The sequence below is a fragment of the Micromonospora sp. NPDC050200 genome (genome assembly GCF_040656135.1).
Classification (GTDB): Bacteria; Actinomycetota; Actinomycetes; order Mycobacteriales; family Micromonosporaceae; genus Micromonospora.
Window position 1 is genome coordinate 158,265 of record NZ_JBFALG010000001.1, and the last position, 56,315, is coordinate 214,579.

Consider the following 56,315-nt stretch of genomic DNA (forward strand, 5'->3'; position numbering starts at 1 on the left):
GGTGCACGCCGTCGGCCCACACGTACACGTAGTCCGCGCCGGACAGGTCCCGGTTGCCGAACGCGCGGGCCTCGTCCTGCCACTGGGTGGTCAGCCTCGTGATCGTCGCAGCGGACAGACCCGAGCTGGTACCGAGGAACTGCTCCAAGGCGGGCACGAAGTCCTGCGAGGACAGGCCGTGCAGGTACAGCAGCGGCAGCACCTCGTTGATCTGCGGCGACTTGCGGCACCACGCGGGCAGGATCGCCGAGGCAAACCGCCGCCGCTCACCGGTGGTCTCGTCGACGCGCTTGTCGTTGACCCGCGGCGCGGCCACCTCGACCGCACCAGCCGAGGTGAGCACCTGCCGCGGCCGGGCGTGACCGTTGCGCACCACCAGCCTGCGACCCTGCTCATCCACCTGGCCGGCGTGCGCAGCGATGTACGCGGCGACCTCGGCCTCCAACGCCGCGGCCAGCATCCGACGTGCACCGTCGCGCACGATCTCGTCGATCAACGACCCGCCGGACGCGGCCGGCTGCGGCACCGCCGATGGCGTGGGCCCTTCCGGGTTGACTACTGTGAGCACGGGCGTACCTTCCCGACCCGCGTTGGCGCGCGGGCTCTACTCGATTCCTTGGATTCGGACGCGCCGGGAGGGTACGCCCCCACGGCGCTCATCCACAGGTTTCGAGCATTGCTCCCTGAATCATCACGAATCTCAGCCAGACTCTGCTGTGTACGTACCTGTCCGCGATCGTGCTCATCGGCCTGGCATTGAACACGTGGCTCGGCTTGGTCCTGGGCAGACCCCGTCGCCGCACGGGCCGTCGCAGCCGTCGCGGTCCGCGAAGGTGCCGAGGCGTGGCGCGGCGAGCAGTGCGTTGACTGCGCCCACCCGCCGGCCAGCCCCATACCGGTAGTAGCTGCGGTTGCGAGCCGGGCTGCGCGTGCTGCTCACCCAAGGCAGCGCGGTGAACCGGCGTCTCCAACCTTACGGCGGGTTACCACAAGGCAGGCGTCAGCCTGTGTTGACGGCGTGGACCACCAGCATCGGCGCGGGGTCCTTTGTGGCCGGTGTGGTCGCTCGGCGCATGATGGGTGTGTCATAGGCTGCCGTCCGGTTGAGGGCCGGCCGAGGAGATCCATGACGAACGCTGTCCGTAGTCCGTTGCATCGGCTGTCTGAGGCGTGTTCGGCGCGGGTTGCCGCGTCCTGGTTCAGTCTTGCCAGCTTCGTCGTGGTCGTCGTCAACGCGGTGGCGCTGGGCTTGGAGACGTACGACCCAGTGGTCGCCGTGGCCGGCAGCGTACTGCGGGGGATCGAGTACCTGTGCCTGGCCTGTTTCGTGCTGGAGTTGCTGCTCCGGTTCGGGGCACACCTGCGGGCGCCGGTCGGGTTCTTCCTGGATCGGTGGAACGTGTTCGATCTGCTGATCGTCACCGCGCCGCTGTTGCCCGGGGTGCGGGAGAACGTGACGATCCTGCGGCTGCTGCGCCTGGCCCGCATCGTGCGCGCATTCCGGCTCTTTCCCAGCTTGCGGGTGATCCTCGTGGGGATCCGGCGCAGCCTTCCCGGCTTGGGCAGCTTTCTACTGGTCACCGTGCTGTTGTTGTACGGGTACGCGATGCTCGGCTGGATGCTGTTCGGCGCTGCCTACCCCGACAGATACGGCACCGTCGGGCAGGCGATGCTCACCCTGTTCTTGCTGCTGTCGCTGGACGGCATCACCGACACGTTGCAGGCCGGCCGCACAGTCACCGACTGGGCGGTGCTGTACTACGTGTCGTACATGGTCGCCGCGTGTTACCTACTGACCAACCTCCTGATCGGCGTGGTCCTCAACGCACTGCAGGAGGCTCATCAGGACGAACGCGCCGCGGCGGAGCGGACCGGCCGGCCGGGGGTGCTCGACGAGCTTGACGAACCGTCGGTGCGCGAGCAACTGGCACGAGTGCAGGCGATCATCACGGACCTGGAGCGGCGGCTGCCGGAGATCGATCAGGGTGCGGCAGAGAGGACTGCCATGGCTCGGGGTCCCGTCGGGAGCGGCTCGGGGTCCCGCCGCTGACCTGCTCGGACCGGCGTCCGCGGCCGGCCTTCGTCGAGCGGTGCCTGCGGCCTCGTATGCGAGGAGTCAGATGTCGACCTTGAGGGTTGTTGACGGCGTGGCGGCTTGAGATGAGATCGCGGGCGACGCGGGACGGGGGGCTGGGCGCCCTGCTGCTGCGGATCCACCGTCAGCTTGTCGGGGGAACGTAGCCGAGGGCGGCGTGGTGTCAGCCAAGGACCTGGCCGCATCGGCCGCCGGCGGTCGGACGGTGATCTCGGTGGTCAGCAGTCTCCGTTCGGCGCTGGTGAGCGTGGCGTCAGTTGCGGGGCAAGGTGCACCTCGGCGGGCACATCCGGCCTGACCTTCATCCCTCCGACAGGGTGACCACGTCCCGACGCGGCACCAGGATCTCCCGCAGAATCCGCTCCGCCACCTCGAACGCCCCCGAAATGATCATCCGGTGCTCCGGCGTCAGGTTCCGCTGCGCGGCGACCATGTCCCGGATCTCCTCGGTGGTGATCTCCTCCCGTCGGGCGCGGGGGTCGCTGCCAGAAAGTTGGACGACCATGTCGGTGGCCGTGCCCACCGGCCATCCATCCATCTCAGCAGACCGCGAGCCGGACGTCGGGAATGCGCTGCCCTATCCCTCGCCGACCTGAGGCTCCCGCCGGACACAGTCACCGCCTGGGTCCACGCCGCCTACCGTCGCCACCTCGGTCTCGACCCCTTCCCGGCCCGGCCGAGGCCCGAATGGACCTGGCCCACCAACTGACGGCGCCTCACGGTCGGCGGGCGTAGGCGGCCAGCCGCTCGCCGACCGGGCTGGCCCGGCGCGATCCGTTTGCTCTGAGCTCGCGCAGGCCGCAGCCGTAGGCGACGTCGAAAAGAGGCTCCGAAGGCCGCCGGATAACCACCCATTAAGGGAATATCCGATATGCTGGGGCAAGGGGAATGGTGACGGGATCGTGGGAAACAGGATCGACGCCGGTTTGGACATGCAAGGGCGGCCGTGGCAGCCCGGGCCAGCGCGATCACGCAGAGGCCGGCGGGCATCGTCGTGAAGGGTGAGCGACATGACAAGCCTTCCCGCGCGTACACATTGCGCCGGAGACAGACGGCCGTGATGACCGGAGGCCGTTCGCGGCGCGGCCGTCCCCATCAGATCCCCGCAGGGCGCCGACCCCTGACGCGGCTGACCGTGGCCAGCCTGGCGGGACACGTGGTATTCGAGCTGGGGGCTGGCGTTGGTCTGCCGCTCGCCTCGGTGCTCGGGCCGTACGCCGCCGCGGGTTTCTGGACACTTGCTACGGGCGGCGTCTGGGTTGCGAGCGGCCGCGACGCGTCAGCTGACACATTGTTGGCCGCCGTGAACGGCTTCGGGCTCGCTGCGATATCGGCTCATCTGCTCGGCTGGCCAACTCGTCGCACAAGAACAGGTCTGCCCTGGTTGGAGGATTGCGAGGGGCTGGGGTCCGAGTTGATGCCCTTCTACAACCCCATCCTCTACTTCTCGGGCGCGACGGGCCTGCTCGCCATCTTCCGGGAGAACCGCCCCGCCCGCGTGCCCCTGTCGATGGCCATGCTCGGGCTGGTGCCGGCGCTCATCGCGTTCCAGCACTGGGAGCACCGGCGATTGCTGAGGCAGGCCCACACCCACCCCCGGTGGTGGAACCGCCGGCTGCGGCGCCTCGCCTACACACCATGACGCGGTGAACCGCCCGTTAGTTGTCGGCGTAGACGAGGTCCATCGTGTCGGTGCGCCCGGACCAGCGGAGTTCGAGGTGCCAGCAGCCCGCCCGCGGCATGTCGATGATCGATGGGCCCGGACCGCCGGTGACCTCCCGGGTCACCTGCGTGTCGGTGCCGTCCAGCGTCGCGGTGATCGCCAGGGTGGCCGGCGACGCCGTGGCGGACGACGTCGTGGCGGGACGGGAGACCCACAGGATCTTGTTGTTGGACCCGCCGTCTCTGGCCCGCGCCAGCGGGTGACCGAACAGCACCGCGACGATATCGCCCTTCGCGCCGAAGACGTGCGGGATCCGGGAGTCCCCGCTGAACCCGGCGTCCGCCCAGTCGGGCAGGGACCCCGTCTCGATCCGCGAACCGCAGCCTGTCGCGGCGCTCGCCAAGGCCGTGGTGGCCGGAGCGCCGACCGGCGTAGCTGACCGGCTCGTGGTCGTGCACCCCGCCAACAGGACCACCGACCCCAGCAACAACCTGCTCCAGGTACCCATCTCGCGCCTTCCCGATGAACGTCGTGCCTGCCGATGATTCGACTCGGGCCTCCCACTTTCAGGACACCGGCCGGGCTCTTCGGGTTCCTGGCCGAGCTTCCGGGTCGCCGCACGGCTGGCGGCGGGTATCCCTGCAGCTTGTCGGCGAGGCTGAAACAGTTGCTTGCCGTGCATGGCGCGACCCTCGACGTGTTGCACCCGAAGAAGCTCGGCGGACGCGAGGAGTTGCTAGAGGACTTCGTTTCGTTGGTCACCATGTTCGCGAGACGCCTGTACGGGATGCGGTCGGTCGAGAATCGGCGTCGTCTGCTGGCCGAGTCCGGGCAGTCCCCGGATTGTGGTGGCTGGTGAGCCGGAAGCTGCCGCTCGCCGAAGACGAGACCTGCCGCACCGCGTGTGCCCGCATCCCGGTGCGTGTGGGTGTGGACGAGAAGACCGGCGAGCACCCGGCCCCACAGCCGAGCGGGCAAGCGTCCGGAGGGACACGCACCAACGGACCGGACCCGGCTGCCCCGCGCAGCCCACCGACACCAGAGCGTGAACACGATCAGCACACCCACCACCGGCCACCGGCCACCGGCCACGAGGAGCAACACCGGGCGCGGGATTCCACTGTGAGCTCTCACCCAATCTGATCCGTGCTGGGTGGCGCGGAGCTGCGGTGGATCAGATTCGATGACAAGGAGCACGTCCTTATATGTCTCAGTGAATGTGATCCAGTGCCGGGATCGGCGCTCTCATCGAGGATCGTGGGCGCTCAGCGCTCGCCGGAGCCCTGGTCGAGACCTGGACAGCACGACCGGCTACCGACGCTGGCATGGCCATTTTCCGCCATACCAGCGGGCGGTGGATGTCCGACGAGAACGCCGACCACTCCCAGCTCCTGGCCGACAGTGCCGCAGATTCGCTCGCTATCTCGCCACGTATATGCGGGATGACCACACGAACCAGTCCCTGTCATGGTCTCGACCCGAGACAGGCGTGTTCGCATTCATTTTCGGTTGCTCAGGCGAAATTAGTTGGCGGGCTTGCCGAACCAGCGGGAGAGGTGGTCGTCCAGGTCCTGCTGATCGTCGCCGATCCAGGCGACGTGGCCGTCGGGGCGTAGCAGGACGCACGGAACATCCAGTACCGCAGTGGGATCCCCGAGGTAATCGACCCGGTCCGACCAGCCGCCGACGGTCAGGCGTTCGGTGCGGTCCAGCAGCAGGCCGCGGCCGCGATGCAGCAGACCGTAGAGGTGGCCCTGTTTCACGTCGATGTCGCGCAGGCGGCGGCCGAGCAGGTCGGGGCCTTCGCCGAAGTCGTAGCGGATGCCGATCGCGGTGATCTTCTCGATCAGATGGCGGTTCACCTCGTCGAAGTCCATCAGTTCGGTGAGCAGCCTGCGCACGGCCTGCGGGCCCGGTTCGGTGGACAGCAGTTCCATCTGGGCGCGGGTGTTGTCCAGCACGTCCTCGGCGACCGGATGACGTTCGGCCTGGTAGGTGTCCAGCAGTGTTTCCGGCGCCCAGCCGCGGATCTGTGCGGCCAGTTTCCAGCCGAGGTTGAATGCGTCCTGAACGCCCAGGTTGAGGCCCTGTCCGCCGATGGGGGGATGGATGTGGGCCGCATCGCCGGCCAGCAGCACCCGTCCGACCCGATAACGTTCGGCTAGCCGTGTGGCATCCCCGAAGCGGGACAACCAGCGCGGGGAGTGCACGCCGAAATCGGTTCCGGCGATGGTGCGCAGCTGTTGTTTGAAATCCTCGAGGGTGGGCGGTTCCGCGCGGTCGCTGACTCCCGCGGCGGGGACTACGACGCTGTAGACCTCTTCGCCGAAGGGCCGGAGCCAGAATGGCTGATGGGTCTCGCGGATTTCGGTCACCTTGGCGGTGATCTCCTCCTGTGGCACGCCCACTTCCATCTCGCCCATCAGCGTCTCGGTCCGCGAGGGCTCGCCGGGGAAGCCGACGCCGAGCAGTTTGCGCACCGTACTGCGCCCGCCGTCACAGCCGATGAGATAGCGCGAACGCAGCTGTTCCCCGTCGGCCAGCTCGACGGTCACACCGTCGTCGTCCTGCTCGAAATCGGCCACCGCACAACCACGCCGGACCTGCGCGCCCAGTTCGATCGCATGTTCTTCGAGCAGGTGAACGATGACCGGCTGCGGGATGCCCAGCAGATAGGCGTGCGCGGAATCCAGGCCCTCGGGCGCGGGTTTGTTGATGGCGGCGAAGAAGCCGCCGGCCGGACGCTGTCTTCCGTGTTCGAGAATGCGCTCCAGCAGCCCGCGCATTGCCATCAGCTCGATACTGCGAATATGCAGACCGACTATGCGGACGAACGACACGGGCTCGGTTTCCTTCTCCAGGACGAGTACCCGCACATCGTGCAGCCGCAGTTCGGCGGCCAGCATCGCACCAGTCGGCCCGCACCCGGCAATGATCACGTCGAACATGAGGGGCGCGCGATCGGTGCCGGAGGCCGGCGATGGGAGTCCGGGGACGTCGCCCACGGTGGAGTCGCGCTCGACCGTATCGGTCGACGACGGCTCGGCGGTGAACTGCAGAGAGTGCATAGTGTTGCCTTTCGGGAGTGCCTTGTTGGCGAGGCGCTCCCGGCGACACCTACGTCAATCGCCCGACCGTGACGGGAAGGGGGAGCACCCACATCGATACAACGTTCATGGGTCTCACCTCCTCGGGCGGTGTCACGGTCAGCTGCAAGCTACAAGCCCGAGCATCATCCCGTCCAATCCTTTCCCAGCCACGTGATCATGACTCCAAACGGGCCCGTGCGGCGGCGATGCTGATCAGGGGTGGTCGAGGTAGCGGGCGGCGTGGATGAGGAACACCGTCGGCGTCGGGTCGCCGGTGCTGCCGTGCGGTGTGAGCAGCAGCTGCGGCATGCGGGCGAACAGAACGGCGAGCGCGATGGTCTCCGGGTAACGGACGACCTGGTCATCGACTCGGGGCAGCAGCTCGCTGCGCTCGCGCCATCGAAGGACGATGTGGTCGGACTCGCCTCGGCGCCGTGGCCAGCTCCGCCACCCGCTGATGATCTGGCTGGCGACGCCGAGCCCGGCGTCGAGCGTGGCGCGCCGTCGCCGCCGCAGAGCGCGGTAACGGCGCACGGCCGCGAGGATCTCCGGTGTCGAGTCGAGCGGCTGCTCGGACGGCGGCCCCAGGCGCCCGAGCGGACGGCCGCGGCGTGGCTGCTCGTCGCGGAAGCTCACCAACGTCCGGCGGTGCCGGACGCAGATGGGCAACTCGTCGCGGTCGAGCCGGACGAGGGCCGGTATCCGGGCGTCGCGGCGGGCCGCGCAAAGGGTGCAGGGCCGCAGGACGCCCGAGAGCCGGGGGCCGAGGGCAGCCCAATGTCGTGCCGGCTGCGGGTCGTCGTCGCGGTAGAGGTGCTGGCGGGTGGAGAGTACCGCGCGTAGCAGCGTCTCGGGGTAGCCGCTGAGGATCGCCAGTCGCTGCCGTGCGGCGCGGTTGAGGACCAGGTCGTGGGTGCGCAGCTGCTGCATGCCGGGATTCCACTTCCACGCCCACGCAACCCCACCACGATGGGAAACGATCCCGGAAACTCAATTCGACTCAGGATCGATAAGCTGATCAGAGACGCTGAACACTCGGGGCTCCACACAGCGTCGGGGAAGGCAAGCCACCGACTTGCACGCGACGGGGCTGCAGTCGTACGGTTCGGGTCCCCAAGAACCTCAACCGCCACTCTTTTGCTGCGGGTCGCGCGATTTGCCGACGCAAGGATGCCCGGCAAGAGGAAGTTGGCTACCGCTGCCCTAATTCAGGGAGTTGGCGATCTCGATCGCCTCGAGCTTGGTGAGGTTGCCTTCGAGCCGGTAGCTCACGCCAGCCTCCTCCCAGATCAGGGTCGAGGCGGCGAGCCTGGCGGTCTCCACGCGGAGTGTGCCCGCGCGATCGACATAGGCCAGTGCGTGTGGGCCGCCGATCCAGACGGCGAAGCCACCATTGACCTGGACCCAGTCCGTCCCTGGTCCGCTGGCCTGCTTGTGGAAGACCGGGTCGAGAGCGCCGTCGAATGCATCGATGCGCAGCGTGCCTCCGCGATAGAGCAGCGTCGCCACTCGACAGGCGCCCGTGCCATCGGGGTCAGCGACCAGCATCTGCTCGGGCGGGCCCAGCTTCGCCGGTAGGCGGATCGGGAAGCGCACCTTCCGCTGTGCCTCGTCCAGGGTGGCGGGTCGCTGCGACGGCAAGGGCGACGGAGTGCCGGTGGGCGGTGCCGGTGCGGGCGACGTGGTGATGGTGATCCCGGCGAAGCGCAGCAGCCCTGTGACGGCGTCGGCGAGGGCCGCCCGCCCCGGCGGTAGCACAGCGACGAGCAGGGCGACGAGCGCCGTGGCAACGTAGTAGCGCCACGGGCGTCGCTTGGGCCGGGTTGCGGCGAGCTGTGCGCGTACGCGGGCGGTCACGTCGGGCGGGTCGGGTGTCTCCAGCCAGGCGGAGAGGTCGCGCAGTTCCCGCTCGAGGTCATCCATCGTGGACCTCCTCGCGGTCGAGCAGGCCGCGGAGCTTCGCCAGTGCCCGGGACGTCCGCGACTTCACCGTGCCTCGCGGCCATCCCAGCATCGCCACGGTCTCGTCCTCGCTGAAATCGAGGAGGTATCGGCAGACGATCACCTCACGGTCCTTCACCGGCAGCAGGCGCAGGGCCTGTATGAGCGTGGCGCGGCGTTCCCCGGCGAGGACAGTGCCGACCGCGACGTCCTCGGCGATGTCCGACTCCAGGTTTGCCGCCGCAGCCCGCAGGACGAGTCCGTCCCGCCGATTGCGCGACCGGTGCAGGTTGCGGGTCTCGTTGGCGACGATCGCCAGGAGCCACGAGCGGAAGGACGACTCTCCCCGATAGCGGGAGAGCTTGCGGTATCCCTTCACGAACGCCTCCTGGATGACGTCCTCCGCATCCGAGCCCGCGCCGAGCAGCACCGCCGTCCGGTACGCGGACGCGGTGTGGCGGGCGACCAGGAGTTCATACGCCTCCAGGTCACCTGCCTGAGCGCGGGTGACGAACACTTCGTCGTCCAGGGAAACCTCCGGTGGGGACGAACTCATGACACCGCCCGCGCCGTGCGGGTTCCACGCGCCGGGTGGAACCCCGGCGGGTCTGGGAGTGTCATCCGAACATGATGGCGAAGACAACGATCTCGCGTCGCACCGTTCTGACCCTGCTCGCCGGCACCGGCACCGCCGCACTGATCGGCTGCGATCCGGTCCGGAGCCGGAACTCGGCACCGGCCGTCACGCTCCCCGACGCACTGCTCGTCGGGATTGACGACGGGCTCGGCGTACTGCGTGGCACCGACCGATTGACGATCCCGCACTCGATCGCCACCGCCGACGGGCTGGCGATCTACGCCACCGCACCCGACGGCGCCGACACCGCCTTCTGGCGGATCGACAGCACCACGGGCCACACCTCCACTCGGGTCACGCTGCCCGGACGCTGGGCGCCGCAGGCCGTTTCGGCCAACGGTACGAAAGTGGCGCTCACGTCGAACGAGGTGAATGCCACAAAGGGACGCCCGGACGGGCGGGACGTGACCCCGGTCCTGATCGCCGACGTCACCGGGGTCCAGCACCGCCTCGATCTGCGGGGCAACTTCGTACCGGAAACGTTCACCGAGGATCTCGCCGGACTGTTCGTCCTCGAGTGGCTCCCGGCGAAGGCGCCGGACCGCTACCGGGTCCGCGTCGTCGATCTCGCCACCAAGGTGCCCGGCCCGCTCTACACCCGCACCAAGGCTCCGATCCCGCCCGGCGCCGAGGAGGAGATGCGCGGGGACGGACGCCAGGCCGTGCTCGCGCCCGATCGCACGATCCTCTACACGCTCTACACCCACCAGCCCGACCACCGGCACACCCGCAGCCTGATCAGCGGACGACCGGGCAGCACGGTGCACGCGTTCGTGCACACGCTGAACCTCACGGCGCGATGGGCGTACTGCATCGACCTGCCGCACCCGTTCGGGGAGGCGTCCGCGAACGGTCACGCCATGACGATCAGCCCCGACGGAGGCCGGCTCTACGTCGCAGACGTCACGTCGGGGAACGTCGCGGAGATCTCCACGGAGGAGCTGACGGTACGCCGGACGGCCACGCTGCCCAAGGGCATCGGCACCGGACACGCCGTCGCCGACCGCGACCGCCTTTTCGTCGGCGCCGGTACGGTGGTGCGGAGGATGGATCTCACGCGCCTCGGCCTCGCCGCCGAGTGGCCGGTCCGCGAGCCCGTCACCGGCCTCGTGCTGAGCCCCGACGGTAATCGCCTCTACGTGGGCCAGACCGATGCCGTGAGCTGGCACGATTCCGCAACCGGCACCGAACTCGGCCGCGCCGCCGTGCCCGGTCTGGCTGTCGTACGTGGCCTGGCCGGGTAGGCGACCCTCCGCCGTGACAACTGAGCCAAGCCCACGACCCGGACTCCCCCGAGGCGGCCGAGGGTTGCGCCTTCACCGCTTCCGGGCCCGCGCGGTGGCCCGCGCGTTCGCCTTTTCGATGGCTCGGACGAGTTCGCCCTTCTCCAGGTCCTCCGGGTTGACGATGCCGACCTTCCGCGCCACCTCGTCCAGATGGTCCTTGCCGGCTTCGGCGTCCACGCCTTGGGCAGTGGGCCGGCGCCGCTCCCGGGACGCCGGCGTGCCCAGCTCAGCCTGCGGGTCGGACGGTCCTTTGTGCTGCTTGGGTTCCCAATGGTCGCCGACCTTCTCGTGGGTGTGCTTCAACGACGCGTACGCCGTGCGGTGCGACCGCTCGCCGCTGCCGTAGGTCTCCTCGGCGGACTGCAGGGTCTTCTTGTACGTGCGCACGGCCTTGTCGTCGGAGCGGGCGATCGTCGACGGCACCTCGTCACGCATCTCCTCGGCCTGTTCGTGCTTGTCCGGCATCGGTGCACCTCCGAATCGCGCGTCCTGTCATGCTCCGGCCTCTCGTGGCGTGTCCACCGGCGGTGGCCGAGACGGCGTGACTTTTCTCGGCCCCCTGCGTACCCGGGAACGGTGACAGAATGCGAAATCCACAGGTCGGGTCGGCCGGCTACGTCGGCGAGGCGGCATCGCGGCGGCAACTCAACGATCCGGCAACAACACTTGACTACGGTATCCGTTGCGGTTCTATCCTTCGGCCCAGGAATTCGTAGCCGCCACCTGCTCACCTCCCTGCGATTCGTTGAAGAGTTGGAGCTCGTCGCCGTGTCGGAACCCGCGATCCGCCTGACCGGTCTGCGCAAGTCGTTCGATGCCGTGGAGGCGGTCGCCGGGATCGACCTGGACATCGCCGACGGCGAGTTCTTCTCCATGCTCGGGCCGTCCGGGTCGGGCAAGACGACCGTGCTGCGGATGATCGCCGGATTCGAGGTACCGACCGCCGGCACCGTCACGCTCGCCGGGCGCGACGTCACCCGGCTGGCCCCGTTCGACCGGGACGTCAACACCGTCTTCCAGGACTACGCCCTCTTCCCGCACCTGACCGTCCAGCAGAACGTGGAGTACGGCCTGCGGGTGCGCAGGGTGGCGCGCGCCGAGCGCCGTGAGCGCGCGGCGGCGGCGCTGCGGACGGTCCGCCTCGAGGGGTACGGCGAGCGCCGGCCCAGCGCGCTGTCCGGCGGGCAGCGCCAGCGGGTCGCGCTGGCCCGCGCCCTGGTCAACCGCCCGGCCGTGTTGCTGCTCGACGAGCCGTTCGGCGCGCTGGACCTGAGGCTGCGCGAGGAGATGCAGGTCGAGTTGAAGGCGATCCAGCGCGAGGTCGGCATCACCTTCGTCTTCGTCACGCACGACCAGCAGGAGGCGCTGACGATGAGCGACCGGGTGGCGGTGTTCAACCAGGGCCGGATCGAGCAGGTCGATACACCGGCCGAGGTGTACGAACGTCCGGGCAGCCCGTTCGTGGCCGGCTTCGTGGGCACCTCCAACCTGTTCGAGGGCGAGACCGCCCGCGCGGTGCTCGGCCGCGACGGCGTGTTCTCCGTACGTCCGGAGAAGATCCGACTCGGCGGCGCGCCCGCGTCCACGGAGGAGATCAGCGCGGCGGGCCAGGTCGTCGAGGTGATCTACGCGGGAGCGGCGTCCCGCGTCGTGGTCGATCTCGACGCCGGGGGGCGCGTCGTCGCGTTGCAGCAGAACCATCGGTCCTCCCCCGCCGACGTGGCGGCTCTGCGCGGCAAGCCGATCCGGCTGACCTGGCGGGCCGAGCACGTCGTCCCGGTTCCGGTCAGCCCCCGTTGAACCACCCCGATCCCGAGTCGACAACCAGAAGGAGAGCGCCGATGCGCACGACCCGAGTCTTCACCGCGCTCGCCGCGGCCGGCCTGCTCGCGCTGGCCGGATGCGGCGACGGCGGCGGCACCACCGGCGGTTCCGGCCCGGGCGGCATCAAGCCGCCGAAAATCGACAAGCTGGCGTCGCTCGGCGCCGGCGAGGGCCAGGTCAACGTCGTCGCCTGGGCGGGGTACGTCGAGAACGGTTCCACGGACCCGAAGGTCGACTGGGTCAGCGGCTTCGAGAAGGAGACCGGCTGCAAGGTCAACGTGAAGGTGGCCGGCACCTCGGACGAGATGGTGACGCTGATGAAGACCGGCGACTACGACGTGGTCTCGGCCTCCGGCGACGCCTCGCTGCGGCTGATCTACGGCGGTGAGGTCGCCCCGGTCAACACCGACCTGGTCTCCAACTACAAGGACGTCTTCGACGGCCTGAAGCTGAAGCAGTGGAACTCGGTCGACCAGGTGGCGTACGGCATCCCGCACGGCCGCGGCGCGAACGTGCTCATGTACCGCACCGACAAGGTCACCCCGGCGCCGACGTCCTGGAGCGCGGTGTTCGACGCGAACTCGCCGTACAAGGGCAAGGTGACGGCGTACGACTCGCCGATCTACATCGCCGACGCGGCGCTCTACCTGATGAAGCACCAGCCGGACCTGGGTATCAAGAACCCGTACGCGCTGGACGACAAGCAGTTCGCCGCGGCCGTGGACCTGCTCAAGAAGCAGAACGAGCTGATCGGTGAGTACTGGTCGGACTACACCAAGGAAGTGCAGGCCTTCAAGTCCGGTAACTCGGTCGTCGGCACCGCCTGGCAGGTCATCGTCAACCTGGCCAAGGCCGATGGCGCCGCCGTCGAGGCGGTCCTGCCCTCCGAGGGTGCGACCGGCTGGTCCGACACCTGGATGATCTCCGCCAAGGCCAGGCATCCGAACTGCGGCTACCTCTGGATGAACCACATCATCGCCCCGGAGGCGAACGCCGCGGTGGCGGAGTGGTTCGGCGAGGCCCCGGCGAACAAGCTCTCCTGCGACAAGACGGCCGACAAGAACCACTGCACCACGTTCCACGCCGCCGACGAGGCGTACTTCGACAAGGTCTGGTTCTGGAGCACCCCGGTGGAGCAGTGCCTCGACGGCCGCACCGAGGTCAAGTGCAAGGACTATGCGGCCTGGACCCAGGCCTGGACCACGATCAAGGGCTGAGAGACGTGACGGCTCTCTCCACGGTGGACCGGCCGGCGGGCGATGACAGCATCCGCCGCGGGCCGGTCCGCCGGCTTTCCTCCTGGCTGCACCGCCACAGCGGCGCACGGCTCGCCGGGCTGCTCTCGGCGCCGCTGCTCTGGCTGCTCGTGGCGTACCTCGGCTCGCTGGCCGTGCTCTTCGTCTCCGCGCTGTGGACGGTCAACAGCTTCACCGGCGACCTAGTCCGCGAGCTGACGTTCGCGAACTTCCGCACCATCCTGGCCGAAGAGGTCTACCGCGCCGTCACCCTGCGCAGCCTCGGCGTCGCCGCCGCGGTCACCGTCATCGACGTGCTCATCGCGCTGCCGATGGCGTTCTTCATGGCGAAGGTCGCCTCCCCGCGCAGCCGCCAGTTGCTGGTCATCGCGATCCTCACCCCGTTGTGGGCGAGCTACCTGGTCAAGGCGTACGCCTGGCGGGTGATGCTGGCCAACGGCGGCCCGGTGGACTGGCTCTTCGGGGGTGCCGGCAACGGCCCCGGGTACGGGCTGGTCGCGACCGTACTCGTGCTGAGCTATCTGTGGCTGCCGTACATGATCCTGCCCATCTACGCCGGGCTGGAGCGGCTGCCGGACTCACTGCTGGAGGCGTCGGCGGACCTCGGTGGCCGGGGCGGGCGCACCTTCCGCTCGGTGGTGCTGCCGATGATCGTGCCGTCGGTGATCGCCGGCTCGATCTTCACGTTCTCCCTGTCCCTCGGCGACTACATCACGGTGCAGATCGTGGGCGGCAAGACGCAACTCATCGGCAACCTGGTGTACGCCAACATCGGCGCGGCGAACAACCTGCCATTCTCGGCGGCGCTCGCCACGATCCCCGTACTCATCATGGTCATCTATCTGGTCGCGGTGCGCCGGTCCGGCGCGTTGGAGGAGCTGTGACGTTGTCGCGCGGAGCGCGCTGGCTGCTGCGCGGGGCGATGGCGGTGGGCTTGGCCTTCATCTACGTGCCGCTGGCCATCGTGCTGGTCAACTCGTTCAACGCCGACCGCACCTTCGCCTGGCCGCCGCCGCGCTGGACCACCGACTGGTGGGTGCGGGCGTGGGACAACGCGGGCGCCCGCGAGGCGGTGTGGACCTCGGTGAAGGCCGGCCTGGGCGCGACGGCCATCGCGCTACTGCTCGGCACGCTGGTCGCGTTCGCGGTACAGCGCTACCGGTTCTTCGGCCGCGACGCGGTGTCACTGCTCGTGGTGCTGCCGATCGCGCTGCCCGGCATCGTCACGGGGATCGCGCTGGACACCGCCTTCCGCTCGGTGATCGAGCCGCTCGGGGTGGGCAAGGGGCTGTTCTCGGTGGTCGTCGGGCACTCGACGTTCTGTGTCGTGGTGGTCTACAACAATGTGCTGGCCCGACTGCGCCGGCTGGGCGGGAACCTGGAGGAGGCGAGCGCAGACCTCGGCGCGGACACCTTCCAGACGTTCCGCTATGTGACGTTCCCGCTACTGCGCTCGGCGCTGTTCGCCGGCGGGCTGCTGGCCTTCGCGCTCTCCTTCGACGAGATCATCGTGACGACCTTCACGGCCGGGCCGGGCGTCCAGACCCTGCCCATCTGGATCTTCAACAACCTCTTCCGGCCCAACCAGGCGCCGGTCATCAACGTCGTCGCGGCGGTGCTGATCGTGCTCTCGATCGTGCCGATCTACCTCGCCCAACGCATGTCCAACACCGCTGCCGGTGGTCGCCTCTGACCCGCAAACACCGTGGCGGGGCGTGCCGAATCTCTGATCCCCGGCACGCCTCGCTCACCATTCGGTGACGTGGCCGAACCCGCGCCGGGTCGGCCCACCTGTCCTCCGCCTTTGGGCTCCACCGAGCTGACGCTCCGTTATCGTCTTATACGACCGTTCTCGCAGCAGCCGATCCCGCCGGAAGCTGCCGCCGAGTCCCTCACGATCCCGGAATCAGCAGACGGGCGACCGATGACGACCGACCAAGCGGTGGGGCTGACACGCGAGGGTGAGGGACCGCAGCGAGCGACCCTGCTGGAGCTGTTTCTCGATCTGGTGTTCGTCGCCGCGCTCTCCCTGACGTCACGAACCTTGGCGCGGAGTCTCGACTGGGCCGGAACGCTCCAGACCGCGGTGCTGCTGATGGCGATCTGGTGGGTCTGGTCCGTCACCGCACTGGTAACCGACCTCTACCACGCGCAGCGGCCTCCCATCTTCGTCATGACGCTCTGGGTCATGCTCGGGACCATCCTGATGGCCGGCTCGCTGCCCGGAGCCTTCTCCGACCACGCCCTGGTCTTCGCGGTCGCATACGTGGCGATCCACGTGGGACGTGGCATCTTCCTCGCCTCCGCGCTGCACGGCCGCACGGCGCAACTACACGCCAGCCGGTTCATCTTCTGGTTCGTCGTGTCCGCCGTACCGTGGCTCACCGGCGGCCTCCTGGCGGGAACGGCGCGCGGCCTGCTGTGGGCGGCTGCGCTGGCCGTCGACTACGGGTCGGCCTGGCTCCGTTACCCCACGCCCCGGCTCGGTCGGGTACCCACCTCGCAGTACAGGGTGGCAGCCGACCACCTGGCGGAGCGTTACCAGCAGTTTTTCACTCTCGCCCTCGGCGACCTCATCCTCATCACCACCCTGGCGTACGCCGATACCAACGTGACGGCCGAGCGGACAGCGGCGCTCCTGGTCGCGTTCGCCGCCACCGTGCTGCTGTGGCAGATCTACGTCCACCGCGCCGGGGCCCTGCTGCAAGCCGCCATCGAGTCCTCCCGGGACCCGGGCGGATTCGTCAGGTCCGCGCCCTACACCCACCTGCTCATGGTGGCCGGCGTGGTCGCCGCCGCCGCCGGTTTCGAAATCGTCATCGCCCATCCCACCGACCACACCACACCATGGCTGGCCGGCATCATTCTCGGTGGTCCCGCGCTGTTCCTGGCCGGACGAGCCCGATTCGAGTACGAGGTGTTCAGCCGGGTGTCGCCGTCCCGGCTGGTCGCGCTGCTCGTGCTAGCTGTCGCGGCACCGGCCCTGGTGCTCGCGCCCGCACTGGTGGCCGGCCTCACCGCCACCCTCGTGCTGGCCGGGGTCGCCGTCTCGGACGCCATCCGTGCCCACGGAAAACCACCCGAGCCACCAGCACCCGCCCTGTAGCCGCCGGCGGCCCGTCCTGTACCTGACGGCAGCCTTCGTCACCATCCGTCAACTCATCCGCCGCCCCGTACGCTCTACCGCTGGGACACCCAACCCACCACCCGCAGGCTCAAGTAACACCTATTGCCGGTCGCTCTTAGTTAGGAGTTCTATGATGCAAGGATTGGATGGAACCGCGGAACGATCGATCACATCGGCTCCGTCGCCCTTCATCGACGTCGCGGCCACCTGGACGATTCGCGGAAGGCAGGCAGCTCGAAGCTACCGTCATTCGTCACGCGAACCAGGCCGTCGCCTGCCCGTGCACCCGGGTCCAGGCCAGCGGTGTACCGTCCAGCGCGGAAGGGTACCGGGTACGGGTGCCTCCTACCGTTAACAACGACAGCGCTACCGGCGTACCCGGTCCAACCGTCGCCCGGGCAGGGCGGAAGCCTCGGCGCCAGCGCCTCCTGATCGTCCTGGCCGTGCTCGCGCTGCTCGCCGGCGCCGGGCTCACGGCCGTGACCTACTACATCGACAGCGTGCCCACGCCCACCGACCTGAAGCTGCCGGAGTCGACCACGGTCTACTTCGCCGACGGCCGCACGCCCATGGCCAAGCTGGGCGCGGAGAATCGCACGGTCGTGCCCTTCGACCAGATGAACGACTCCGCCAAGCAGGCGATCGTGGCGGCCGAGGACCGAACGTTCTGGACCAACGAGGGCATCGACTTCAGCGGGGTGCTGCGCGCCGCCTGGTCCAACGTCACCGGCGGCCAGCGCCAGGGTGCGTCGACGATCACCCAGCAGTACGCCCGGGTGGCAGCCGACCTCAAGGGCGTCTCGTACTCGCGCAAGCTCCGCGAGGCGGTCATCGCGTGGAAGCTCGACGACAAGTACAGCAAGGAGGAGATCCTTGGCTTCTACCTGAACACGGTGCCGTTCGGGCGGGGGTCGTACGGTATCGAGGCGGCCGCGCAGGCGTACTTCGGCAAGACGGTGCGCCGGGACGCGCCGGCGGCGAAGCAGCTGACCACGGCGGAGGCGATGGTGCTCTGCGCCATGGTGAAGCAGCCGGAGGCCAACCCGGACGACCCGGCGGGCCAGCCCGGCTACGATCCGCAGCGCAGCCCGAAGGCCCGGCAGAACTCGATCGACCGCTGGAACTACATCCGCGACGGCATGGTGAAGCTGGGCTACCTGTCGGCAGACGAGGCGGCCAACCTGGCGTATCCGGACACGGTGCAGCCGATCGACCCCACCGCCCGCCAGTCCGGCCTGGATCGGCCGACCGGCCTGGTGGTCAACCACGTACTCAGCGAGCTGCGGCAGACCGAGCCATTCAAGGACAAACCCGCCGACTACGTGCACAACGGCGGCTTCAAGATCGTCACGACCATCGACAAGCAGGTCCAGGACGCCGCCGAGGCAGCCGCCGACCTCCGGCGTGACACCGCCCCCGAGGCGGTACGCGGGCAGCCGACGAACTGGCAGGCCGCGCTCGTGGCGGTGGAACCCGGCACCGGCCGGGTGCTCGGCTACCACGGCGGCAACGACGGCTCCGGCGCCGACTACGCCGGTTGGTACCACGACGAGAACGGCGAGGCCCGCGGCTTCGGCCAGCACCCGCCCGGGTCATCGTTCAAGGTGTACGACCTGGCCACGGCGGTACAGGAGAAGATTTCGGTGAAGCAGCACTTCGACTCCCCGGAGACCAAGGAGTTCCCCGCTTCCGGCCGGACGAAGGACAGCCCCGCCGGTCCGATCCGAAACGCCGAGCACGCACCGTGCCAGCCGGACTGCGCACTGTGGGAGGCCACCGTCGCCTCGCTCAACGTCACCTACTTCGCGCTCACCGAGCAGCTCGGCACGGCCAAGGTGATCGACATGGCCACCCGCGCCGGGATCGACTCGATGTGGGCCAACCAGAAGGGCAACCCGCAGCCGAAGCGGGTCGAGCTGCGCGGCCACCCCGGCCAGGAGGTGGCGCGGCACTTCTCCACCGAGGTCGGCATCGGCCAGTACGGCATCACCGTGCAGGACCACGCCAACGGGATGGCAACGTTCGCGGCCGGCGGGAAACGGGCCGAGGCGCACTTCGTCCGCTCGGTGACCAAGGGCGACGAGCACGTCCTCGATGAGCAGTTGGTGCAGACCGACGTCGGGCTCGACCAGGACGCGATCGATCAGCTCAACTGGACGCTGCGCCGGGTGAAGGCGGCCAAGCTGGACAACGGCTGGGATTCCGCCGGCAAGACCGGCACCTGGCAGGCCGGCAAGAGCACCACCCAGAACGTTCACACCTGGATGGTCGGCTACACGGGAGCGCTCGCCGCCGCGGTCTGGCTCGGCACCGTCGACGGCAAGCCGCTGAAGACCAAGGACGGCAGCTACGAGGTCTACGGCGCCACCGGCCCCGGGCCGATCTGGCGGCAGTTCATGGAACAGGCAACGGCCGCGCGCGAACTCGACCCGGACAAGTACCGGTTCCGGGAGCCGACGTTCCGGGAGGAGACAGCGTCCACCGCTGGGGCGACGCCGAAGCCGACCGCCGCGCAGCCGACGCCGACCGTGATCCGGCCGACCTGTGAGCCGGCGCCGTGCGTCACCGCGAGCCCGACCGGGAGGCCGACGCCGACCCGGACGCCCAAGCCGAGCCCGTCGTGGAGCCTGGAGCCGTCCCGGAGCATCGAGCCGTCGCTCACCCCGCCACCGAGGTGACGGCCGGTCTCAGCCGCCGCCTTGCCTGCCGAGGCTGTGTCGGGTGGCGGCTGCGACTGCAGATCATTCAGTTAGGAGCTCTCACTCGTCGCCGCGTCTGAAACGGCGGGTTCACCCGCCGGACCCTTGTCCACGCCTGGTGGCCGTTGAACACTGCCCGCCCCGAAGCTTGCGGTGAACAGCAGACCGACCGCGACCACGCCCAGGGTGACGGACAACGAACGCAGGATGCCGATGTGGTTCGCGAGGAAGCCGAGAAGCGGAGGCCCGGCCAGGAAGGCGGTGTAGCCGATGGCGGACACGACGCTGACGCGGGCGGCCGCGCGGGCCGGGTCGTCGGCCGCCGCGCTGATGCCGAGCGGAAAACCCAACGCGGTGCCCAGCCCCCAGGCGAGGACACCGGCCAGGGCCAGCAGTGGGTGCGGGCCGAAGATCGTGACCGTGAGACCAGCCATGGCGAGGACCGCGCTGGCGCGGGTGACACGTCGGGGGCCGTGACGGTCGACGAGCGGCGGCCCGAACCACCGACCGAGGGTCATCGCGGCGACGAAGACCGCGAAGCTCAGCGAGCCGGCGGCCACCGAGGTGTGGTGCCCCTCGACCATGCCGGACGCGAGCCAGTCGTTGCCGGTGCCCTCAGAGAAGGCCATGCTCAGCACGAAGATGCCGAGAACGACAGTGCGGGGCTCGGTCCACACCCGCAAGGCGTCGCGTGCTGGAACGCGGGCGGACGGCTGCGCGTCCGTGGCCAGGTACCGGCGAGTGGACAGCGGCACTGTTGCGGCAACGAGGACCGCGATGGCGGCCAGATGGGCGACGACGGGGATGTGGAGGGCTGCGCAGGCTGCGGCGAAGCCTGCGCCGAGGACGGTTCCCGCGCTCAGGGAAGCGTGGAACCGGGACATCATCGACGCGCCAGCCCGTTGCTCGACGGTGGCGGCCTCGACGTTCATCGCCACATCCCAGATGCCGGTACCCAGGCCGAGGAGTCCGAGCCCCGCGGCCGTGACGGCGACAGCGCCCTGGGCGCCGGCACCGGCGAGGCAGAGCCCGGCCGCGCTGGCCAGGCTGGCCGCGGCCACGGCACGGCGTGGGCCGGTACGCGCCACGAACGCTCCGGCCAGCAGCAGCGACACGATCGACCCGACGGGAAGGGCGAGCAACAGCAGTCCCAGTTGTCGCGGGTCCAACTGAAGCTGCGATTTGACGCTCGGGATACGGGCCGCCCAGGTCGCGAAGGTGAATCCGCTGGCAACGAACGCGACGTACACCGCCGCCGTGGCCGCTCGCATCGGGGAACGCGCGGCGGCCACTGGTGCGGTCGACGGCAGCGACCTTTCCCGCGCGTCGACGCGGTTACCAGTCATCCCGTCACGTCCCAGGGCACGAAGCGGCGGATCGCGTCCCGGATCTTCCCCGCATCGACCGGCCGGGTGGACAGCGTCGCGTGCAGAATCAGTCCTTCCATCAGCGCGTCGAGCGCCTCCGCGGTGTCGGGATCGAAATGCCGCTGCAACGAGCGGCGGGTGCTGTCCATCCACACCTGCGTGACCACGCGGAGCTGGGGATCACGTGCCGCCGCGGCGTAGAGCTCGTAGGCGAGGACAGCGCTGCGATGGTTGTCGGCCAGGTCCGCCAGCATCGCCTCGACGACCTTCGCGCGGGCGTCGGTTCCCGGTTCGATCGCCGCCATCTGCGTGTCGAACGCAGCAGCCGCCGTCTCCGCCAAGTGTGTGAAGGCCGAGGTCAGCAGATCCTGGAGGCTGGCGAAGTGGTAGGAGACCGATCCCAGCGGCACGTCGGCGGCGGCGGCCACCCGCCGGTGGGTCGTCCCGGCCACACCATGCTCGGCGATGACGTCCAGTGTGACCTCCACCAGCCGCTGGCGCCGGTCCGGTTCGTACCGCCGGCGGAGTCGGCGGGAGGCCGGCTGCCTGGCGGTCATCTGTCGTGGACCGACCGGAGGATGCGAGCGGGGTTGCCCACGGCGACGACATCAGCGGGAACGTCCTTCGTGACGACCGCGCCGGCGCCGATCACCGAGTTGTCGCCGATGGTGACACCTGGGCAGATCACCGCCATGCCGCCGATCCACACGTTGTTGCCGATCGTGATCGGCAGGGCCGCCTCCCACTTGGCGCGGCGTGGCTCCGGGTCGATCGGATGGGTCGGTGTCAGCAACTGCACGTTCGGACCCATCAGCACGTCCTCACCGATGAGAATCTGCGCGACATCCAGGGCCGTCAAGCCGTAGTTGATGAACGTCCGGGCGCCGACGTGGATGTGACTGCCGTAGTCGACATGCAGGGGAGGGCGGATGTCCACCTCGGCGCCCACCGAGCCCAGCAGCTGCTCAAGCAGCGCCCGACGCCCCTCGGAGTCCCGCGGGTCGCTGTCATTGAACGCCTTCGCCAGCACCATCGCCTGGCGCATCTCCGCTTCCAACTCCGGGTCGGCGCCCCGGTAGAGATCGCCGGCGAGCATGCGCTCCCGCATGGACCGCAGGTCACCTTCAACAAGATCAGGAGCAGTCATGCGTACGATCGTACGTTGTTTGTGCGATCGTACGCAAAGGCGGGTGAGGATATCGGAATCACGCAGGAGACACTCGACCGATGCCGACCGGCGCGGTCAACGACAACACCATGTGGTCGACGCCGGTGATCAGGCGGGGCGCTGGAACTGCGCCCTCCAGCGGCTGCCGTTCGCTCGATGTGGGCCGACGACTTCCTCGATACGAACGACTCAGCCCATCGATCGCGAAGGCGTCGATTTCTTCCCGGGTGGCCGGCCAAGGCGGCCCCTGGACCTCAACACCGGTCGGGTCCTGCCGGGCCGCGATGACGACAGCTCATTGCAGGTTGCGGCGGTTCCCCTCGCCGCGGGACACCGCACTGGCGGCACTGGCCAGCAGGTTGATCTCCCGCTCGCACGGTCCCGGTCGATGGCAGGTCAGCCGCCGTCGGAGCCGCCGGCGGCTCTGAGGAGTTCGGCGCGTGCCGCCTGCAGGGCGACGAACAGTGCTCCCGTGAGGGAGGCCGCCTCGCCCAGGGCGCTGGTCTCGATCCGCGGCGGAAACGGCGCGTACGCGTTGACGGTCTCCCGGACTGTCGGCAACAGCAGCGGGTTGCGGCCGACACCGCCGCCGAGGACAACGAGCTCGGGGTCGAAGACGGCGCACGCGCTGGCGATCGTGAGGCCGAGTTGCCGCGCCTCCGCCTCCACCAGGTCACGTGCGGCAGGCACGCCTGTGGCGGCCTGGGCGAACAACTCCTCGACCGAAGATGGCCGCGTGCCCGGCCAGGACCGGCGGGCGTTCATTGCCGCGAGTACTCCGTATGCGCCGGCCTCGTCGGCCAGCTGTTCCTTGCCGCGTCCGGCCCGCTGCTCGGGCGGCACCGTGCCCGGCAGCGGCAGGTAGGCCACTTCACCAGCGGCACCGTGCGCCCCGCGTACGAGTTCGCCGTTGTGGACCAGACCCATGCCGATGCCCGCGCCGACGGCCAGGAACGCGAACGTCGCGACGTCTCGGGCGTGTCCCCGCCACCGCTCGCCGAGCGCCGCGAGGTTGACGTTGTTCTCCAGCACGATGGGCGCGTCGACACGCGCCTCGAGGGGCGTGACCAGGTCGAACGAGCCCTCCTCACCGAAGTTGCGGGCGACCGACATGGTGCGGCCGTCGGCGTGTACGGCGCCAGGCGCCGAGACTCCGACCCGACGAAGTGGCCCGAGCTGGTCGCCCACCGCCTTCGTCGCGGAGGTGATCATCCGGGCAACCTGCGCGGCGACCCGGCTCGCGCCGGTGGCTCTGGTTGCCTGTCGCTGCTCGAAACAGAGAGCGCCGCTCAGGTCCGCCGCCGCGACTCGGAGGTTGTCGCCGCCGACGTCGACCGCCACCACGTATCCGGCCGTCGGGGCCAGCCGGTAGTAGGTCGGCACCCGACCCGGTCGACCGCGTCGTACGCCGGCGTCGACGATCAGACCGCTGTCGACGAGCCGGCGTACCACCTCCGAGATGGTGGGCCGCGACAGACGCGTCCGGCTGGCAAGCTCCGGCCGGGTCATGGGCACACTGTCGAGCAGGACGGCCAGCACCGCCCTACCGGACGGATCGACGGAGACCAAGGCTTGTCCACTCCTTCGCCGGTTGGATCGGGAAGCTGCGACGACGGTCTTGACCGGTGATCGCGAACCGAGTACAAGTTTTTGTTAAGCAGCCTACCTAATGCCCAGGAGGGCGATCATGTCGGAGAACATGAGCGAGCTGTCCAGGCGAAGACTCCTTCAATTGTCGGCTGTCACCGGCGCCGGCCTTCTTCTCGCGGCCTGCGACGTCGGCGGAGGCAGCGACACCGGCGCGGGCGGTGACAGCGGTGCGGCCGGCACCGGCGAAGGCCAGATCAAGGCCCTGTTCATGAAACAGGCCGGCTACTCCGAGGACGACATCCGCGCGATGACCGACGAGTTCCAGACGAAGTACCCGAAGATCAAAGTCGAGCCGTCCTTCGTCGCCTATGAGGCGCTGCACGACAAGATCGTGGCGGCGGCCCCGGCCAACACGTTCGACGTGGTGCTGATCGACGTGATCTGGCCGGCCGAGTTCGGCAGCAAGCGCATCGTCACCGATGTGACCGACCAGTTCCCCGCGGCATGGCGGAGCGACATGCTCGGTGGGGCGCTGGCGACCGCCGCCTACCGCGACCGCTACTTCGGCGTCCCGTGGATCCTCGACACCAAGTACTTCTTCTACAACACCGACATGCTGAGCAGGGCCGGCGTCGACCCGGCGAGCCTGTCCACCTGGGACGGCGTGCTCACCGCCGCCCGGGCCCTCAGGGCCACGAAGGTGGTCGAATATCCGCTGATCTGGAGCTGGAAGCAGGCTGAGGCGCTCATCTGCGACTACACCCAGCTCGTGGGCGCCTTCGGCGGCAAGTTCCTGTCCGACGACGGCGGATCCGTCGCCTTCAACGCCGGCGGGGGCCTGCAAGCACTGGAGTTCATGAAGCAGACCCTCGACGCCGAGCTCACCAACCCCAACTCGGTGGAGTCGCTGGAGGAGGACGTACGCAAGATCTTCTCCGACGGCCAGGCGGCGATGGCGCTCAACTGGACCTACATGTTCAACGCGGCCAACGACCCGCAGCAGTCGAAGATCGCCGGCAGGGTCGGCGTGGCGGCGACACCGTCGGGACCGGCCAGCGCCCCGGGGGTCAACGGCTCGATGGCCCTGTCGGTCAGCTCCGGCAGTAAGAACCAGAAGGCGGCCTGGACGTACATCAGCTACATCACCAGCGCCGAGGTGCAGAACAAGTACGCCAAGAGTTCGCTGCCGTGCTGGACGAAGTCGTACGACGACACTGCCGTCGTGTCCGCCCTGCCGCAGGTGGTGCCGGTGGCCAGGAAACAGCTCGCCAACCTCATCGCCCGACCGCAGGTGCCCCGCTACAACGAGATCAGCCAGATTCTGCAGGCCGAGGTGCAGAACGCGTTGCTCGGCAGAAAACCCGCGAAGAAGGCCCTGGACGACGCCGCCGAACAAGCTCGTACCCTGCTGTCATGACGGCGGCGCCACCGGCGCGCCCGGCACCCGCGTCACCGGCACGCCGGCGATCCCCGCCGGCGCGCCGGCGGCCGTTCGCGCGGCGCGCCGGCGGCGGTCAACTCCGGCTGGCGTTGCTGCTGCTCCTACCGGCGGCGCTCGTCGTCTTCGGCGTGGTGCTGTACCCGGCCGGACGCGCTCTCGTCATCTCGTTCTACGACGTCGACAGCCCGTTCCCGGGTCGCTACCCGTTCGTCGGCCTCCGCAACTACACCGAGATCCTCGCAGATCAGCGCCTGTGGACGGCCGCCGGGCACACCGCCTACTTCACCGCCGTCTCCACCGCGCTCGAGCTTGTCCTCGGCCTCGGGCTGGCTCAACTGCTCGCCGCGCCGTTGCGGCTGCGGTGGCTGTTCCGCGCGATCGTGATCCTGCCCTGGGCACTGCCCACGATCGTCAACGGAGCGATGTGGCGCTGGATCCTCAACGCCCAGTACGGCGTGGCCAACGCGCTGCTCACCGAACTGCACCTGCAGGACGGCTACCGGTCGTGGCTGGGCAGCGACCCCTTCCTCGCTCTGAACATGGTGATCGTGGCCGACGTCTGGAAGAACACGTCACTGGTCGCGTTCTTCCTGCTGGCCGGGCTGCAGACGATCCCGCAAGGGCTCTACGAGGCGGCGCGGGTGGACGGGGCAGGGCCGATCCGCTCGTTCTTCCGCATCACGCTGCCACTGCTGGTGCCCAACATCGCGCTGGTGCTGGTGCTGCGTACCATCGAAGCGTTCAAGGTCTTCGACATCGTCTACGTCATGACCAGCGGCGGTCCCGCGAGCGGCACCCAGACGATCACCTTCTTCACCTACCTCCAGGCATTTTCCGCCCAGCGGTTCAGCTCGGGGGCGTCGTTGGCCTATCTGACGGTCATCGCCATCCTCCTGCTGGCCCTGATCTACCTTCGGCTGCTGCGGCAGAGCGAGCTGAGGTCGCCATGAGAGCAAGCCTGCGCTACCGCCTCTTCATCCATGTGGCCGCCCTCGCCACGTCCGTGGTGATCCTCGCCCCGTTCGCCTGGCTGCTCTACTCGTCGTTCGTGGGCCAGACCGACCTCGTCTCCCGGCCGATGCGCTGGCTGCCCGAGCACGTCACGCTCGACCGGTATCGCGAGATCTTCGCGGGCGGCGGCACCAGTGCTGGCGCCGCGTTCCGCAGCGCGATGGTCAACAGCTTCCTGGTGGCGGGCGGCACGGTGATCATTTCGCTCACCGTCGGGGTGCTGGGCGGCTACGCGCTGGCTCGGCTGCGGTTTCCCTTCAGGCGCGTGACGCTGCTGTCGTTCCTGGTCACCTACATGCTGCCGCCGATCACCCTGATCATCCCGCTCTACCTGCTCATGTCGCGCTTCGGGCTGCTCGACACCAGGACAGGTCTGATCGTCGTCTACTGCTCGCTGGCCACACCGTTCGCCCTGTGGAACATGAGTACCTTCTTTGGGTCCCTACCGGTGGAGCTTGAGGAGGCCGCCCGCGTGGACGGCTGTTCCCGACTCGGGGCCCTCGTACGCGTGATGCTGCCGCTGTCCAAGCCCGGCATCCTGGCCACCGCCCTGTACGCGTTCCTGCTGTGCTGGGACGAGTTCCTCTACTCGCTGATCTTCACGTCCACCGCACAGGCGAAGACGCTGCCGGTGGCGATCGCTGAGTTCACCGGGCGCAACGCCGTCGACTTCGGCCTGATCGCCGCCGGCGGTCTTCTCGCCGCGCTGCCGCCCGTGGCGCTGGCGGTGGTGTTCCAGCGCTACCTCATCAGTGGTCTCGCGTCCGGAGCGGTGAAGGGATGACCGTCGCTCGCCGCGGCCCTGCTCCCGCGTGCGGCCGCTCACCTGCCCACCGCCGGCTTCGCCACCCGCGAATACCTGCCCGGGCCGGTGGGGACGACAGGGCCGGGCCAGGGCAGTCGTCACGATGAGCGGGGGCGGCGTCGCCGCCGCCCCCGCCACTGGCCCGTCGGTCCGCTCAGGGGACCGGGACCGACGCCGTCGGAATGTTGTAGCCCCGCATGCGCAGGTACGGAGCCTGACCGCCCAGATCGCTGGTCTGATAGGTCGCGGTGATGGTGGTCGACTCCCCCGGCCACAGGGAGACGTAGTTGTCGGTGTAGGTGACCGGCAGCACCTCGTTGCCCCCGTTGCCGGCCGTGACCTCGGGCCGCAGGAAGAACGCCACGTTTGTCGTGCTGTTGTTGGTCATCGTGATGGTGGCGGTCTCCTGCCCACCGGAGACCGTCCGGGTCACGCCGGTCGCCAGGTTGGGGTTCGACGGCAGGCTGTTGAGGCCCGTGAGGTTGGCGTAGGTCTTGACCGCCGTCATGTACCAGTTCTTCTTGCTCGCCAGCACGTCCGGTTGAGTGGAGTACCAGTACAGGTTGTTGCTCACCACCGCGCCGGCGGCGTCCTTGAGCTGCAGTCGGATGAAGTAGGTCGTGGACAGGCCGGTGAGCGCGGGCAGCGTGAGCACCTGGGTGGAGGCGTTGCCCGCCGCGTTGACCGGAACCGTGGTCGTGTAGGCCTGGGTCAGGTTCGGGATGTTGTACACGGTCGCCGTGGCGGTCAGGCCACTTCGCCCGCTCAGGGTCGAGTTGACGGCATACACGTTCCTGGTCTTGTAGTCGTAGGCGATGTGGACCGGCTCGTTCGCCTTCTTGCTGCCGAAGTAACCGCCGCCGGGCTTGAAGTAGTAGTCGTACAGGTTCCAGTGCACCGAGGGCCACGCGTTGTTGAGCATCCAGAAGATGACCCCGAACGACTGGGTGTACTCGTGCGAGTTCCAGGCCTCGAAAAAGGACCTGGTGTTCTCGTAGTTCTGCAGTTCCGACTTGCGGGAGTAGTCCTCGGCGCTGGTGGTGCTGCCGTAGCGCTTGTTCACACCGTCGGTGTACACCGTGATGTTGTCGAACACGCTGCGCGGCTTGCCGGCGTGGTAGTTCCAGGTGGCGCCGATCGGCCAGAGGTTCGCTGCGGGGATGAACTTCTGCAGGCTCTCCAGTGGCGGCGGCGCCTCGGTGCCCTCCTCGGCGTTGGTGCCGAACGCGCTGCCGGACTGGGTGGTGTCCCACCACAGCGTCGGCGGCTCCCACTTGTACGGGCCGTCCATCTTCATGCCCGCGTTGGCGTTCGACCAGGTCGCCACGTTGTCGACCGTCGGGTTCTGCCAGTGCAGCTTGGCGGCCGTGTTCTTGTACGTGGTCAGGTGGGCAGCGGTCGGCGGCTGGTCGCTGCCGTAGTTCCACATGAACGGGCTGGCGTGGGCGCGCAGGGCCCGTAGCTGACTGTCGAGCGAGGCGTTGGCCACCTGCTCCTGCTCGGCGGTCCAGGTGCTGTCGTTCTCCCAGGCGCTGCAGCAGACGAAACCGGGCATGATCATGATGCCGGCCCTGTCGGCCAGGTCGTAGAGCTCCTCGTTGCCCAGGGTTCCTTCCAGCCGGATGGTGTTGAGCCCCATGTCCTTGACGTACTGGATGTGGGTGGCGTTGGTCTTCGTGTCCCAGCGCTGCAGCATGTCCCACATGTAGCCGCCGCCGCGGAAGAAGATGTTCTGCCCGTTGACCTTGTAGCCGACGAACGAGGTGCCGTTGACGGTGCTCCGGTAGTCGGTGAACTGGCGGACGCCGAAGTTGATCGACTTGGTGTCCGAGGTGGCGCCGGCCACCGTTGCCGAGGCCGAGAGCTGATAGAGCTCCGGGCTGCCAAACTGGTAGGGCCACCACAGAGCTGGAGTGGTGACGTGCAGCTGCGGATAGCTGGCCGGGTCGAAGGTGACTTCGCGGCGCTCATTGGCGGCAAGGGTGACATTCTGGCTGACCGAGATGGTCGGATAGCCGGCCTTGGTGATCGTGCCGTTGACCGTCGTGGTGACCGGGGCGTTGGTCGCGTTGACGGCATCGACATAGACGGTCAGATCCGCCGCGTTGGTCGCCGGCAGCGGCAGGACCGTCTTGACGTACGGATCCCGCAAGGCCACCGACCCCGTCGTATCCAGCAGCGTCCTGCCCCAGAGGCCGGCGTTCATGTCGGGAGCCTCGGGGTTCCAGTCCACGGTGCAGAAGGAGAGGTCCTTGCAGTCGTGGGCGGGCGGGGTGACCAGGATGGCCAGCGCGTTGAGGGCACCGGGCTTGATCAGGCTGGTCACGTTGTACTCGTGCGCCACCATGGTGCCGACCGCGTTGGCGTCGAGCTGGCTGCCGTTCAGCCAGATCTGGGCCCGGTAACTGATCCCCTTGAATCGCAGCCAGTACGCCTGGTCGGCGGTCGCGGCCGAGGCGGTGAACTGCCCCCGGAACCACCAGTTCTGCCCGGTCAGGTCGGGCACCGACTGCAGATTCGTACCGACGTAGATGTTCTGGTAGACGTTGTTCGCGACCAGCCCGGCCAGGACGGTGGACGGGAGCGAGACGGGATTCCAGCCGGCGGTGCTGTAGCCGACCTGGGAGATGGTCGTGCCCGGGTCCGTGACGGTGTTGGCTGATCTCAGCGCCCAGCCCGTCGACAGTTCGGTCGAGGCGACGGTGGCGGCGCTCGCGGTCGGCACGTGAACCGCGCCGACGCTGGCCACGAGGATCAGGGCCACGAACAACATCGGGAACAGTCGCCGTCTGCGTCGGGCAGGGTGGATGGCAGGGGACGGTGGCATGGTTGGCCTCCTCGATCCAGTCGGAGGAAAGCGGTGCGCCGCTCGACGCGACGCCTAGGAGCCGGTGGGCCAGGACACCTGCGTGGATTGGTAGTAGTTGATCCCCATGGCACGCCAGCGCGGGCCCTGCGCGCCGAGCCGCTGGTTGAACGAGGCCCAGTCATGGGTGCTCATCGGCGACCAGCCCAGCTCGGCGATCGCCGGGAGACGCGGGAAGGCCATGTATTCGACGTCAGCCAGTGTCTCGATCGTCTCGGTCCACAGCGGCGCCTCGACCCCGAGCACCGACATTTCGCCGACACCCGCCAGATGGGCCCCCGGGTCCCAGCCGTAGGCGTCCTGAACGTCGATGTAGCCGGCCCAGCGCAGGCCGAGTCGGGTGCGGGAGTTGTACTTCATGTCCAGGTAGACGTGGTTGGCCGGCGACATGATGACCTTGGTGCCGTGCTGGGCGGCCGTCGCCACCGCGGTGTTGGATGTGGTGGTCCCCCAGAACTGGGCGACGGTCGACGGCAGCACCGGGGCGTTGACGATGTCGTGCCAGCCGACGACGGTCTTGCCGTGCGCCGCGACGATCTGCTGTGCGCGGTTCATGAAGGTGGTGTAGTCGGCGGCGGTGGTGGAGCTGGCCTCGTCGCCGCCGATGTGCAGGTAGGGCCCGGGCGTGAGCGCGGCGATCTCGCCCAGGACCTGGTCGAGGAACGTATAGGTGATCTCTTTGCTCACACAGAGCGAGCTGAACCCGACCTTGGTGCCGGTGTAGAGCTTCGGTGCCACGCCGTCGCAGTTGAGCTCGGCGTACGAGGCGAGAGCCGCGTTGGTGTGACCGGGCATGTCGATCTCGGGAATGATCATGACGTACCGGGAGGCGGCGTACGCGACGATCTGCCGGTATTCGTCCTGGGTGTAGTACCCGCTGGTGCCACCGCCGACCTCGGTGCTCCCACCGTAGATCGCAAGATTGGGCCAGCTGTTGACGGCGATGCGCCACCCCTGGTCGTCGGACAGGTGCAGGTGCAGCCGATTGACTTTGTAGAGCGCGATCTCGTCGATGTACCGCTTGACGACCGACATCGGGAGGAAGTGCCGTGCGACGTCGAGCATGGCCCCCCGGTGAGCGAACCGGGGATGGTCGACGATGCGCCCGCCGGCCACGTCCCACGGCCCGGGCTGCACGGTCTGGCTCTCCACGGCCGGGGGTAGCAGTTGGCGCAGGGTCTGAACGCCGGCGAACAGGCCGGCCGGCTGGTTGGCGCGCAGGGCGATCGACGCGCCGGTGACGTCCAGTTGGTAACCCTCGCTACCGACGTTCGTTGGCGCTCCTGACAGCAGCAGCGCGATGCCGTCGGCCGGGGTGGCGCTCGGTGCGTCGACGATCGGCATCGGATAGCCGGTCGAGCGGCGCACGATGGCGGCGAGCTGGCCAGCGATGTCCGCCACCGCTGTCGAACCGGGCTCGGTGTAGATGATCGTCGTCGCGGTGATCTGGTAGGTGACACCGCTGGCCGGCGACGCGATGACCGGTGCCGGAACGAGGGATGCCAGCGGGACGGCCATCGTCCCGGTGGCGAGGGGCGCAGCGGCGGGACTGCCCCAGCCGCCGGCAAGGGCGAGTGTCACGGTGGCGAGCAGACAACGTACGCGGCCGATGACCATGGCTGCCTCCGGAGCCTAACGATGCCACGGGAAGCGGACTGCGCTGCTCACCGCGCATCGAGCTTCATCGTTAGCAGCAACCTAGCTGCCATTTTTTCGTAAGGCAAGCTTCCTAACAAATCTCTGCGCGCCCACCGGTCCACTGACGGACCGGGGGTGGCACGGAGCACTGGAATGGGACTCGTACGGCTACGACGAGGTCCCGCCGGCCCGGCGGCCGCCCCAGCCAGCAGCACTCCACGATCAGCAGCCGACCGGCATCCGCCGGTGTCGTGGCCACCGCCTACGCTTCGGGCACATGGGAGATCCCTTCAAGGTGCGCATCACCGTTCGGGGCTACGAGCTCGACACTCAGGGCCACCTGAACCAGGCCGTCTACCTGCAATACGCTGAGCACGCCCGGTGGGAGTGCCTGCGCGCCGCCGGCATCTCGCAGGACCGGCTCATCGCCTCCGGGGTGGGACCTGTCGCCCTCGAGGTCACCCTGAAATACCTGAGAGAGCTACGCGGCGGGGACGAGGTGGACGTGTCCTGCGAGTTCCGCTGGGGCGAGGGCAGGACCTTCCGGATCGAGCAGGACTACACCCGCCTGGACGGCACCCAGGTCGCGACGCTGACCGGAGTGGGCGGACTGCTCGACCTGTCGGCCCGGCGGCTGGTCCCCGACCCGCGGGAGCGGTTCCGCGAGCTGGCCACGGACGCGAGACCGCTCAACGTCACCGACAGCTGAGCGCACGGGCAGATACTCGTCCATCAATCGCACATCGGTGAATGTGTCGATCAATAAAGTGACAGCGGCGAGACCACCGTCTCGTCGCCACGTGCCAGGGCGAGCAGACCTGGCGTGGCCGGGCCTGGCTGACGCCTGGCGCCGCTGCCGGGTAACCGACGCCAGCGGGAAGGGCCGGGCATCGCGGACGATGTCACCGGCCCCCGAAGGAACTGATCCACGGGTACGATCGCGCAGAACAGCCACATTGGACGAGGAGGTCGCGTTGGCGGACAGGACGTCGGGCGTACGCCCCGTGCCGGAGCAGCCATCGTCACGGATCGACCCGTCCGTGCCGCATCCCGCCCGCCGCTACGACTACTGGCTCGGCGGCAAGGACAACTTCGCGGCAGACCGACAGTCGGGCGACGCCGTCGCCGCCGCGTATCCGGCGATCCGGACCACCGTGATCGAGAACCGGCGGTTCATGCACCGGGCGACCCGGTACCTGGCCGAGACAGCCGGCGTCCGGCAGTTCCTCGACATCGGGACGGGCATCCCGACCAGCCCGAACATGCACGAGATCGCGCAGGGCGTCACCTCGGAGTCGCGGGTCGTGTACGTCGACAACGACCCGATCGTGCTCTCGCACGCGCGTGCCCTGCTGATCAGTGCACCGCAGGGTGCCACCGCGTACGTCGACGCTGACCTGCGTGACCCGGAGCGGATCCTCGCCCATTCCGACGTACGGGCCACGATCGACTTCGACCGGCCGGTCGGGCTGATGCTCGTGGCGATCCTGCACTTCCTCACCGACGCCGACGACCCGTACGGGATCACCCGTCGGCTGGTCGAGGCCCTCCCGTCGAACAGCTACGTGGTGATCTCCCACGCGACCACCGACCTGGTTCCCAGGAACATCGCGGCGACCGCGGCGCCGGTCACGACGACCAGCATGATCGACATGGCTTTCCGGAGCAGGGACCAGTTCGCGGGGTTCTTCGACGGTCTGGAACTCGTCGAGCCCGGCATCAGCCCGGTCACCGAGTGGCGGCCGGACGATCCGCCGGAGCAACGGAGGCCGGCGGCGCAGGCGTCCATGTACGCGGCGGTGGCGCGTAAGCCCTGATCCGGAGTGTCCGGAGGCCGGCATCCCCGGATGCTGATGCCGGCCAACTCGGGCATCGACGAGTACGCCTCCGCCGACCAGCACCACGAGGTCGAGTCCGGAATGGCAGGGTGGTCGTCGATGGCGGCTGACGGATCATGGAAGCGGATCTCGCCATATCGGCTCAACCTGGCCTGAGGTTGACCCCGCACGACATCCGCTCGACGCATCCGGAGCGCGTGATGCGGTACGTGCCGTCGCCGGGGCGACGGTCGAGGACGGCCCGCTCACCTTCGCGCTGCTCGCAGAATGGCAGCACACAGTGCTCGGTGTGCCGGAGGCGAGGCTCCGTACCGGTCCCGCCTCTGCGAGAGGCGGGCGCGAGAGCTACTGCTGGCGGGCCGATCTTCCTGCCTTGTTCGAGGATTGCCTGGCCGAGGCGACCGACGACCTGCCGCTACCGTCCAGAGCCGCCCGGGTCTACCTCGACGTGGCGTTCTTCCATCGGTTCGACGACGGCAACGCCGCGCGGATATGCTGGCGCTGTACTACGTGATCGCCCGGGAAGGGGTGGTCCTACGCGTCCCGGACGTGTCTATCGCCTCCCTCTCCCCGCCTCCGGCTGGAACGACTTGCGGTACTCGCCATAGCCTTCACGCTCAAGGTCGTCATACCGGATGAACCGAAGCGCGGCCGAATTCATGCAGTAACGCAATCCGCCAGCCTCTACCGGACCATCATCGAACACGTGGCCAAGATGACTCTCCCCGTGCGCCGACCGCACCTCGGTGCGAGCCATACCGAGGATCGAGTCTGGGACTTCGACCACGTTCTCCGGTTCGATCGGCCTCGTGAAAGTCGGCCAGCCGGTACCGCTGTCGTACTTGTTGACGGAAGCAAACAGCGGCTCACCGGAGATGATGTCCACGTAGATGCCCGGCTCCTCGTTGTCCCAGTAGGCGTTGTTGAAGGCCGGTTCTGTCGCAGCTTCCTGAGTAACTCGATATTGCTCCTTCGACAGCCGGGAAATTGCCTCAGGGTCCTTGCGATACTCGCGGGACATGGTCGCTCCTCTCGCATCAGATCGTCGGCAAGGGAGGCTCGGATCGCTTCCGGGCCTCATGGGCGTGACCCGGCCCGTCCCCTCCCCGCAACCGTGCGTGATCCTGGGGCGGACCCAGAGAGCGTTCATACCTGCCGCTGCGGGCGCATCTCCTCTGGCAAACGGTGGTGATGGAGCCGGAGGGCCGTGCCCGGCATCTGCCTGCGCGGCTCGGCGTCGACGTGCCGACCACCTTGCCGCAAGCAGTAGGAGAGCCTCACTTCACGGATTCGCGAACAGTCCCAGGCGTCAGTGATCGCGCGGGCCGTCACGTCTCTGGCCATCGCCACCTCGACCCTCGACGTTCCCCACGTACGCGTCTCGAACGCCGCTGCCTACCCCGCCTCGGGTTGACTAACCACGACCTCAGCTCGCGACCACGAGCCGCGGCGTGGCCTGTTCGAACTCGGCGTGCCGTGCCGGTCCACCACCCCGCGCACCTCGCCCTGTTCGGCGGCTTGATCATCTGGCCGCGTCCGGGTCGGGTTCATGACGATCGAGGTGGTGCGTGGGAACCGGTCAGCGTGGCCCGAACCGCAGCCCGGACTACCCAGCGGCCAGCACCTCGCCCAGCACGATCACGATGGGCGGCCCCCAGACGCTTCACATGATCAGATTGGCAGCGACGGAGAGGATGCCTCACACGCACCATGGCACTCGTTCGGACGGGCGCCGCCGTTACGGCAGGGAATCTCATCGATGACCTTTCGTGGCCTTGGCGATCTGCAGGCTGACCACGACGGCGTACCCGACGACAATCGCCGAGGTGAGCCCGAGCAGCAGGCCGGGTTCGGTGACCACAAGCGTCACCAGGATGGCCAGCGTGATTCCCGCCAGGCCGACGATGAACCGGCGCCGGGGCAGCCGACCGAGAGCGAAGCGGTGCAAACCCAACCCGCACAGCATCCACGTGACGATCGACCCGCCCAGCACGAGTCGCGCGTTGAGCGGCATCTGACGCGACTGCCCGATCTCGTACACCACAACGCCGAGCGCCCAGCCCAGGAAGAGGATGGCGGCGCCAGCGGGTGAGTGGAGATAGGCGTAGCCCTGACCGCTGCCCAACCGTGGCACGGCAAGCCTGCTGTTCACGTAGGTGGTGTAGATCCACCAGATGCTGGCTGGCAGCAGGAAGGCCGCCAAGGCGGCGGCCAGCACGCGGACGGGCGGGTGAGCGGTGGGTACCGCGTCACGCAGGTTGGTCAGCGTGGCGCCGAGCAGAATGATGGTGAACTGTCCCAGCCGTTCAGGCAGGTGGGTGCTGTGTACCGGATGGCGGCGCAGCCAACGGCGGCCGAGCCACGGGGTGAACAGCTCGATAGCCAGGGCGGTGATCCACACTGCCGGTCGTACGGCCGGGGAGATGGCCAGTGACCCAGCCCACAGCAACCAGCCGGTGCCGAACCCGGTGAGGTAGACGGCGACCAGATCCCACGTGGCCCGGCCGGCTGTGAGGACCCGCAGGTACATCAGGAGCAGACAGCCACGCACGATCAGGTACCCGACCGGCAACAGCAGGCCGGACGGGGCCTGCGGCACACCGAGGGTGATGGCGCCAGCGCCGACCGTCGCGGTCAGCACCAGCAGTCGGTGCAGAGTGTCGTCCGGGTCGTAACGGGTGTCGTAGAAGGACTGGCCGATCCATGACCACTGGATGAGCACGTAGAGCACGATGGCCACGGCGAACTCTGCTGCACTCGGCGATGCCCGGATGTCCAACCGCGCGGTCACACCCAGCAGGGCCAGGACGAATACCAGGTCGAAGAAGAGTTCAAGCCAGGTTGCGTGCCGCTCTTCGTTCAGCCCCGGCCCGCCGGGGTGGCGCAGCCCCAGCAGACCGATGGTCCGGGACAGCCGGCTCACCCCGCCACCTCCGGCCAACCGCCCGCCCCTCCCCCGTGCCGTCACTACCGCTGGTAATCATCACCTAACGGGTCGCATCGCGGGCCGGGAACCAGCCCTGATCCTGTCCCGAGCCGCGGATGCAGATGTAGACGAGTGGCCGGTCGGGCGAGTTCAACGCGTGGCGCGAGGCCACCTCCGCGTGTTCAGCGGCTTTACGAGGGCATCGTCAGTTCGTACGTGGACAGTGAGCGCACGATGCCACCACCGACGGTGATCCCGAAGATCGCGGCATGCCCGGCACGAACGGAGGTTACGGCTCCCCCAGCGCTACCTTGCCGACAATGTTCCAGCGCACCAGGCTGCCGCCCTCCGGCGGGTCGTTGGGCGTGACGATGCTTCGAACACTGCCGAGGATCTGCCAAGAGGGCATGTCGTAACCGCAGCTGAGCCCGTCGCGACCGTAGATCAATGGCGTCGGTGCCACCGACCAGGTGACGGCGTCGGTGCTACGCGCGATGCCGACCACCGTCTTGGTGTCCGTACGACCGCACTCTCCGCTGGCGCCCGAGAAGGCCTCGAAGACGATGTACCAGTAGCCGTCAGGCCCGCGAGTCATGTCCGCCCTGCCTACTCCAAAGTTGGCCCAGTCCGGCGTCGGCGACAAGTTGATCTTCTGGCGGACGCCGGTGTATTCACCGGCCAGCGCGTCGAGCCAAATTACCCCGCGCATCTGCTTCAGACGCCCAGTCGCGTCGTGCCCGTGGAACGTCAGGATGTAGCCGGTCCCATCCTTTTCGATGTCGGGCGTCCCGATCTCATCGTCCCACGCACCGACCGCTCCAGGTCGAAGCAGAAGCGTGCTGTTCGACCAGTTGCGCCCGTCGGTGCTGGTGACGTATCGAATGGAGTGCAAGCTCCGTCCCTGCCCGGGAGCGACGTAGTTCGGGTCGTGGTCACGCTGCTCAAACACCATTACCAGGCGGGATCCGTCGGCGATGACGTCGGGTGCGTACACCCACGTGCTTTCGACGCTGTCGTCAAAGCTGCAACTCTGGCCCTGCTGCACCGTCTGCAGGGCAGGCAACGGACGTCCTCCGTTAACCGGCGCCCAAGTGGCTCCGCTGTCGCTCGAAGTCGCCATCGCCACGCCTTGCGGAATGGAGCAGGTGGCCCCCGTCGGGCTGATGAAGGTCCGGTAATACATGAGGTACTGGCCGTTCCAGATGACCGAGGTGCTCTCGGCGTGACCGCCGATGGCGTCGGGAAACGGGGACCCGCTCGGCTGGGCCAGGATTGCCGTCCCGCTGAATAGATCAGCCGCTGCGGCCGTCGGCCCGTTGTTCGTCAGATCCGGGTCGGACATAGCTCCAAGTTTGGGCCACGCTGCCCCGAAGTTGATTTCGAACGGGCTCGCACCGGTGATTCTTCCTATGATCATCGCGGCAGAAAGGGCAACGAGCAGGACAGCGGCCAAACCTCGCATCTTCTTGGTCATGTCTCTCCACGTCGCTTCGGACACATGAGGGGCATTTTCGGGCGACCGGTTGAGGACCGCGCTTCCAGCCGTTGTTTTCGCGCCGGCCTTCGGCTTTCCGGATATGGCGTGAAGCGTAGTGCTCGTACGCCCAAAACTGCGACCGCGCTACTTGCTGGCGTAGCTGGTCAGGCCCCGCTTAGCGGTCGACCCCCTACCGGACCCGCCGCCCACCGAGTCGGGGAGACCATGCCCCCGGCGGTGAGCGCGCCGGTAACGGCCCCGAAGGAACGTGCCTCAGCGCAGCCGCCGGGCGGTGAACCTAGCTGGCGGTTCGGCGATCGCGTCCTGTGCCGCGATCAGCTGGATCTCCCGGGTGCCCGCCGCGAGGGTCGCCTCGAGGACGGCGAAGACGGAGGCGATGGTGCGTTCCAGTGCCGTCGCGGGCGAGCCCGTCGTCCACAGATGCGCGAGGTACAGCGCCGCGGTGACGTCGCCGCCGCCGTTCGGGTTGATCGGCAGCAGCGGCGTGGTCACCGCCCAGGCGCCCTCCTCCGAGACGGCCACCACCTCCAGCGAGCCCACCGGCACATCGCCGTGGAGCACGCTGGTGACCAGGACGTGCCGCGGCCCCGTCTCGCGGACCACGTCGACCGCCTCCAGCAACTCCGTCAGCGAGTTCGTCCTACGGCCAGCGAGGAAGTCCAGCTCGAAATGGTTCGGGGTGATGATGTCCGCGCGCGGGACGACGATGTCCCGCATGTACTCCGGGATACCTGGCCGGACGAACATCCCGCGGCCGGCGTCGCCCATCACCGGGTCGCAGCAGTACACCGCGTTCAAGTTTGTTGCCTTGACCTTGTCCACCGCGTCGAGGATCACCGCGCCCATCGCCGGGTCACCCTGGTAGCCCGACAGCACCGCGTCGGCGCTGCCGAGGACCCCGCGATCCGCGATACCCGCGACCACCTCGGCCACGTCGGCCGGCGCCAGCAGCGGTCCGCGCCACGCGCCGTACCCGGTGTGGTTGGAGAAGTGGACCGTCAGTACCGGCCAGACCTCGTGCCCGAGCCGCTGAAGGGGGAAGGCGGCCGCCGAGTTGCCGACGTAGCCGTAAGCGACCGAGGACTGGATGGACAGGATCTTCACCTGCTCATCATGGCGGTTCCCGCCGGTGCCACACGTACTGCCCGCCGTTCTGTCGGGGTGACCCACTCCGGGCCCTCCTTCGATGACGGGACCGCGGGTACGGGTCTACGACCCCATCGTGGCGGCCCGCCGCGCCCGGCGCGCCGCCGCGTCCAGGCCGGCGACCACGAACCGGCGGACCTGGCCCATCGCGGCCACCGCATCCCACACCGCCCGGTTGAGCAGCCGCTGCGTACGGTCAGTCGTGCGGTCCCCGGCATGCTCGGCGATCGTCCACCCGTTGCGCTTGGGAATCTCGCTGACCAACGCCGACAGGTACCTGCCCGCGTGCTGCCACGTCTGCGTCCGGGCGAAACACGACCACAGCCGTCCCAGCAGGTCAGCCCGTGCACGCACCGCGCGCCCAGCATGCGCCGCCGGTCGGCTCGGCCCCGGGTTCGGGCTGTGAGGCACTCGGCAGAGCGACACGCACGTCCGGCCCCGTCGTCAAGCCCGTGCACGCTGGTTCCACCAACGAGCACGGCTCAACCGGGACTACGCCCTGGTCAACTAGCAATTGAGCGACGCCGGCTAAAGCAGAAGGTTGCGCAGATGAGCCCTGTCGCTGGCAGACCTGCGTCGTCGGGCCGCTGACGAACCCGGTTGGGAGCTGGGATAGCGACGATAGACGATGATGTTGCCACGGGTGTCGCGGGGACCCTGTGTCGGTGCTGTGTTCGAGTCGGACAGATGGGGGTCGGGGTTGCCGAGCGACTTGGAGGAGGTGCGGGTATGGAGACTAGGTCTCGCGACGCGGACCCTAGCCGGACTGTTGATCGGCGGCATGGCCGTAGTGGTGGTGATGTTCTTCGTTTGGCAAGCTACTGCGCCCGACGGAGACCTGCTCGCGCCGCTCGCCATCGGGGCGACTTACGGCTTGATGGGATTCGTGATGTGGCGGCGAATATTCCATCCTCGGCTGTCTGCAGGTCCGGCAGGACTAATCCTGCGCAGGGAGTGGCGCACGATCCGCGTTCCATGGTCAGCCGTTTTGCAGTGTGACGCGGGCTATTACGGAATTACCATCACCTGTGCTGATGGCAGTCGAGTGGTGGCTCCCGCGCCTCAGAAGTCGAACCTGAGCCGCTGGCTTGGGCGTGAAACCCGAGCGGACGCCGTCGCTGACTACCTCGAACGGCGCGCCCGTGAGCACCAACGAGTGTGGGTGGCGACGGAGCTTGAGGCACAGCACTCGAAGGGTGACGAACTGGGTGACGACGGGTACGGACACGAACGGACGAGCAGCGACGACGGACTGCTTTCGCAGGTCGACCGTACTGACGGCGCAGGTCAATAGCGTGCGTTTGTTCCTTCACACCGAAGAGGTCAGGGAATTACCTCGAGCAGTCGACGGGGCTCCCCGACTGCTGCTCTTGCCGCTGTTGGGGAGCTGGCCTGAGCGATATCGGAGGTGCAGACGTCTCCCCCAGATCCCGGGGGTGGTGATCTGACACACCGGTGGGTGCCGGTCGCTTGTGATTGCGGAGGTGAGCCGGGACGCCGCCCGCCGCCGTTATCTCTCGGCGGTTGCCTCCCATGCGGCTGCGACCAGGGCCGGGAGAACCTGTGCCGCGGTGCCGCGCAGGTTGATGGCGCAGACCTGGTCGAGTGGGGTCGGTTCCGGGTTGACCTGGATCACGGTGGCGCCGGAGCGTGCCGCGATGCGGGGGATCTCGGCGGCCGGGTACACGACGCCGGAGGTGCCGACCGTCAGGAGCACGTCGCAGGTGGCGGCGGCTTCGACCGCTGCGGTCAACGCCGCCTCGGGCAGTGCCTCACCGAACCACACCACGCCCGGGCGGACGAGCGCTGCGCAGGACGCGCACCGCGGCGGCGGAATCCGGCGGCCTTCGTGCAGCTCTACGGCATCGCCGTCCTGTGGGTCCTGAAAGGTTGCCGGGTGAGCCGCCACCGTCACGCATCGGGGCGCGAAGAGGCTGCCGTGCAGGTGGATCACAGCCCCGGTTCCGGCCCGCTCGTGCAGGTCATCGACGTTCTGGGTGATGACGGTGCTGCCGGGGACCCGGGCCTCGATGGTGGCGATTGCCAGATGCCCGGGATTGGGTTCGGCGCGGCGTACCCGCCTGCGCCGCCATTCGTACCAGCCCCAGACCAGGTCTGGATCGGCGTGGAACGCCTCCGGAGTGGCGAGCCGCTGGACGTCGAACCGCGCCCACAGGCCGGTGAGATCGTCACGGAAGGTGGGCACGCCGCTCTCGGCTGAGATCCCGGCGCCGGTGAAGATGACAACACGGCGGGCGTCGCCGAGGAACCGAGCAGCTCGATGCGGCAGAACACTCTCCATATGGGGAGATCCTGCCATCACGATACGACGGCCGGCACGCAACCGCTGCGAGCAAGACCCCACCCCAGCGACCGCACCGGTTCCGGCCACGGCCGGTGGGTCGTTGATCGACGAGATCGTGCGTGACGGTGCCCGACGGATGCTCGCCGACGCGCCGGTCAGGTGTCCGCGGCGAACTCGGCCACGGCTCGTCGGACCTCCGCGATGTCAGACCATTCGCGGCTGGGGTGTACGCGGTTCGTGAGCAGGACCACCACGAGGTCCCGGCTGGGGTCGACCAGGAGGGAGGTGCCGGTGAAACCGGTGTGGCCGAAGGCCCCGGCCGTCGCCAGCGTGCCCATCCAGGCCGGGTCGCCGATGCGTACGCCGAGGCCGTGCCGGAAGCCCGGGTCGATGGCCGGCGGCAGCTGATCGCGGGTCATTTCCGCCACGGTGTCCGGGCGTAGGACGCGGACCGCGTCGATGGCGCCGCCCTGCCGCAGCATCTCGCCGAAGCGGGCGACGTCGGCGGCGGTGCCGAACAACCCGGCGTTGCCCGCGGTCCCACCGAGGGACCACGAGTTCTCGTCGTGGACGCTGCCGTGCAGCAGGCCACGGCCGATGTGGGGCTGGTGTTCGGTGGCAGCGGCCCGGGCCGCGCGTGCGGGTTCCGGCAGGAAGCCGGTGTCGGTCAGTCCCAGGGGCCGGCAGACCCGCTCGTTCACCAGGTCGGGCAGCCGGTGGCCGGTGATCCGCTCGGCCAGTAGTCCGGCGACCATGAATCCCACGCAGGAATATTCGAAGGTTTCGCCGGGTCGGTTGACCAGTGGGGCGCGCAGCACCGCCTGGACTCGGGAGGCCTGGTCTGGCCAGTCGGTCCACAGTTGCAGCAACGCCGGCAGCCCGGAGGTGTGGGTGAGCAGGTGGCGCAGGGTGATTCGCCGTCGCTCGCCGTGGCTGAAGGTGGGCAGCCATCCGGCGATCGGCTCATCGAGGTTCGTCGTGCCCTCGTCGACGAGGGTCAGCAGGACCGCCGTGGTGAACAGTTTCGTCACCGAGGCGAGGTCGAAGATCGTGGACTCCAGTGCGGGCTGGAGGGTCTCCGGTGCGACCAGGGCGCCGTCCGCGTCGGCATACCGGGACAGGTGACCGACAGTAACCCGGTCGGCGGGGTGGCCGCCCCGCTGGATCAGTGCGACGGCCGCGCTGTAGAGCGGCCGGTGTCCGCGTTCCAAGCCGCTGACCAGCATTGTTTTCAGTCTGGACACAGAGGGCACCATAGCGCAGCCGGCAACTTCTTTCACCTCGCGCCCGTACGCCGGAAACTATTGACAGCGTTCCGTTACCCCTTGATACTCGGTCGCCGGGCGTACGGCCGCCGCCGACGGCGGCGGCGAACTCGGCGCCTGCGGCACTCGCGGCGATGCGGCCGTGGCATACCGGAGGGAAGGAACGTGAAGCTCCCCAGCGCGCTGAGCTCACCAGCGACCAGGTGTCTGGTGGCCGTCGCGGCCGCCGCCCTCGTCGCGACGGGCTGCTCCAGCGGCACACCCGGCAAGGAAGGGTCGACCGGCGGCGGCACGCTGGTCGTCGGCTACACCGCCGACCCCAACACGCTCGACCCGTGGAAGGCCACCCAGTTCCAGGCCGTACATCTGCTCGAGCAGATGTACGGCACGCTCACCGAACTCGACGGCGACCTCAACGTCAAGCCCGGGTTGGCCGAGAAGTGGCAGTACGCCGACGAGAACAAGGCGCTCACCCTGACGCTCCGTCAGGGCGTGAAGTTTCACGACGGCAAGCCGTTCAGCTCCGCCGACGTCAAGTCGTCGCTCGAGCGCATCCAGAAGCCGGAGACCGCGGCGGTGGCTGCGGCCACGGTCAAGTCCATCCAGTCGGTCGACGCACCCGACCCGCAGACCGTCGTGCTGCACCTGGCGGCACCGGACGCGGGCCTGCTCGCCGGGTTCGCCACCACCAACCTGGCGATGCTGTCCAAGGATGACACCTCGGATATGGTCGGCCAGAAGCCCAACGGCACCGGCGCGTTCAAGTTCGACAGCCGCACCGCTGGCCAGTCGGTGAAGCTGACCGCCGACGGCGACTACTGGGGTGGCAGGCCGAAGGTGAGCGGCCTCGAGTTCCGCATCATCCCGGACCAGACGTCGGTCGTCGCGGCCCTGCAGTCGGGCAACGTCCAGTTCGCCACGCTCGACGATCCGCTGGTGGCCAGGTCGGCCGAGGGCAGCGGGCTCAAGCTGACCAAGACGCCGAGCCTGTCGTACCACGTGCTGCAGCTCAACGCCCGCAAGGCGCCGTTGGACAAGCTGGACGTACGGCTCGCCATCTCCTGCGCGATCGACCGCAAGCAGGTTCTGGACACCGCCGCCCTCGGTGAGGGCGAAATGACCGGACCAATCACTTCCCCGGCGTACAAGTCCGACCCCAACGCTCGCCCCTGCCCGACGCGGGACGTGGCCAGGGCCAAGCAGTTGCTGGCCGGCGCCGGCCTCGCCAACGGCGTCACCATCCCCGCGATCGTCTCCCAGGGCGAGTACGCCACCTCCGTCAACGAGGCGCAGAACCTTCAGGCCCAGCTCAAGGAAGCCGGCATCACCCTCGACCTGCAGACGCTGGAGTCCGGGGCGTACGTGGACAAGTGGGTCGCCGCCGACTTCAGCGCGGCCGTGGCGCTCAACGGCGGCCGACCGGACCCCGACGGCATGTACGGGCGCTACTTCACCAGCAGCGGCAACCTGAACAAGGTCGCCGGCTACTCCTCCCCGGAGCTGGACAAGCTCTTTGCCGAGGGCAAGGCGACCACCGACCCTGCCAAGCGAAAGGAGATCTACACCCAGGTCTCCCGACACCTGGAGGACAACGCGGCATGGGTGTGGCTGTTCTCGAGCTACGGCTACACCGCGACCACCCAGGGCGTCTCCGGCTTCACGCCAATGGCGAACGGCTCTTTGCAGAACCTGCGCGAGATCTCGCTGCAGTGACCGCACGACCTGCCGGGCGGTGCACGCACCGCCCGGCAGGACCCTCACTCAAGGAGGTGCCGGTGCGGTCCGTCGCACGTCACCCGCTGGCCCGCAGACTCGTGGAGACGGTGCTCACCCTCTTCGGGGTCGCGGTGCTGGTCTTCACCACCCTGCGGGCGATTCCCGGCGACGAGATCACCGCCACCCTCGGCACCGAGGCCGCCGGGCTCAGCGCCGAGCAGCAGGAGTCCCTGCGCGCCTACTACGGCCTGGACAAGCCGCTGGTCCTGCAGTTCTTCTCCTGGCTGGGCAATGTGCTCACCGGCAACCTCGGCTTTTCCCGCCGAGCCGGAGCCTCCGTTTTGGAGATGACCGCGAACGCCCTGCCGGTCACGATGGAGCTGGCGGTCCTGGCCACCATCATCGGGCTGCTGATCGGGGTGCCGCTCGCCATGCTCTCGGCGTCACGCCCCAACGGCATCCGCGACGGATTCGGCCAGCTCGTCGGCCTGGCCGCCCTGTCCGTGCCGAACTTCCTCCTCGGCGCTGCCCTGCTCACCCTGATCTCCAGGTACGCGCACTACAACCCCAATGCCCAGGGTTTCGCGCACCTCACCCAGGACCCGCTGCTGAACCTTCAGCAGATGCTCTTTCCGGCGCTGGTCCTCGGCTTCGGCCTCGCCGCCCCGATCATGCGCACCGCACGGTCGGCGCTGCTGGAGGTGCAGACCCAGGACTTCGTCCGCACCGCCCGTGGCAAGGGCGTCGCACCATGGCGGCTGCGGGTGCGCCACGTGCTGCACAACGCCCTGAACCCGATCGTCACCATGGCCGGCATCCAGTTCGGCTATCTCCTCGGCGGCGCCGTCGTGGTCGAGCAGATCTTCTCCGTGCCGGGCCTCGGGCGGCAGGTCCTCGCCGGGATCCAACAGAAGGAGTACGCCGTGGTGCAGAGCACCGTTCTGGTGATCGCGACCACGTTCGTCGTGGTCAACCTCCTCACCGACCTGCTCTACCGGGTCATCGACCCCCGGGTGCGTGCCGCATGAGGCAGCACGGCACGAAACGCCGCGGAGGACCGGCATGACCGCCGCCGTGGCCGGGCAGCAGGTGCCGCTGGCCACACCGCCCACCCGCACGGCGGCGTGGCGGCGACTGCTACGCAGCCCCGCCGGCCTGGTCGGCGCGGTGCTGGTGGCGCTTGTCGTCGCCGCCGCGGTCACCGCCCTGCTCGGGATGACCCCGTACGAGCCCATCGCCCAGCACCCGCAGGCCCGTCTGCAGGCGCCGTCGGCCCGGTACTGGTTCGGCACGGACCAGTTCGGCCGCGACGTCTTCTCCCGTTCCCTGGCCGGCGTGGGCAACTCACTGCGCGTGGCCGTCGTCGCGGTCTTCCTCTCCGCCCTCGTCGGCACCACCGCCGGCATCTGCGCGGGCTTCTACGGCGGCCGGGTACGCGGGCCGGTGCTGGCCGTGACAAACGTGCTCTTCGCCTTCCCGCCGCTGCTGCTCGCGCTGACCCTCGCGGCCACATTCACCCGCAACTGGCTGACCATCGCGATTGCGATCGCCATCGTCTATGTGCCCATCTTCGTCCGGGTCAGCCGCGGGCCGGTGCTGTCGCTGCGCGAGACCGACTTCATCAAGGCGGCCCGGGTGCTCGGCATCCCGACGTGGCGGATCCTGGTACGTCACCTGCTGCCGAACCTCGCCGCCATCGTCATCGTGCAGGTGACCCTGTCGCTGTCGTGGGCGGTGCTCACCGAGGCCGCGTTGAGCTTCCTCGGCCTGGGCAGCCCGCCACCCGCGCCGTCGCTGGGGTCGATGGTGTTCGACGCCAAGATTCTGGCCGGTACGGCCTGGTGGAACCTGGCGGCGCCGGGCGCCGTCATCGTCGTCTTCGTGGTCGGGCTCAATCTGCTCGGCGACGGGCTGCGCGACGCCCTCGACCCGAGAAATGGACGCAACTCATGATGGATCGCCTTGGTGACCTGCTGACCGAACAGGTCGACGACCGGTACGCCGGCCTCGACACCGCGTCGGTCGCGCAGTTGGCGGCGGTCATGAACGACGCCGACGCGACAGTGCCCGGCGCCGTGCGTGCCGCGCTGCCGCAGATCGTGCCAGCCATCGAGGGGATCGCCGACCGGCTGGCGGCCGGCGGTCGGCTGCTCTATGTCGGGGCGGGCACCGCCGGCCGGATGGGGGTGCTCGACGCGTCGGAGTGCCCACCGACGTTCAGCACCCCACCGGAACTGGTGCGCGCCGTCATCGCCGGCGGCAGCGAGGCGTTGCTCGCGGCCAAGGAGGGCGTCGAGGACGACGAGGCGGCCGGCGCGGCGGTGATCGCCGAATGCGCGGTCACGCCGGCCGACGCGGTCGTCGGTGTCTCGGCGAGCGGCCGTACCCCGTATGTCCTGGCGGCGGTCCGGGCGGCCCGCGCGCGGGGCGCGCTGACGGTCGGGCTGTCCTGCAACGCCGGCACACCACTGAGCGCCGCCGCCAATGCCGCGATCGAGGTGCTCGTCGGCCCCGAGGTGCTGGCCGGCTCGACCCGGCTGAAGGCAGGTACGGCGCAGAAGTTGGTGCTCAACATGATCTCGACGATCTCGATGATCAAGCTGGGCAAGACGTACGGCAATCTCATGGTCGACCTGCGGGTGACCAACGTCAAACTGCGTGACCGGGCGGTCCGCATCATCCGGCGGGTCACCGGTGTCCCCCGCGCCGACGCCGAGGCGGCCCTCGACCGCGCCGACCTCGATGTCAAGACCGCGATCCTCCTGCTCGACGGCTCGGTGGCGGACCCCCGCCAGCGGCTGGCCGCGAGCGGTGGTCGGCTGCGTGAAGCGCTGGAGGCGACTACGTGAAGGTCCTGGGCATGATCTCCGGTACGTCCCACGACGGCATCGATGTGGCGGCCGTCGGCTTCACGCTGCGCGACGGTGTGCTGCACGGCACCGTCGACTACGCGGGGAGTTCGCCCTACCCGGAGGACCTGCGCGTCCGGCTGATGCGGGCCCTGCCCCCGTCGGCGCTGACCTTCGCCGAGGCGTGCGAGCTGGACACGCTGATCGGTCAGGCGTTCGCCGAGGTGGCCGCCGACGCGGCCGAGCGGGCCGGCGGGGTGGACCTGATCTGCTCCCACGGACAGACCGTCTACCACTGGGTGCAGGGGCGACAGGTGCGGGGCACCCTGCAGATCGGGCAGCCGGCCTGGATCGCCGAGCGCACCGGGGTCCCGGTCGTCGCCGACGTCCGGGTGCGGGACGTGGTCGCCGGCGGTCAGGGTGCGCCGCTGGTGTCGATGATGGACGTCATGCTGCTGTCCGACCTGCCGGGCCGGCCGGCCGGCCTCAACCTGGGCGGCATCGCCAACATGACCGTGCTGCGGCCGATCGACGGGGGCGGCCCGGTGGCCTACGACACCGGGCCGGCGAACGCACTGATCGACGCCGCCGTTGTGCGGGCCAGTCGCGGCCGGCTGCGGTACGACGAGGACGGTCGCCTCGCCGCCGGCGGCGGGGTGGACGACGGCCTGCTCACCGAACTGCTCGCCGAGCCGTACTACCGGCTGGACCCGCCGAAGAGCACCGGCAAGGAACTGTTCCACGCCGACTACCTGCAGAGAGCACTGACGGCGCACCCCGGTCTGTCGGACGCGGACATCGCCGCGACCCTGACCGCGCTGACCGCGCAGACCATCGCCGATCAGGTACGCCGCCACCAGGTCGACACCCTCGTCGCCTCCGGCGGGGGATGCGCCAATCCGACGCTGATGGGGATGCTGCGGGAGCGGCTGACCGGGGTTCGGGTCACGACCACCGACGAGTTCGGCGCGCCGACCGACACCAAGGAGGCTGTCGCCTTCGCGCTGATCGGCTGGCACACCGCCCACGGCCTGCCCGCCACCGTACCGTCGTGCACCGGCTCCACCGGCGCCCGGGTCCTCGGCGCCATCGTGCCCGGCGCCGCCCCGCTGCGCCTGCCCGAACCACTGGCCACCGCCCCCACCGGGCTGCGCCTGACCGGAGCCTTCTGATGACCGCCCTTCTCGAGCTTGCGGATTTGCGCGTCTCGGCCCGGTCCGGCCGCGTCGACCGGGAGATCGTGCACGGGGTCGACCTGACCGTCGAGGCCGGGCAGACCGTCGCCGTCGTCGGCGAGAGCGGCTCCGGCAAGTCGCTGACCATGCTGGCCGTGATGGGCCTGCTCGCCGAGCCGCTGCACGTCTCCGGTGGGACCGTGCGGCTCGGTGACCGTGACCTGACCGCGCTCTCCGAGCGGGAGCTGCGCGCGATCCGCGGCAACGACGCGGCGATGATCTATCAGGACCCCATGACGTCGCTCAACCCGCTGATGCGCGTCGGCGACCAGGTCATCGAGGCGATGACCGCGCATGGCGTGCCGAAGGTCGAGGCGGGCCGGCGGATGCTCGATCTGCTGGCCCGGGTCGGCATCCCCGATCCGAGCCGGACCGCGCGGGCCTATCCGCACGAGTTCTCCGGCGGGATGCGTCAGCGGGTGATGATCGCCTGCGCGCTGGCGATGCGCCCCCGGCTGCTCATCGCCGACGAGCCGACCACCGCGCTCGACGTCACCATCCAGCAGCAGATCCTGGCGCTGATCGACGAACTGCGCCGGGAACTCGGCATGACCACCATCTGGGTCACCCACGACCTCGGTGTGGTGGCGCGCCTGGTCGACCGGGTCGTGGTGATGTACGCGGGCCACGTGGTCGAGGACGCGCCTGTGCGGCAGGTGTTCAGCGCTCCGCAGCACCCGTACACGAAGGCGCTGCTGGCCGCCCTGCCCGACCCGACTGACGACGACCGGCCGCCGCTGACCCAGATCCCCGGACGGCCGCCGACCGCTACCGACCCGGTGGAAGGATGCCCGTTCCGGCCGCGGTGCTCGCAGGCCGTCGACGCGTGCGCGACCCGCCCTGCGCTGCAGACGCGAATGCAGGGACGGGCCGCATGCTGGGTGCCCCCGCACGAGTGGAGGAACTGATGCTCACGGCGACCGATCTGGTCAAGCAGTACCCGGTGCGGGGCGGCGACGGTGTCGTGCACGCCCTCGCCGGGGTCTCGCTGACCGTCGGGGACGGAGAGACCCTCGGTGTCGTCGGCGAGTCCGGCTGCGGCAAGTCGACCCTGGCCAAGCTGCTGGTGCGGTTGGAGGACCCGACCTCCGGCACGGTCGAGCTGGACGGGGTGGACCTGACCGAGCTGCGGGGCCCGGCGCTGCGGCAGCAGCGCCGGCACATTCAGATGCTGTTCCAGGACCCGTACTCCTCGCTCAACCCGCGGCTGCGCGTCGGCCAGGCTCTTGGTGAAGTGCTGGCCGTGCACCGGCTCGCCGACGGCCGGCAGCGCGAGCGGCGGGTGGACGAGCTGCTGGAGATGGTCGGGCTGGGCGCGGGGTTCGCCGACCGCTACCCGCACGAGCTCTCCGGCGGGCAGCGGCAACGGGTCGGCATCGCCCGGGCCCTCGCCGTGGAGCCGAGGGTGCTGCTGCTCGACGAGCCGGTGTCGGCGCTCGACGTCTCGGTCCGGGCCGAGATCATGAACCTGCTGGTCAACCTGCGCCGCGAACTGGGCCTCAGCTACGTGTTCATCAGCCACGACGTGGCCATGGTGCGGCACCTCAGCGACCGGGTCGCGGTGATGTATCTCGGTCGGGTCGTCGAGATCGGCGACTGGAAGTCGGTGCTGGACGACCCTCGGCACCCCTACACCTCCGCCCTGTGCGCCGCGGTACCGGCGCCCAACCCGGAGCTCTCCCAGCCGATCGAGGCCACCGTCTCGGGGGAAGTGCCCAACCCGGCCGCCCCGCCGTCCGGCTGCCCGTTCCACCCGCGCTGCCCCCTGGCGCAGGATTCCTGCCGGCGGCTCGACCCGGCGTTGCTGCCGCTTCCGCTGGGTTCCGGCCGCCAGGTGGCCTGCCACGTGGCCGCCGAGCGGGTGACCGACCGGTCGGCGCAGCTCGCACCGCCCGGCTCGTGACCGCGCCGGTGGGGGTTCGCCGGGCGGTGGCGGCCGACGCGGACGCCGCCGGCGCCGTCTTCCTGGCCTGCTGGCACCGGTCGTACGAGGACCTGCTGCCACCGCCGGTACTGGCCGGCTACGACGAGGCGAGCGCGGTGGCGCTGTGGCGACGCGTCCTCGCGGCTGCGCCCGACGGCGTGCTCGTCGCCGAGGTGACAGGTCACGGGGTTCGCGGCGTTGTGCGCTTCGGCGCGGACCCGGACGACGCGCGTCACGGACATGTGTTCAGCCTGTACGTGCACCCGGACGCCCAGGGGCTCGGGTTGGGTCGGACGCTGCTGCACGCCGCAGCAGGGAAGCTGCGGGCCGCCGGTTACGCCACGGCGACGTTGTGGGTGTTCGCGGGAAACCATGCTGCTCGCGCCTTCTACGCGGCGCAGGGCTGGACGCCTGACGGCGGCACCCGGGTCGAAGAGGCGTACGGCGAGCCGGAGGTGCGGCTGCGCCGGAACCTGCCGGCGATCACGCCCACGTAGAGAATTTCAACAACATCTGCTAGTGATAACCTTCCGGCATGGCAACGGCCCCGTGGCAGGCGGTGACGACCCTCGTCGACCAGGTACGACGGGCGTTGTATGACTACGTCCGCAGCCAGGACCACCCGGTGACGCGGGACGAGGCCGCCGAGGCACAGCACATCTCGCGTAACCTGGCGGCGTTTCACCTCGACAAGCTGGTCAACGCCGGATTGCTGCACGCTCGGTACGAGGCGCCGACCGACCAGCCGCGCGGCCGTGGCAGAACGCCGAAGGTGTACGAGGCGGTGCCCGGCTGCATCTCGCTGACCATTCCGGAGCGCCGCTACGACCTGATCGGCGAGATCCTCGCCCGGGCCGTCGCCGAAGATCCCACCGATGCCAGGTCGGCAGCCCTACGCCTGGCAGAGGAGCGGGGCGTGGCCATCGGTCGTCAGGTCGACGGTGGCGGGCCGGTCGCGGCCGTCCTGGCCGAACTCGGCTTCGAACCGGCCGACGACGAGAAGGTGATCCGGCTGCGGAACTGCCCCTTCCACGAACTCGCCGCCCAGCAGACCGAGTTGGTGTGCGGCCTGAACCAGGCCTTCATCGCCGGCCTGCTCGACGGGCTCGACCGGACGGACCTCCGCGCGCGGCTGGCCCCCAGCCCCGGCGCCTGCTGCGTACAGATCCATCCGGCCTGACCCGCCCAGCCGCTGCGCCCACGCTCACCAGCAGGTCGGCCGCAGGCCGGACCCGCTGCTCAACTCAGAAGATCGCCGAGCGGCACCCGCGGGTCGGAAAGCGTGGCCAGGTCGACTGCCCTGCCCCCGTGGCCGGCACGCACCAGCGCCTGGATCTGGTCGGTCACGTCCCACACGTTGGCGTTCATCCCGGCCAGTACCCGACCGTCCTTGACCCAGAACGCCATGAACTCCGGTGCCCTGCCATCCGCCACCGCCGGATCACCGCGGAACACCACCCGGTCGTAACCGTCCGGGGCCACCCACCCCGAATACTCCATCCCAAGGTCGTACTGATCTGAAAAGAAGTACGGCAATCGGGCGTACTCGACCTGCTGGCCCAGCATGGACCGCGCCGCGGCCGGGCCGCCGTTGAGCGCGTTCGCCCAGTGCTCCACCCGGATGTGCCGGCCCAGCAGCGGGTGGTAGGCGTTGGCCACATCACCCGCCGCGTAGATGTGCGGGTCGGAGGTGAACAGCCGTGCATCGGTGACGATGCCGTTGTCCACCTTCAGGCCCGCCGCCTCGGCCAACTGCACGTTGGGCTGGATGCCCACACCGACGACGACCGTGTCGGCAGGCAGTGGGGTGCCGTCGGTCAGCAGCACCGAGGACACCCGCCCGGTACCCCGCAGTTGTCGGACCCCGACGCCGAAGTGGAAGGTGACGCCGTGGCAGCGGTGCAGGTCGGCGAAGACTCGGGCGACCTCCTCTCCGAGGACCCGCTGCAACGGCAGGTCGGCGGTTTCCACCACGGTCACGGCGGCGCCGTGCTGGCGGGCGGCGGCGGCGATCTCCAGACCGATCCAGCCCGCACCGATCACCACGAGGCGGGCCTGGTCGGTGAGGGCTCCGGCGATCCGATCGGAGTCCGCCAACGTGCGCAGATACAGCACGCCGTCCAGGTCGGCGCCGGGAACATCCAGGCGGCGGGGCGTCGAGCCGGCGGTCAGCAGCAGCTTGTCGTATCCGAGCCGTTCGCCATCGTCCAGGACGACCTGGCGCGCGGCGCGGTCGATGCCGGTGACCCGGGTCGCGGTACGCAGATCGATGTCGTTCGCCTCGTACCAGCCGGCGTCGTGCACATACACGTCGCGCCGCGCTGTGGTCCCCAGCAGCAGTCCCTTGGACAGCGGTGGCCGCTCGTACGGCCGTTCGGGTTCCTCACCGAAGAGGATCACCCGGCCGTCGAAGCCCTCCTCCCGCAGTGTCTGGGCGGCTTTGGCACCGGCGAGGCCGGCTCCGACGATGACGAACGTGGGGCTGCTTTCCATCCCGCTCTCCAATTCGGGTCAGTGGGCTCCGGTGAGGGAGAAGAACTCGGACCTGGAGCGGGCGTCGTCGCGCAGGGTCCCGAGCAGGGTGGATGTCACGGTGGTGGCGCCGGTGGCCCGCACGCCGCGCAACGTCATGCACAGATGCTCCGCCTCGATGACGACCCCGACGCCCTTGGGAGCCAGTTCGAGGGCCAGCCAGTCCGCCACCTGCTTGGTCAGCCGCTCCTGCACCTGCGGACGGTGGGCGAACAGCTCCACGACGCGGGCGAGCTTGGACAGCCCGAGGATCCGGTCGCCCGGCAGATAGCCGACATGCGCGACACCGACAAACGGCAACAGGTGGTGTTCGCACACCGACCGGATCGGGATGGCCCGGGCCAGCACCAGTTCGTCGTAACCCTCGTCGTTCGGGAAGGTGGTCAGGTCGAACGGACGCGCGGTGAGCAGTTCGGCGTACGCCCTGGCCATTCGGCCGGGCGTGTCACGCAGGCTTTCGGAGTCCAGGTCGATGCCGAGTGCGGCCAGAAACCGCGCGGCGGCCTGTTCGGCGGCGGCCAGGTCGCGCGCCGGCTGTTGGTCGACCCGACGTTGGGCCGGTGCGATGGTCACGTCAACTACCCTCCGAGCCGAGCGCGGTGAGCCGCGCCGGGACCATGGACGGGCGACGCAGTTGGCTGTTCGCCTGCGCCGCGCGTACTCCCCGAGGTCCTTCCCTTATGTCGCCATCCTGGACCCTCGGATTCGAGATTTCAATAGCGGGCGTTGGTTAAATTCTGCCTGGATCATCCGGTGACCCACGACCGGCGCGGCTACGCCGTACCGCCAGTGCAGGTTTCGTCGGTGATGCAGCACCTCCCGCGGCTCGAGGCGCAGGTGGAGGGTTCAGGCCCATTCGCCTGAGAACAGCGGAGCAACCGGGCGCTCCCGGCGCCCGATCCGCGCGTCCCCTACGCAGGAGCCTGGTCCGAGATGCCAAATTCCTTCAGCCGCAACGCCGACGACGAAAGGTATCGACATAGACGGTTGTAACGATATAGCCTGCCCGTCATCGCGATCATCAATCCCTCGGCCCCGCTGCCACAGCTGAAGGAGCTCCATGGCAACAACACGATCCATCCGTCTGCGGCGTCGGGCTCTGCTCGGCATCCCTGCACTGGTGACCGCCTCCGCCCTGGCCACCACCGTCCGACCCGCCCCGGCAGACGCCGCGCCCAAGATCGAGTGCCTGGCCGATCTGCTCGGACGGTCCTGATGGCGACCATCCCCTGGCTGGTGGACGTCCTGCGGGCCGCCGGCGTCCAGGTCGTCGTCGAGGGCGACTGGCTCAACCGGATGCGCCCCGGTTCCTTCGATCCCATCGGTGTCCTGTGGCACCACACCGCAGCAACCTCCAGCGCCAGCAACCCGCACCCGGCACTCGACATCTGCATCAACGGCCGCTCCGACCTGGCCGGGCCGCTCTGCCAGGCTCTCGTCGACTATCACGGGGTCTTCCACGTCATTTCGGCCGGCCGGTGCAACCATGCCGGCACCAGCGGCGGCAGCGGGCCGATCCCGGCCGGCGACGGTAACACCCTGATGATCGGTTGGGAGATCGACTACAACGGGGTGAACCAGGAGATGACGGCGGCGCAGTACAACGCGTCGATCGCCGCCACCGCCGCCGTGCTCACCCGGCTCGGCAAGGACGCCAGCTACGCCCGGGGCCACCGGGAGACGAGCACTACCGGCAAGATCGACCCGTCTTTCATCGACCTGAACGTGATGCGGGCCGACGTCGCCGCGAAGATGGCCGGTGGCGGGACGGCATGGAGTTCGGTGGTGGACAACGCCACCGCCGGCCGGTTCACCGCCAGCGCCAACTGGGGTGTCTCGTCGTACTCCGGGCAGCGCTACGGGGCGGACTATCACTACGCGGACCCGGTCACCGCCAGCGACGCCGCCTGGTACAAGTTCAACGTCCCGGCGACGGGCGACTACCGGGTCGACGCCTGGTGGCCGGCCAACTCCGGCTACAACGGCGCGACCCCGTACATCGTCGCCACCACGACCGGCAACCGGACGGTCTACGTGGACCAGCGGGCAACCGGTGGACAGTGGCGCTCCCTCGGCACGTTCGCGCTCCCGGCCGGCGACGCCAACCGGGTGGCCGTGAGCCGGTGGAGTTCGGCCAGCGGATTGATCATTGCCGACGCCGTTCGACTCACCCGGGTCTGACCCGGGCCACGGCTCGACTTCTGCAACACCTTCGCCGGCTGGGAGTACCCGGCGCCGCCGCCCGGCGCCGGGTGGCTGCGCGGCTACCGAACCCTGGCGGTGTGGGCCGGTCACGTCGGGCTGGTCGACGACGTCGCGGTGACCCGGCTCGTCGAGCTGGCCCGGCGCGATCCCCATCCGGACCTGCCCCGATCCCGCGTGCGGCTGGCTGTTGCTCGACGACAGCGGGATGCGCCGTTGGCGCAGCCTCGGCACGTGCGGCCGGTCGGGCGCGGAAGTCCTGTGCCACACCGCTTGAGCCGACTATCGTCGGCCCATGGCGACCTGGGACGACGTACGCCGAATCGCGCTCGCCCTGCCGGAGATGACCGAGCGCGAATCCCACGACCACCTGCCCGCCTGGCGGGTGCGGGACAAGCCCTTCGTCTGGGAACGACCGCTGCGCCGCGCCGACCTCGACGCCCTCGGCGACGGCGCCCCCGACGGCCCGATCCTCGGCGTCCGGGTGCCCGACCTGGGCGCCAAGGAGACGCTGCTCGCCGACGACCCGACCGTCCACTTCACCACCCCGCATCTCGACGGCTGCCCCGCGGTGCTGTTCCGGCTCGACCGGATCAACGCCGAGGAGCTGACCGAGCTGATCACGGAGGCGTGGTATGCCCGTGCCCCGAAGCGGCTCGCCGCCGCCCACCGGGCGGAGACCCGGTGAGCGCTCCCCCGCGTCCGGGTTCACCAGATCGGACTTCATACAAGCACCAAGGGCACGCGCGGGTGCACGGGATCGTCTTCGACATGGACGGCACGCTGATCGAGTCCCACGCGGTGGTGCCCGCGGCGTACCGCGCCGCCGTCGTGGCGGGCGGCGGACCGTTCCTCTCCGACGCCGAGATCATCGCCGGCTATTCGCTCGGCCCACCGGCCGCGCTGCTGACCCACCTGCTCGGGCGACCGGCCACCGACGCGGACCTCGCCAGCTACCACGCCCACCTGGCCACGCTCGCGGAGCAGGTGACCGTCTATCCCGGGGTGACCGACGTGCTCGCCGACGTCGCCGCCCGGGTGCCGGTCGGTCTCTTCACCGGGGCCAGCCACCGCGCCGCCGAGATCCTGCTCGATCGGGCCGGCCTCCGCCGACACTTCCGGGTGGTCCTCGGCGGTGACGAGGTCCCGCGGCCCAAGCCGCACCCGGACGGCGTCCGGCTGGCCTGCCGGATGCTGGGGCTCGCGACCCACCGCGTCGCGTACGTCGGTGACTCGCCGCTCGACCTGCGGGCCGCCCGCAGCAGCGGCGCCGTGGCGGTGGCGGCCGGTTGGGGTCACCAGTACGACGCCGAGGAGCTGGCGGACCTGGCCGCCGGCCGGCCCGAAGATCTGCTGTCGCTGCTCGACTGATCGAT

Annotated in this window: 55 protein-coding genes and 1 pseudogene (1 of these 56 only partly in view); 33 read left to right on the top strand and 23 right to left on the bottom strand. The window is 69.1% G+C overall.

Annotation, left to right across the window (positions count from 1 at the left end; translation table 11 throughout):
- Positions 1-526 carry the beginning of an IS256 family transposase gene (locus AB0I41_RS00645; protein ID WP_357100512.1) on the bottom strand. The gene continues 734 nt to the left of window position 1, outside the view, so the window shows 526 of its 1,260 coding nt (coding positions 1-526); its start codon is at positions 524-526; its stop codon lies off the left edge, out of view.
- Positions 527-687: 161 nt separating this feature from the next.
- Here AB0I41_RS00645 and AB0I41_RS00650 point away from each other — a divergent pair.
- Together AB0I41_RS00650 and AB0I41_RS00655 are read left to right on the top strand one after the other, a co-directional pair.
- Positions 688-957, top strand: a pseudogene (locus AB0I41_RS00650) (hypothetical protein); the annotation flags it as partial.
- Between the two features lie 169 nt (positions 958-1,126).
- The gene (locus AB0I41_RS00655) at positions 1,127-2,050 is read left to right on the top strand and encodes an ion transporter (RefSeq protein WP_357100043.1); all 924 of its coding nucleotides are present in this window, start codon (positions 1,127-1,129) and stop codon (positions 2,048-2,050) included.
- 346 nt (positions 2,051-2,396) lie between these two features.
- Here AB0I41_RS00655 and AB0I41_RS00660 read toward each other — a convergent pair whose 3' ends face one another.
- Positions 2,397-2,618 carry a hypothetical protein gene (locus tag AB0I41_RS00660; RefSeq protein ID WP_357100047.1) on the bottom strand — a complete coding sequence of 74 codons (222 nt, stop codon included), beginning with the start codon at positions 2,616-2,618 and terminating at the stop codon, positions 2,397-2,399.
- Between the two features lie 633 nt (positions 2,619-3,251).
- Here AB0I41_RS00660 and AB0I41_RS00665 point away from each other — a divergent pair.
- Positions 3,252-3,737, top strand: coding sequence for a hypothetical protein (locus AB0I41_RS00665; protein ID WP_357100050.1), 486 nt, complete (start codon positions 3,252-3,254; stop codon positions 3,735-3,737).
- Positions 3,738-3,753: 16 nt separating this feature from the next.
- On the opposite strand, the gene AB0I41_RS00670 is transcribed toward AB0I41_RS00665, so the two are convergent.
- Positions 3,754-4,161, bottom strand: a complete 408-nt coding sequence (locus AB0I41_RS00670) for a hypothetical protein (protein ID WP_357100053.1) — start codon at positions 4,159-4,161, stop codon at positions 3,754-3,756.
- A 243-nt stretch (positions 4,162-4,404) separates the two neighbouring features.
- On the opposite strand from AB0I41_RS00670, the gene AB0I41_RS00675 reads away from it, so the two are divergent.
- Positions 4,405-4,617: a hypothetical protein gene (locus AB0I41_RS00675; RefSeq protein ID WP_357100056.1), complete on the top strand. Its 213-nt coding sequence runs from the start codon at positions 4,405-4,407 to the stop codon at positions 4,615-4,617.
- Positions 4,618-5,281: 664 nt separating this feature from the next.
- On the opposite strand, the gene rox is transcribed toward AB0I41_RS00675, so the two are convergent.
- The 4 genes from rox to AB0I41_RS00695 form a co-directional block, all read right to left on the bottom strand.
- The gene (rox, locus tag AB0I41_RS00680; protein ID WP_357100515.1) at positions 5,282-6,706 is read right to left on the bottom strand and encodes a rifampin monooxygenase; all 1,425 of its coding nucleotides are present in this window, start codon (positions 6,704-6,706) and stop codon (positions 5,282-5,284) included.
- 354 nt (positions 6,707-7,060) lie between these two features.
- Entirely contained in the window at positions 7,061-7,777 is a 717-nt protein-coding gene (locus tag AB0I41_RS00685; RefSeq protein WP_357100059.1) for a hypothetical protein, read from the bottom strand.
- A gap of 273 nt (positions 7,778-8,050) precedes the next feature.
- Positions 8,051-8,770, bottom strand: a complete 720-nt coding sequence (locus tag AB0I41_RS00690; RefSeq protein ID WP_357100062.1) for a hypothetical protein — start codon at positions 8,768-8,770, stop codon at positions 8,051-8,053.
- The gene (locus AB0I41_RS00695; RefSeq protein ID WP_357100065.1) at positions 8,763-9,344 is read right to left on the bottom strand and encodes an RNA polymerase sigma factor; all 582 of its coding nucleotides are present in this window, start codon (positions 9,342-9,344) and stop codon (positions 8,763-8,765) included. The genes AB0I41_RS00690 and AB0I41_RS00695 overlap by 8 nt, the downstream gene beginning before the upstream one ends.
- Positions 9,345-9,415: 71 nt before the next feature.
- On the opposite strand from AB0I41_RS00695, the gene AB0I41_RS00700 reads away from it, so the two are divergent.
- The gene (locus AB0I41_RS00700; protein WP_357100068.1) at positions 9,416-10,669 is read left to right on the top strand and encodes a hypothetical protein; all 1,254 of its coding nucleotides are present in this window, start codon (positions 9,416-9,418) and stop codon (positions 10,667-10,669) included.
- Between the two features lie 72 nt (positions 10,670-10,741).
- On the opposite strand, the gene AB0I41_RS00705 is transcribed toward AB0I41_RS00700, so the two are convergent.
- Positions 10,742-11,176, bottom strand: coding sequence for a ChaB family protein (locus AB0I41_RS00705; RefSeq protein ID WP_357100071.1), 435 nt, complete (start codon positions 11,174-11,176; stop codon positions 10,742-10,744).
- 303 nt (positions 11,177-11,479) lie between these two features.
- Here AB0I41_RS00705 and AB0I41_RS00710 point away from each other — a divergent pair, with 303 nt between their 5' ends.
- The 6 genes from AB0I41_RS00710 to AB0I41_RS00735 all read left to right on the top strand — a co-directional run bounded on the left by AB0I41_RS00710 (position 11,480) and on the right by AB0I41_RS00735 (position 19,596).
- A complete protein-coding gene (locus AB0I41_RS00710) occupies positions 11,480-12,511 on the top strand; it encodes an ABC transporter ATP-binding protein (protein ID WP_357100074.1) in 1,032 nt (343 codons plus the stop codon).
- A 41-nt stretch (positions 12,512-12,552) separates the two neighbouring features.
- Positions 12,553-13,752 (top strand): ABC transporter substrate-binding protein, encoded by a 1,200-nt coding sequence (locus AB0I41_RS00715; RefSeq protein WP_357100077.1) that lies wholly within the window; start codon positions 12,553-12,555, stop codon positions 13,750-13,752.
- Positions 13,753-13,757: 5 nt separating this feature from the next.
- Entirely contained in the window at positions 13,758-14,675 is a 918-nt protein-coding gene (locus AB0I41_RS00720) for an ABC transporter permease (protein WP_357100080.1), read from the top strand.
- Positions 14,672-15,484: an ABC transporter permease gene (locus AB0I41_RS00725; RefSeq protein WP_357100083.1), complete on the top strand. Its 813-nt coding sequence runs from the start codon at positions 14,672-14,674 to the stop codon at positions 15,482-15,484. Before AB0I41_RS00720 ends, AB0I41_RS00725 begins: the two co-directional genes overlap by 4 nt.
- A gap of 231 nt (positions 15,485-15,715) precedes the next feature.
- Positions 15,716-16,897, top strand: coding sequence for a low temperature requirement protein A (locus AB0I41_RS00730; RefSeq protein ID WP_357100086.1), 1,182 nt, complete (start codon positions 15,716-15,718; stop codon positions 16,895-16,897).
- A 464-nt stretch (positions 16,898-17,361) separates the two neighbouring features.
- Positions 17,362-19,596, top strand: a complete 2,235-nt coding sequence (locus tag AB0I41_RS00735) for a transglycosylase domain-containing protein (protein ID WP_357100089.1) — start codon at positions 17,362-17,364, stop codon at positions 19,594-19,596.
- A gap of 71 nt (positions 19,597-19,667) precedes the next feature.
- Here AB0I41_RS00735 and AB0I41_RS00740 read toward each other — a convergent pair whose 3' ends face one another.
- The 4 genes from AB0I41_RS00740 to AB0I41_RS00755 form a co-directional block, all read right to left on the bottom strand.
- The gene (locus AB0I41_RS00740) at positions 19,668-20,963 is read right to left on the bottom strand and encodes an MFS transporter (RefSeq protein WP_357100092.1); all 1,296 of its coding nucleotides are present in this window, start codon (positions 20,961-20,963) and stop codon (positions 19,668-19,670) included.
- Positions 20,960-21,472, bottom strand: coding sequence for a TetR family transcriptional regulator C-terminal domain-containing protein (locus AB0I41_RS00745; RefSeq protein WP_357100095.1), 513 nt, complete (start codon positions 21,470-21,472; stop codon positions 20,960-20,962). Before AB0I41_RS00745 ends, AB0I41_RS00740 begins: the two co-directional genes overlap by 4 nt.
- A 65-nt stretch (positions 21,473-21,537) precedes the next feature.
- The gene (locus AB0I41_RS00750) at positions 21,538-22,092 is read right to left on the bottom strand and encodes a sugar O-acetyltransferase (protein WP_357100098.1); all 555 of its coding nucleotides are present in this window, start codon (positions 22,090-22,092) and stop codon (positions 21,538-21,540) included.
- A 456-nt stretch (positions 22,093-22,548) separates the two neighbouring features.
- Complete coding sequence (locus tag AB0I41_RS00755) at positions 22,549-23,721, bottom strand: ROK family transcriptional regulator (RefSeq protein ID WP_357100101.1); 1,173 nt, start codon at positions 23,719-23,721, stop codon at positions 22,549-22,551.
- A 118-nt stretch (positions 23,722-23,839) separates the two neighbouring features.
- On the opposite strand from AB0I41_RS00755, the gene AB0I41_RS00760 reads away from it, so the two are divergent.
- From AB0I41_RS00760 to AB0I41_RS00770, 3 genes are read left to right on the top strand one after another with little or no spacing between them, the layout of a single operon-like run.
- Positions 23,840-25,159 carry an extracellular solute-binding protein gene (locus tag AB0I41_RS00760; protein WP_357100104.1) on the top strand — a complete coding sequence of 440 codons (1,320 nt, stop codon included), beginning with the start codon at positions 23,840-23,842 and terminating at the stop codon, positions 25,157-25,159.
- On the top strand, positions 25,156-26,133 hold the full coding sequence (locus AB0I41_RS00765; protein WP_357100107.1) for a sugar ABC transporter permease: 978 nt from the start codon (positions 25,156-25,158) through the stop codon (positions 26,131-26,133). The genes AB0I41_RS00760 and AB0I41_RS00765 overlap by 4 nt, the downstream gene beginning before the upstream one ends.
- Complete coding sequence (locus AB0I41_RS00770; protein WP_357100109.1) at positions 26,130-26,978, top strand: carbohydrate ABC transporter permease; 849 nt, start codon at positions 26,130-26,132, stop codon at positions 26,976-26,978. Before AB0I41_RS00765 ends, AB0I41_RS00770 begins: the two co-directional genes overlap by 4 nt.
- A 175-nt stretch (positions 26,979-27,153) precedes the next feature.
- Here AB0I41_RS00770 and AB0I41_RS00775 read toward each other — a convergent pair whose 3' ends face one another.
- Both AB0I41_RS00775 and AB0I41_RS00780 read right to left on the bottom strand, forming a co-directional pair.
- Positions 27,154-29,763: a hypothetical protein gene (locus AB0I41_RS00775; protein ID WP_357100112.1), complete on the bottom strand. Its 2,610-nt coding sequence runs from the start codon at positions 29,761-29,763 to the stop codon at positions 27,154-27,156.
- Between the two features lie 117 nt (positions 29,764-29,880).
- Positions 29,881-31,482, bottom strand: coding sequence for a beta-N-acetylhexosaminidase (locus AB0I41_RS00780; RefSeq protein ID WP_357100115.1), 1,602 nt, complete (start codon positions 31,480-31,482; stop codon positions 29,881-29,883).
- A gap of 298 nt (positions 31,483-31,780) precedes the next feature.
- Here AB0I41_RS00780 and AB0I41_RS00785 point away from each other — a divergent pair, with 298 nt between their 5' ends.
- The 4 genes from AB0I41_RS00785 (at position 31,781) to AB0I41_RS00800 (ending at position 33,855) form a co-directional block, all read left to right on the top strand.
- Entirely contained in the window at positions 31,781-32,212 is a 432-nt protein-coding gene (locus AB0I41_RS00785; RefSeq protein WP_357100118.1) for an acyl-CoA thioesterase, read from the top strand.
- 265 nt (positions 32,213-32,477) lie between these two features.
- Positions 32,478-33,320 carry an SAM-dependent methyltransferase gene (locus AB0I41_RS00790; protein ID WP_357100121.1) on the top strand — a complete coding sequence of 281 codons (843 nt, stop codon included), beginning with the start codon at positions 32,478-32,480 and terminating at the stop codon, positions 33,318-33,320.
- A gap of 30 nt (positions 33,321-33,350) precedes the next feature.
- Positions 33,351-33,497, top strand: coding sequence for a hypothetical protein (locus tag AB0I41_RS00795; protein WP_357100124.1), 147 nt, complete (start codon positions 33,351-33,353; stop codon positions 33,495-33,497).
- A 217-nt stretch (positions 33,498-33,714) separates the two neighbouring features.
- Positions 33,715-33,855, top strand: a complete 141-nt coding sequence (locus tag AB0I41_RS00800; RefSeq protein ID WP_357100127.1) for a hypothetical protein — start codon at positions 33,715-33,717, stop codon at positions 33,853-33,855.
- A 39-nt stretch (positions 33,856-33,894) separates the two neighbouring features.
- On the opposite strand, the gene msrB is transcribed toward AB0I41_RS00800, so the two are convergent.
- The 5 genes from msrB to AB0I41_RS00825 form a co-directional block, all read right to left on the bottom strand.
- On the bottom strand, positions 33,895-34,362 hold the full coding sequence (gene msrB, locus AB0I41_RS00805; protein ID WP_357100130.1) for a peptide-methionine (R)-S-oxide reductase MsrB: 468 nt from the start codon (positions 34,360-34,362) through the stop codon (positions 33,895-33,897).
- 732 nt (positions 34,363-35,094) lie between these two features.
- Positions 35,095-36,264 carry a low temperature requirement protein A gene (locus AB0I41_RS00810; protein ID WP_357100133.1) on the bottom strand — a complete coding sequence of 390 codons (1,170 nt, stop codon included), beginning with the start codon at positions 36,262-36,264 and terminating at the stop codon, positions 35,095-35,097.
- A 292-nt stretch (positions 36,265-36,556) separates the two neighbouring features.
- Positions 36,557-37,741, bottom strand: a complete 1,185-nt coding sequence (locus AB0I41_RS00815; protein WP_357100136.1) for a hypothetical protein — start codon at positions 37,739-37,741, stop codon at positions 36,557-36,559.
- A gap of 276 nt (positions 37,742-38,017) precedes the next feature.
- The gene (pdxY, locus tag AB0I41_RS00820; protein WP_357100139.1) at positions 38,018-38,869 is read right to left on the bottom strand and encodes a pyridoxal kinase PdxY; all 852 of its coding nucleotides are present in this window, start codon (positions 38,867-38,869) and stop codon (positions 38,018-38,020) included.
- A gap of 105 nt (positions 38,870-38,974) precedes the next feature.
- A complete protein-coding gene (locus AB0I41_RS00825; protein ID WP_357100142.1) occupies positions 38,975-39,265 on the bottom strand; it encodes a hypothetical protein in 291 nt (96 codons plus the stop codon).
- 427 nt (positions 39,266-39,692) lie between these two features.
- Between AB0I41_RS00825 and AB0I41_RS00830 the strand changes: the two genes are divergently transcribed.
- Positions 39,693-40,205 (top strand): PH domain-containing protein, encoded by a 513-nt coding sequence (locus tag AB0I41_RS00830; protein ID WP_357100145.1) that lies wholly within the window; start codon positions 39,693-39,695, stop codon positions 40,203-40,205.
- Positions 40,206-40,421: 216 nt separating this feature from the next.
- Here AB0I41_RS00830 and AB0I41_RS00835 read toward each other — a convergent pair whose 3' ends face one another.
- Both AB0I41_RS00835 and AB0I41_RS00840 read right to left on the bottom strand, forming a co-directional pair.
- Entirely contained in the window at positions 40,422-41,213 is a 792-nt protein-coding gene (locus tag AB0I41_RS00835) for an NAD-dependent deacylase (RefSeq protein ID WP_357100518.1), read from the bottom strand.
- Between the two features lie 158 nt (positions 41,214-41,371).
- Positions 41,372-42,442 (bottom strand): serine hydrolase domain-containing protein, encoded by a 1,071-nt coding sequence (locus AB0I41_RS00840; RefSeq protein ID WP_357100148.1) that lies wholly within the window; start codon positions 42,440-42,442, stop codon positions 41,372-41,374.
- Positions 42,443-42,646: 204 nt separating this feature from the next.
- Here AB0I41_RS00840 and AB0I41_RS00845 point away from each other — a divergent pair, with 204 nt between their 5' ends.
- The 9 genes from AB0I41_RS00845 to AB0I41_RS00885 all read left to right on the top strand — a co-directional run bounded on the left by AB0I41_RS00845 (position 42,647) and on the right by AB0I41_RS00885 (position 51,385).
- The gene (locus AB0I41_RS00845; RefSeq protein ID WP_357100151.1) at positions 42,647-44,194 is read left to right on the top strand and encodes an ABC transporter substrate-binding protein; all 1,548 of its coding nucleotides are present in this window, start codon (positions 42,647-42,649) and stop codon (positions 44,192-44,194) included.
- A gap of 62 nt (positions 44,195-44,256) precedes the next feature.
- Positions 44,257-45,225: an ABC transporter permease gene (locus AB0I41_RS00850; RefSeq protein WP_357100154.1), complete on the top strand. Its 969-nt coding sequence runs from the start codon at positions 44,257-44,259 to the stop codon at positions 45,223-45,225.
- Positions 45,226-45,259: 34 nt separating this feature from the next.
- Positions 45,260-46,150 (top strand): ABC transporter permease, encoded by an 891-nt coding sequence (locus tag AB0I41_RS00855; RefSeq protein ID WP_357100158.1) that lies wholly within the window; start codon positions 45,260-45,262, stop codon positions 46,148-46,150.
- Positions 46,147-47,046, top strand: coding sequence for an N-acetylmuramic acid 6-phosphate etherase (gene murQ / locus AB0I41_RS00860; protein ID WP_357100161.1), 900 nt, complete (start codon positions 46,147-46,149; stop codon positions 47,044-47,046). Before AB0I41_RS00855 ends, murQ begins: the two co-directional genes overlap by 4 nt.
- Positions 47,047-47,057: 11 nt before the next feature.
- Positions 47,058-48,218, top strand: coding sequence for an anhydro-N-acetylmuramic acid kinase (locus AB0I41_RS00865; RefSeq protein WP_357100164.1), 1,161 nt, complete (start codon positions 47,058-47,060; stop codon positions 48,216-48,218).
- The gene (locus tag AB0I41_RS00870; protein ID WP_357100167.1) at positions 48,218-49,189 is read left to right on the top strand and encodes an ABC transporter ATP-binding protein; all 972 of its coding nucleotides are present in this window, start codon (positions 48,218-48,220) and stop codon (positions 49,187-49,189) included. Before AB0I41_RS00865 ends, AB0I41_RS00870 begins: the two co-directional genes overlap by 1 nt.
- A complete protein-coding gene (locus AB0I41_RS00875) occupies positions 49,189-50,184 on the top strand; it encodes an oligopeptide/dipeptide ABC transporter ATP-binding protein (RefSeq protein WP_357100170.1) in 996 nt (331 codons plus the stop codon). The genes AB0I41_RS00870 and AB0I41_RS00875 overlap by 1 nt, the downstream gene beginning before the upstream one ends.
- Positions 50,181-50,702, top strand: a complete 522-nt coding sequence (locus tag AB0I41_RS00880; RefSeq protein WP_357100173.1) for a GNAT family N-acetyltransferase — start codon at positions 50,181-50,183, stop codon at positions 50,700-50,702. Before AB0I41_RS00875 ends, AB0I41_RS00880 begins: the two co-directional genes overlap by 4 nt.
- A 38-nt stretch (positions 50,703-50,740) precedes the next feature.
- Positions 50,741-51,385, top strand: a complete 645-nt coding sequence (locus tag AB0I41_RS00885; protein ID WP_357100176.1) for a hypothetical protein — start codon at positions 50,741-50,743, stop codon at positions 51,383-51,385.
- A gap of 59 nt (positions 51,386-51,444) precedes the next feature.
- Here the strand turns inward: AB0I41_RS00885 and AB0I41_RS00890 are convergent, their stop codons facing one another.
- Positions 51,445-52,698 carry an FAD-dependent oxidoreductase gene (locus tag AB0I41_RS00890; RefSeq protein ID WP_357100179.1) on the bottom strand — a complete coding sequence of 418 codons (1,254 nt, stop codon included), beginning with the start codon at positions 52,696-52,698 and terminating at the stop codon, positions 51,445-51,447.
- An 18-nt stretch (positions 52,699-52,716) separates the two neighbouring features.
- Positions 52,717-53,310 (bottom strand): GTP cyclohydrolase I FolE, encoded by a 594-nt coding sequence (gene folE, locus AB0I41_RS00895; RefSeq protein ID WP_357100181.1) that lies wholly within the window; start codon positions 53,308-53,310, stop codon positions 52,717-52,719.
- A 487-nt stretch (positions 53,311-53,797) separates the two neighbouring features.
- Here folE and AB0I41_RS00900 point away from each other — a divergent pair, with 487 nt between their 5' ends.
- The 5 genes from AB0I41_RS00900 to AB0I41_RS00920 all read left to right on the top strand — a co-directional run bounded on the left by AB0I41_RS00900 (position 53,798) and on the right by AB0I41_RS00920 (position 56,310).
- Positions 53,798-53,953 carry a hypothetical protein gene (locus tag AB0I41_RS00900; protein ID WP_357100184.1) on the top strand — a complete coding sequence of 52 codons (156 nt, stop codon included), beginning with the start codon at positions 53,798-53,800 and terminating at the stop codon, positions 53,951-53,953.
- Positions 53,953-54,918: an N-acetylmuramoyl-L-alanine amidase gene (locus AB0I41_RS00905; RefSeq protein WP_357100187.1), complete on the top strand. Its 966-nt coding sequence runs from the start codon at positions 53,953-53,955 to the stop codon at positions 54,916-54,918. The genes AB0I41_RS00900 and AB0I41_RS00905 overlap by 1 nt, the downstream gene beginning before the upstream one ends.
- A gap of 211 nt (positions 54,919-55,129) precedes the next feature.
- Positions 55,130-55,216 (top strand): hypothetical protein, encoded by an 87-nt coding sequence (locus AB0I41_RS00910; protein WP_357100520.1) that lies wholly within the window; start codon positions 55,130-55,132, stop codon positions 55,214-55,216.
- 18 nt (positions 55,217-55,234) lie between these two features.
- A complete protein-coding gene (locus tag AB0I41_RS00915; protein ID WP_357100190.1) occupies positions 55,235-55,627 on the top strand; it encodes an MmcQ/YjbR family DNA-binding protein in 393 nt (130 codons plus the stop codon).
- A gap of 62 nt (positions 55,628-55,689) precedes the next feature.
- Positions 55,690-56,310 (top strand): HAD family hydrolase, encoded by a 621-nt coding sequence (locus tag AB0I41_RS00920; RefSeq protein ID WP_357100193.1) that lies wholly within the window; start codon positions 55,690-55,692, stop codon positions 56,308-56,310.
- The last annotated feature ends 5 nt before the right edge of the window (positions 56,311-56,315 follow it).

Excerpts from the sequence above, each read along its gene's own strand:
- rox (WP_357100515.1), bottom strand. The coding sequence starts at position 6,706 with ATGTTCGACGTGATCATTGCCGGGTGCGGGCCGACTGGTGCGATGCTG.
- AB0I41_RS00885 (WP_357100176.1), top strand. The coding sequence starts at position 50,741 with ATGGCAACGGCCCCGTGGCAGGCGGTGACGACCCTCGTCGACCAGGTA.
- AB0I41_RS00865 (WP_357100164.1), top strand. The coding sequence starts at position 47,058 with ATGATCTCCGGTACGTCCCACGACGGCATCGATGTGGCGGCCGTCGGC.
- AB0I41_RS00690 (WP_357100062.1), bottom strand. The coding sequence starts at position 8,770 with ATGGATGACCTCGAGCGGGAACTGCGCGACCTCTCCGCCTGGCTGGAG.
- AB0I41_RS00785 (WP_357100118.1), top strand. The coding sequence starts at position 31,781 with ATGGGAGATCCCTTCAAGGTGCGCATCACCGTTCGGGGCTACGAGCTC.
- murQ (WP_357100161.1), top strand. The coding sequence starts at position 46,147 with ATGATGGATCGCCTTGGTGACCTGCTGACCGAACAGGTCGACGACCGG.
- msrB (WP_357100130.1), bottom strand. The coding sequence starts at position 34,362 with ATGTCCCGCGAGTATCGCAAGGACCCTGAGGCAATTTCCCGGCTGTCG.
- AB0I41_RS00770 (WP_357100109.1), top strand. The coding sequence starts at position 26,130 with ATGAGAGCAAGCCTGCGCTACCGCCTCTTCATCCATGTGGCCGCCCTC.
- AB0I41_RS00740 (WP_357100092.1), bottom strand. The coding sequence starts at position 20,963 with ATGACTGGTAACCGCGTCGACGCGCGGGAAAGGTCGCTGCCGTCGACC.
- AB0I41_RS00815 (WP_357100136.1), bottom strand. The coding sequence starts at position 37,741 with ATGACCAAGAAGATGCGAGGTTTGGCCGCTGTCCTGCTCGTTGCCCTT.
- AB0I41_RS00685 (WP_357100059.1), bottom strand. The coding sequence starts at position 7,777 with ATGCAGCAGCTGCGCACCCACGACCTGGTCCTCAACCGCGCCGCACGG.
- AB0I41_RS00890 (WP_357100179.1), bottom strand. The coding sequence starts at position 52,698 with ATGGAAAGCAGCCCCACGTTCGTCATCGTCGGAGCCGGCCTCGCCGGT.
- AB0I41_RS00795 (WP_357100124.1), top strand. The coding sequence starts at position 33,351 with ATGCTGATGCCGGCCAACTCGGGCATCGACGAGTACGCCTCCGCCGAC.
- AB0I41_RS00780 (WP_357100115.1), bottom strand. The coding sequence starts at position 31,482 with ATGGTCATCGGCCGCGTACGTTGTCTGCTCGCCACCGTGACACTCGCC.
- AB0I41_RS00695 (WP_357100065.1), bottom strand. The coding sequence starts at position 9,344 with ATGAGTTCGTCCCCACCGGAGGTTTCCCTGGACGACGAAGTGTTCGTC.
- AB0I41_RS00905 (WP_357100187.1), top strand. The coding sequence starts at position 53,953 with ATGGCGACCATCCCCTGGCTGGTGGACGTCCTGCGGGCCGCCGGCGTC.
- AB0I41_RS00830 (WP_357100145.1), top strand. The coding sequence starts at position 39,693 with ATGGCCGTAGTGGTGGTGATGTTCTTCGTTTGGCAAGCTACTGCGCCC.
- AB0I41_RS00655 (WP_357100043.1), top strand. The coding sequence starts at position 1,127 with ATGACGAACGCTGTCCGTAGTCCGTTGCATCGGCTGTCTGAGGCGTGT.
- AB0I41_RS00875 (WP_357100170.1), top strand. The coding sequence starts at position 49,189 with ATGCTCACGGCGACCGATCTGGTCAAGCAGTACCCGGTGCGGGGCGGC.
- AB0I41_RS00855 (WP_357100158.1), top strand. The coding sequence starts at position 45,260 with ATGACCGCCGCCGTGGCCGGGCAGCAGGTGCCGCTGGCCACACCGCCC.
- AB0I41_RS00765 (WP_357100107.1), top strand. The coding sequence starts at position 25,156 with ATGACGGCGGCGCCACCGGCGCGCCCGGCACCCGCGTCACCGGCACGC.
- AB0I41_RS00915 (WP_357100190.1), top strand. The coding sequence starts at position 55,235 with ATGGCGACCTGGGACGACGTACGCCGAATCGCGCTCGCCCTGCCGGAG.
- AB0I41_RS00750 (WP_357100098.1), bottom strand. The coding sequence starts at position 22,092 with ATGCGGGAGCGCATGCTCGCCGGCGATCTCTACCGGGGCGCCGACCCG.
- AB0I41_RS00705 (WP_357100071.1), bottom strand. The coding sequence starts at position 11,176 with ATGCCGGACAAGCACGAACAGGCCGAGGAGATGCGTGACGAGGTGCCG.
- AB0I41_RS00715 (WP_357100077.1), top strand. The coding sequence starts at position 12,553 with ATGCGCACGACCCGAGTCTTCACCGCGCTCGCCGCGGCCGGCCTGCTC.
- AB0I41_RS00870 (WP_357100167.1), top strand. The coding sequence starts at position 48,218 with ATGACCGCCCTTCTCGAGCTTGCGGATTTGCGCGTCTCGGCCCGGTCC.
- AB0I41_RS00835 (WP_357100518.1), bottom strand. The coding sequence starts at position 41,213 with ATGGAGAGTGTTCTGCCGCATCGAGCTGCTCGGTTCCTCGGCGACGCC.
- AB0I41_RS00700 (WP_357100068.1), top strand. The coding sequence starts at position 9,416 with ATGATGGCGAAGACAACGATCTCGCGTCGCACCGTTCTGACCCTGCTC.
- AB0I41_RS00900 (WP_357100184.1), top strand. The coding sequence starts at position 53,798 with ATGGCAACAACACGATCCATCCGTCTGCGGCGTCGGGCTCTGCTCGGC.
- AB0I41_RS00840 (WP_357100148.1), bottom strand. The coding sequence starts at position 42,442 with ATGCTGGTCAGCGGCTTGGAACGCGGACACCGGCCGCTCTACAGCGCG.
- AB0I41_RS00760 (WP_357100104.1), top strand. The coding sequence starts at position 23,840 with ATGTCGGAGAACATGAGCGAGCTGTCCAGGCGAAGACTCCTTCAATTG.
- AB0I41_RS00730 (WP_357100086.1), top strand. The coding sequence starts at position 15,716 with ATGACGACCGACCAAGCGGTGGGGCTGACACGCGAGGGTGAGGGACCG.